Source organism: Variovorax sp. GW823-FHT04F07, from assembly GCF_058795995.1.
In genome coordinates this window covers 54,199-108,870 of the sequence record NZ_JBXAIG010000011.1, presented here as the reverse complement: position 1 = coordinate 108,870, position 54,672 = coordinate 54,199, and the positions used below count along the sequence as shown (strand labels likewise).

Here is a 54,672-nt window from a genome sequence, read left to right as displayed (position 1 = left end):
GCGGATTCAGGTTGGCCGGGTTGGCGTCGTACCAGCCCAGGTACTTCTGGTAGACCGCCTTCGCGTTGTGGCGCAGCGTGCCGTAGTAGCCGCGCGTGGACCACTCCTGCTCCAGGCTCGCGGGCATGCGCAGCGTCTCGGCGATCTCGGGCGCCGTGTAGCCGTGGTTCAGCAGGCGCAGCGACTGGTCGTTGATGAACTTGTACATGTCGCGCTGCTTCTTCAGCAGGTCGACGATGCGTTCGCGCCCCGTGGTGGGCCAGTGGTGCTGCGCGATGAGCACGTCGGTCTTGTCGCCGAAGGCCACGCGCGCCTCGTCGATGTACTTGGCCCACAGGTTGCCGTCGCGCACCTCGGCGCCGCGGATCGTGTACAGGTTGTGCATGTTGTGCGTCACGTCCTCGGCCATGTTGAGCACACGGAACTGCGGCAGGTACATGAGCATCTCGGACGGCGCCTCCGAGCCCGGCACCAGCTGGAACACGATCTGCACGCCGTCGATGGTGCGCTCCTCGGTGGTCTTCTCGATGGTCGAGGTGGGCGCGATCAGCGTCACGCTGCCGCGCGCCAGCGCCTTGCCCAGGCCGGTGTCGACCTGCCCGCGCGCGCCCGGCGGCAGCAACGTGCCGAACTGGTACTGCGAGCGCCGGTTCATGGCGTTGCCCGCCAGGATGTTCTCGGCCACCGCCGACTCCATGAAGCCCGAAGGCGCGATCACCTGCACCTTGCCCGCGGCCACGTCGGCCTCGCTGACCACGCCCTTCACGCCGCCGAAATGGTCGGCGTGGCCGTGCGTGTAGATCACCGTGCCGACCGGCTTCTTCGGGCGGTGCTGGTAGTACAGCTCCAGCGCGGCGCGCGCGGTCTCGGCGGCCAGCAGCGGGTCGATCACGATCAGCGAGGTGTCGCCTTCGACGATGGTGACGTTCGCCAGGTCGAAGCCGCGCACCTGGTAGACGCGGTCGGTCACCTTGAACAGGCCGTGAATCGCATTGAGCTGCGCCTGCCGCCACAGGCTCGGGTTGACCGTGTCGGCCGCCTCGTTCGCCTTCAGGAAGTCGTAGGGCTTCATGTTCCAGACCGGGCGCGGGCCGCTGCCGCTCACCAGTGCGTCGGGCACCGTGCCGATGAAGCCGCGCATCGCGTCCTCGAAGTCCTGTTTGTTCGCAAAGGGCAGCGCCTTCGCCATGTCGGCGTTGGCCTTCAGCGTGACGGGCTCGGCCGCCTTGGGCGCGACCACCGGCTGCGCGGTGGCGGTGAAGGCACAGGCCCAGGCGACAAGGGCCAGGGAGAAGCGGGCAGGCGCGAAAGAAGCGGCAGAAGCAATGCGGGTCATCGATGTCTCGGGGTTGGGTCTGTCGGACGACGGAAGCACGGAAGGCAGCGGCCGATTTTCGGAAGCGCCCAACCCCTTGGCAAATGCAAAATGTGCGCTTGCTTTTGAACCGAAACGCAAAATGCAGCTGCGCCACCTCCAGCACCTGATCGCCCTCGCCGAGCAAGGCAGCTTCGGGCGTGCCGCGCAGGCCGTGCACCTGTCGCAGCCCGCGCTCTCGCGCAGCATCGACGCGCTGGAACAGGCGCTGAAGGCCCGCCTCATCGACCGCGCCTACGGCACCGTGCGCTTCACGCAGGCCGGCGAGCTGGTGCTGGCGCGGGCCCGCGAGCTGGTCGCCGACGCGCGGCAGATCCAGCGCGAGGTGCAGCAGCTCGAAGGCCTCACGCTCGGCAGCCTCAACGTCGGCCTGGGCCCGTTCGCGGCCGGGCTGCTGGGGCGCGCGGCGCTGTCGCTCATGACCCAGCGCCACCCGCAGCTGCTGATGCGCATGGAAGTGGCCGACACCCCCACCCTCAGCGAGCGCCTGCACCGGCGCCAGATCGACCTGTTCATCGCCGACACCCGCGACCTGAAGAAGCAGCCCGGCCTGAAGCTGGCGCGGCTGCCCAACGTGCCGGTGTCCTTCTTCGTGCGGCCCCGGCATCCGCTGCTCAGGCAGCCGGCGCCGGTCACGCTCGAGCAGCTCATGGACTACCCGGTGGCCGGCCCCAACCTGCCGGCCGAGGTGGCCGCGCATTTCGACCGGCAGATCCGCCGCACCGACCGCGGCGTGTTCAACGTGATCTGCGACGACGCCGACACGCTGCGGCACCTCGCGCTCACGGCCCACGCGGTGATCCTCGCGCCCCACGCGCCCGTCCTCACGCCCGAGACCGCCGCGCTCGCGCCGCTGCCGGTGGCGGGCCTGTCGCGCATGCGCACCCACTACAGCCTGGTGACGCTGGCGGGCCGCACGCCCTCGGCCGCCGCCACGGTCTATACCCGGCTGGTGACCGAGTTGCTCGGGCCGGTTCAGCAGCCCGCCAGAGCCTGAGCCAAAATGGCCCCTTCTCCGCCGTTCACCGCCTTGCCGTCCGTTCTCCCGTGACCACCTCCCGCCGGGCCCAGCCCCCCTCCTTCTCGCCCGGCGAATTCCGCAAGGCACTCGGCATGTTCGCCACCGGCGTGACCATCGTCACCGCGCGCGCGGCCGACGGCAGCCTGGTCGGCCTCACGGCCAACTCGTTCAACTCGGTGTCGCTGGCGCCGCCGCTGGTGCTGTGGAGCCTGGCGCGCGCGGCGGCGTCGATGTCGGCGCTGCGCGCCGGCTCGCACTACGCGGTCAACATCCTGGCCGCCAATCAGAAGACGCTGGCGGAGCGCTTCGCCACCAAGAACATCGACCGCTGGGCCGACGTGGCCTACACCGAAGGCCTGGGCGGCGCGCCGGTGCTGCAGGGCGCGGCGGCCAGCTTCGAGTGCTTCAACCGCAGCCGCTACGACGAAGGCGACCACGTGATCTTCGTGGGCGAGGTGGAGCGCTGCACGCACGACCCCGACGCCTCGCCGCTGCTGTTCCACGGCGGGCGCTTCTACACCGAGCACCCGTTGTGAAACGCCCCGCGCTGCTGGCCGTCCTGCTGCTCGCTGCGCGGATTGCCACGGCGCAGGGCACGCCCGAGCCGCCATCGCCGCTGCGGCAGAACTGGTTCGACGACCCCTTCTTCCAGGTCGCCGCGGGCCTGCCGGCCTGCCCCATGCCGCAGGGCCCCTACTACACCGCCGAGGAACGCCGCGCGCAAACCCATTCGCGGCTGGAGCGCGGCACCAGCTGCTGGCTCGCCGGCCAATGCACCGACAGCAACGCCTACCGCTACGACAAGCCGCTCGCGCCGAAGGTGCGCGCCGCGCTGCTCGCGGTGCCGGGCGTGCGCCGCAGCAGCGTGTGGGTCACGGTGCAGCGCCGCTGGGTCTACCTGCAGGGCTGCGTGCCCGACGCGGCGCTGGTCCGCAGGCTCGAACGCGCGGCGCGCACCGTGGCCGACGTCGAGACCGTGGTGCCCGACCTGATGGTGGGCACGCGCGGCAAGCCGCCCTACCCGCTGGCCGGGCACTGAGCGGCGCCGCACGGGTTCTTCGCCGGCGCGATACGATCATCGGATGAATTCCGCGGCCCGTGCCGCCACCGATTGACCGCGAATGATCCAGCGCAAGACCCACCTCGACTCCCTGGCCATCGGCCTGCTCATCGTCTGCTGCGCGTTCTGGGGCCTGCAGCAGATCCTCATCAAGACCACCGTGACCGAAGTGCCGCCGCTGTGGCAGGCCACGGTGCGCATGGTCGGCGCGGTGGCGCTGCTGTGGCTGTGGTGCGCGGTGCGGCGCGTGCCGCTGTTCGAGCGCGACGGCACGCTGTGGCCCGGGCTGCTGGCCGGCCTGCTGTTCGCGGGCGAGTTCGCCGGCATCTACCTGGGCCTGCAGCACACCAGCGCCTCGCGGCTCACGGTGTTCCTCTACACGGCCCCGTTCTGGGTCTCGCTGCTGCTGCCGCGCTGGGTGCCGGCCGAGCGGCTGCGCGGCTTCCAGTGGCTGGGCCTGTTCATCGCCTTCGCGGGCGTGGTGCTGGCCTTCAGCGAGGGCTTCGGCCACATGAGCTCGTCGCAGCTCATCGGCGACGGCATGGCACTGGCGGCCGGCATGCTCTGGGGCCTGACCACGCTCACGCTGCGCACCACGCGCCTGGCCACGGCCAGCGCCGAAAAAACGCTGTTCTACCAAGTCGCCGTGACAGCCGCCGTGTGCCCCCTGCTGTCGCTCGCGCTGGGCGAAACCTGGGGCTTCTCGTACTCGGCCTGGGCCTGGACTTCCATCGGCCTGCAGACGGTGGTCGGCGCCTTCGCCAGCTACCTCACCTGGATGTGGCTGCTGCGGCACTACCCGGCCACGCAGATGTCGTCCTTCACCTTTCTCACGCCGCTGTTCGCGCTGATCTTCGGCGTGGCGCTGCTGAAGGAGCCGCTCACGCTGCAGCTGGTGGTGGCACTGATCGGCGTGGCGCTGGGCATCGTGCTGGTGAACCGGCGGCCTGCGGTACAACGCCCGGCATGAGCAAGAAACTCCACCGGTTCCAGCCCGTCCTCGACGAGATCGTCGCCACCCTGCGCCTGCAGCTCGGCCAGGGCGGCACCGTGGCCAGCTACATCCCGGCGCTGGCGCGCGTCGATGCGCGGCAGTTCGGCATCGCGCTGCGCACCTGCGACGGCGAGGAAGCCGGCGCGGGCGACTTCGAGACGCCCTTCTCCATTCAAAGCGTGTCCAAGCTCTTCACGCTCACGCTCGCCATGCAGCGCATGGGCGACGCGCTGTGGGAGCGCATCGGGCGCGAGCCCTCGGGCAACCCCTTCAACTCGCTGGTGCAGCTGGAGAACGAGCAGGGCAAGCCGCGCAACCCCTTCATCAATGCCGGCGCCATCGCGGTGGCCGACCGGCTCGTGAGCCAGGCCAAGGCCAAGGGCGGCAGCGCCAAGGCCGACATCCTCGCGCTCATGACCAGCCTGTGCGGCGAGCGCATCGACTTCGACGGCGAGGTGGCGCAGTCGGAGGCCGACACGGGCTTTCGCAACGTCGCGCTGGCCAACTTCATGAAGAGCTTCGGCAAGATCGACAACGACGTGGCCGAGGTGCTCGACACCTACTTCCACCAGTGCGCGCTGCGCATGAGCTGCCGCCAGCTCGCGCGCGCCGCCGCCTTCCTGTGCCGCGACGGCGCGCACCCGATCCCCGGCGAGCCCGAGGTCACGGGCGAGCGGCAGACGCGCCGCATCAACTCGCTGATGCTCACCTGCGGCACCTACGATGCGGCCGGCGACGTGGCCTTTTCGATCGGCCTGCCCTGCAAGAGCGGCGTGGGCGGCGGCATCGTCGCGGTGGTGCCCGACCAGCTCACGCTGTGCGTGTGGTCGCCGGCGCTCGATGCGACCGGCAACTCGCTGCTGGGCATGAAGGCGCTGGAGCTGTTCGTGGCGCGCACCGGGCTGTCTGTGTTCTGACCTGCGGTCAGGCCGGCACAGCCACCGGCGCCCCGGGCAGGCAGCCCATGCCGTCGAGCGCGGCCTCCACGGCTTCTTCGAGCGGCGTGTGCGGCTCGCGGCCCAGGAAGGCCACCAGCTTCGCGTTGTCCATGCCCACGGGCGTGCGCCACAGGTAACGCATCTCGCGCAGTTCGCGAAAAGTGACGACGAAGGGCGAGGCCAGCGCCAGCAGCCACCAGGGAAAGGCCGACACGCGCACCTGGGCACCGGTGCGCCGGGCCACCACCTTGCGGATCGCGTCGCTCATGCGCGTGCCGTCGGCGTCCCAGTGGCCGGCCATGTGAAAGCGCGCGAAGGGCGCGAGCCGGTCGCGCCGCGCCAGCAGCTCGACCATGGTGCGGGCCACGTCCGGCAGGTACGACCACTGGTGGCCGACACCGGGGTCGCCGGGGCAGCTGACGGCCCGGACGGGTTGGCCCGCCTTCACCAGCCCCTGCGAGAACCAGTTGTTGCCGGCCTTCGGGCCGAAGAAGTCGCCGGCGCGCACGATCAGCACGCGCGCGCCCTCGCGGCTGGCTTCTTCGAGGCGCCTTTCCATCTCGACGCGGATCGCACCCTTGGCGGTGAGCGGGCGCTGCGGCGAGTCTTCGGCCAGCAGCGGGAAGGCATCGGGGCCGAAGTTGTAGACGGTGCCGGGCAGCACGACGGTCGCGCCCCCGGCCTTCGCGGCGGCCAGGGTGCTGTCGAGCATCGGCAGCACCAGCTCCGACCAGCCGCGATAACCCGGCGGGTTGACCGCATGCACGATGACCGCGCAGCCCTTCGCGGCCCGCCGCACAGCCTGCGCGTCCATCGCGTCGCCGGCCAGCCAGGTGATGCCCTCGCGCTTTCCTTCGACCGCGCCGCGCTTCAGGGCGCGCACCTCCCAGCCCGCATCGCACAGCTGGCGGGCCACCTCGCCGCCGATGCCGCCCGTGGCGCCGAGCACCAGAACCGTGTTGTCGTTGCGTGCCATGAAATGCTCCTGAACAGTGATCGATGGGCGAATTCTGGGCAGGATGGAGTTCGAATGGAATTGCCGAATATGCACCATCGGCCATACATTTCCGTATGACCTGGAACATCAGCTGGGAGCTGTACCGCTCCTTCCTCGGCGTGCTGCGCGAGGGTTCGCTCTCGGGCGCGGCGCGCGCGCTCGGCATCACGCAGCCCACCGTCGGGCGCCACGTGGCGGCGCTCGAAGAAGCACTGGGCGTGGTGCTCTTCACCCGCTCGCAGGTGGGCCTGCTGCCCACCGAGGTGGCGCTGGCGCTGCGCACGCACGCCGAGGCCATGGAAAGCACCGCCGCCTCGCTGCAGCGCGCGGCCAGCAGCCAGGGCGACGGCGTGCGCGGCGTGGTGCGGGTGTCGGTCAGCGAGGTGGTCGCGGTGGAGGTGCTGCCGCCCGTCGTGGCGCGGCTGCGCGAGGCGCACCCGGCGCTGAAGGTCGAGCTGGTGTCGACCAACCGCGTGCAGGACCTGCTGCGCCGCGAGGCCGACATCGCTGTGCGCATGGTGCGGCCCCGGCAGGCGCAGCTGGTGGCGCGCCGCATCGGCCACATCGAGCTGGGCTTCCATGCGCACACGAGCTACCTCGCGCGCCACGGCACGCCGCGCACGCCCGACGACCTGGCGGCGCACGCGCTCATCGGCTACGACCAGCCCTCGGCCTTCGTGCGCGAGGCGATCAAGTCGTTCAAGTCGGTCACGGGTTTCACGCGCAACGCCTTTGCGCTGCGCACCGACAGCGACCTCGCCCAGCTGGCCCTCATCCGCGCGGGCGCGGGCATCGGCGTGTGCCAGGTGGGCCTGGCAAAGCGCGACGCCGCGCTGGTGCGCCTGCTGCCGCGCGCGCTCTCGCTCAAGCTCGACACCTGGGTCACGATGCACGAAGACCTGCGCCACAGCCCGCGCTGCCGCGTGGCCTTCGATGCGCTGGTCGAGGGCTTGCAACAGTACGTTGGCGCAGCTTCCACGCCCGCGCCCCGGGCGACAATGCCCCGCGCAAGACCCAAAGCTTCTCCCTGAATGACGACGACGACCGATTCCCCCGACCACCTCCCCCTGCAGGAACCCCGCCTCTGGCGCGACGACCTCTGGACCGCCCGCATCATCAAGAACGAGGAAGACGACGGCTGGGCTGTCGAGATGACCCGCCACGGCGACCCCGAGCCCGCGCTCGTCGGCCCCTGGACCATGGGCCGCGACAAGAAGAACCCCAAGCCGCTGGACACCCCCGCCTTCCACACGCTGGTGAAGACCGCGGCCGAGGTGATCCGCCGCCACGAACAGCAGCTGCACGCCACGCTCAACAAGAGCGTGACGGTGACCGCGCGCAACGACCAACGCATCCGCGTGGCGCTGTCGATCGTGCCCGACGAAGACAACCCCTCGGCCACGCTCACGGCCTACGACGACGCCGACGACTCGGAACTGGCGAGCGTGAACGTGTCGCCCGCGTTCCGGCTCACGACGTCGAGCGCGACCGCGTGGATCGAGTCGGACTACGCACGCCCGCGCAGCTGATGTGTTCAGGCGCTGCGCGCGAATAGCACACGCGCCGCCCTTTCGCCAATTAGCGAAAGAGCGTATGTTCACGCCGGGGTGAGTTGAGAAGAATCCGCCCCAACGAGCAATCGTTCCCAGTCATACGACGCCCGCTGCCAGTGCTGCCAGCGAGGTGTCGGGCAATTAAGCCCGAATCGGTTTCACCACCGGTTCGGGCTTTTTTGTTTTTTCGGTCGCAACAACGCCTTTTTCAAACGGATGCGCGCCATCCGGTGGCGCAGCCTTGCCCGGAGAAAACGCACTGGCAGCACAGCGCTCGTTTGCAGGGGCCGCGCGGCGGGAGGAGACACCCCCAACGCGGTTTCGAAGGTCGGATGTTCCTGATGACTCGCACAAAACCAAAGCAAAGGAATTTGACATGACGAACGCTTTCAACCGCCGCCAGATCGTGAAGACGGGCGGCTCGATGATCGTGCTGGGCGCCGCCTCCGGCGTGGCCGGCCTGGCCCGCGCGCAGGACGGCGCCACCGTGAAGCTCGGCCTGCTGCACTCGCTCTCGGGCACCATCGCCATCGCCGAGGCCTCGCTGGTCGACGCCGAGAAGCTGGCCATCGAGGAGATCAACGCTGCGGGCGGCGTGATGGGCAAGAAGATCGAGGCCGTGGTCGAAGACGGCGCGAGCGAGAACTCGGTGTTCGCCGAGAAGGCCCGCAAGCTGCTGGAGCGCGACAAGGTGGCGGCCATCATCGGCTGCTACACCTCGGCCTCGCGCAAGGCGCTGCTGCCGGTGCTCAACCAGGCCAAGGGCCTGCTGTTCTACCCGACCTACTACGAAGGCCAGGAGCAGGACAAGCGCGTGTTCTACCCCTCGCAGGAAGCCACGCAGTCGGTGATCGCGGCGGTGGAATGGATGGCGCGCGAGAAGGGCAAGAACTTCTTCCTCGTCGGCTCCGACTACATCTACCCGCGCACCTGCAACAAGATCGCCAAGCCCGCTATCGCGAAGGCCGGCGGCAAGGTGCTCGGCGAGGAATACGCGCCGCTGGGCCACACCGAGTTCTCGTCGATCATCAACAAGATCAAGGCCGCCAAGCCCGACTGCATCTACAGCACGGTGGTGGGCGGCTCCAACGTGGCCTTCTACAAGCAGCTGCGCGCGGCGGGCCTGGACGGTGCCAAGCAGGTGCTGCTGTCGACCGTGGTGTCCGAGAACGAGATCGACGGCATCGGCCGCGACAACGCCGCCGGCTACTACGCCTGCATGGGCTACTTCCAGAGCATCAAGTCGCCGGCCAACGAGAAGTTCGTGAAGGCCTTCAAGGCGAAGTACGGGCAGGACCGCGTGATCGGCGACCCGATGGAGGTGGCCTACAACAGCGTCTACCTGTGGAAGCTGGCGGTGGAAAAGGCCAAGTCCTTCGACGTCGACAAGGTCACGGCCGCCGCCGCGGGCGTGGAGATCGAGGCGCCCGAGGGCACGGTGCGCGTGCACGCCACCAACCACCATGTGTGGAAGAAGGTGCGCGTGGGCCGCGCGCGGCCCGACGGGCAGTTCGACATCGTGTGGGAATCGCCGCAGCTGGTCGAGCCCAACCCCTTCCCGAAGGTCTGAACGCGATGAACTTCGACATCGCAGTGATGCAGGTGTTCAACGGCGTGAGCCTGTTCACCATCCTGCTGCTCATGGCCATCGGGCTGGCCATCGTGTTCGGCCTGATGGGCGTCATCAACATGGCGCACGGCGAGCTGATGGCGCTGGGCGCCTACATGACCTACCTGGCGGCGCGCTTCTTCGCACACTACGCACCGGGCTTCATGGACCTGTACCTGTTCGCCGCGATTCCGTTCGCGTTCGCCGTGACCTTCGCGTTCGGCTATGTGCTGGAGCGGGGCTTCATCCGCTTCTTCTACGACCGGCCGCTGGACACCCTGCTGGCCACGTGGGGCCTGAGCCTCATGCTGCAGCAGGCCTACCGCTCGATCTTCGGCGCGCAGGAAGTGAGCGTGCCGCTGGCCTCGTGGCTGGCGGGGGCGTGGGAGCCCACGGCGGGCATCCAGCTGCCGCTGAACCGCATCTTCATCGTCGGGCTCACGGCCCTCGTCGCGGTCGGCGTGTACCTGCTGCTGTACCGCACGCCGTGGGGGCTGAAGGTGCGCGCGGTGACGCAGAACCGCGCCATCGCCGGCGCGGTGGGCATCGACACGCACCGCGTCGATGCGATGACCTTCGCGCTGGGCTCGGGCCTGGCGGGCATCGCGGGCGCGGTGTTCACGATGATCGGCTCGACCAACCCCGGCACGGGCCAGCTGTACATCGTCGACTCGTTCATCGTGGTGGTGTTCGGCGGCGTGCAGAGCCTCATCGGCACCGCGCTCTCGGGCTTTGCCATCGCGCAGTCGCAGACCTGGCTCGAGTACCTCATGAGCGGTTCGATGGCCAAGGCCACGATCCTGCTGCTGGTGATCGCGGTGCTGTACTTCCGGCCGAACGGCCTGTTCGCCACGCGGTCGAGGAGCTGAGGCATGCACGGTCTTTCTCCTCAACGCAAGCGCGACATCGGCGCCCTGCTCGCGGTGCTGGTGCTGCTGGCGGTGGTGCTGCCGCTCACGCTCGACCCGTTCCGCCTGAACCTCGTGAGCAAGTACCTGGCCTTCGCGTTCGTCGCGGTCGGCGTGGTGCTCACCTGGGGCTACGGCGGCGTGCTGAGCCTGGGCCAGGGAATGTTCTTCGGGCTGGGCGGCTACATGATGGCCATGTTCCTCAAGCTCGAGGCCTCCGCGCCCGAGCTGCCGGACTTCATGGTGTGGAGCAGCGTCGAGCAGCTGCCCGCGTGGTGGCAGCCCTTCCACTCGCTGGGCTGGACGGTGGCGGGCATCCTCGTGATTCCTGCCGTGCTGGCCTACGTGTTCTCGTACGCGATCTTCAAGCGGCGCGTGAGCGGCGTGTACTTCGCGATCGTCACGCTGTCGCTGGCGCTCACGCTCACGGTGGTGGTGGTCGGCCAGCAGGGCGACACCGGCGGTGCCAACGGCATCACCGATTTCCGCACGCTGCTGGGCCGGGACATCGCGACCGACGAGGCCAAGCGCACGATGTACTTCGTCGAGGTGGCGGCCATTGCGCTCGTGATGATGGTGTCGCTCGCCATCGTGCGCAGCCGCTTCGGCAAGCTGCTGATCGCCATCCGCGACAAGGAAGACCGCGTGCGCTTCAGCGGCTACAACACGGCGCACATGAAGGCCTTCGTGTTCGCGGTGGCAGCCGTCTTGTCGGCCATCGGCGGTGCGTTCTACAGCCTGCAGGTGGGCCTGATCGCGCCGGGCGTGATCGGCGTCGTGGCCTCGGTCGAGATGGTGATCTACGCGGCGGTCGGCGGGCGGCTGTCGATTCCGGGCGCGGTGATCGGCGCGCTGCTCATCGGCTTCCTCAAGTCGTACCTGTCGGAGACCTTCCCCGAAGGCTGGCTGTACGTGCTGGGCGCGGTGTTCATCCTCGTGGTGTGGGTGATGCCGAACGGGCTCGCGGGCCTGGGCGAGAAGCTCATGCGCCGACGAGGTGCGGAGGTGGCGCCATGAACGCCACGATGACGATGCCCAACGGCGGGCTGCCGCAGGCCGCCTCGGCAGTGCCGCCGTCGAGCGAGCAGATCCTGCGCATCGAGGACCTCACCGTGTCCTTCGACGGCTTCAAGGCTGTCGACGGGCTGAGCCTCTCGGTCGAGCGCAACGAGCTGCGCGTGATCATCGGCCCGAACGGCGCCGGCAAGACCACGCTGCTCGACATGGTGTGCGGCAAGACCAAGCCCAGCGCAGGCCGCGTGCTGTTCAACGGCCAGGACCTCGGTCGCCTGAACGAGTACGAGATCGTGCGCGCCGGCGTGGGCCGCAAGTTCCAGACGCCTTCGGTCTACGAAGACCTCACGGTGCTGGAGAACTTCGAGATCTCGCTGCCGCGCATGCACGGCCTGCTGCAGTCGCTGACCTTTCGCCGCACGCCCGCCGTGCGTGCGCGCATCGACGCGATGGCCGAGCAGGTCTTCCTGGCCGATCGCCTGGGCCACCGCGCCGGGCAGCTCAGCCATGGGCAGAAGCAATGGCTCGAGATCGGGATGCTGCTGATGCAGGAGCCCGAGCTGCTGCTGCTCGACGAGCCCGTGGCCGGCATGAGCCCGCGCGAGCGCGAGCAGACCGGTGACCTGCTGCGGCGCATCTCGGCCGGCAAGTCGGTGGTCGTGATCGAGCACGACATGGACTTCGTCAAGCGCATCGCGCACCGCGTCACGGTGCTGCACCAGGGCAAGTTGCTGAGCGAAGGCACGGCGGCCGAGGTGCAGGCCGACCCGCGCGTGATCGACGTGTACCTCGGCCATTGAGAAAAGGAGATATCCACATGCTCGAAGTCTCCGATCTCAACGTGGCGTATGGCGAATCGCACGTCATCCGCGATGTGTCGCTGCGCGTCGCGCCCGACGAGGCGGTCGCCATCATGGGCCGCAACGGCATGGGCAAGACCACGCTGCTGAAGTCGCTCATCGGCCTCTTGCCCGCGCGCGGCGGCCACATCCGCCTGGGCGGCACCGAGCTCACGACGCTGCCCAGCTACCAGCGCGTGGCGCAGGGCCTGGCCTTCGTGCCGCAGGGGCGCATGGTGTTCCCGTTCCTCACGGTGGAGCAGAACATCCTCGCCGGTGCCGCGAAGTCGGGTCATCGCACGGTGCCCGACTACCTCTACACCTTCTTCCCCGTGCTCAAGGACATGAAGCAGCGCAAGGCCGGCAACCTCTCGGGCGGCCAGCAGCAGATGCTGGCGATTGCGCGCGCGCTCATCTCGGAGCCAAAGGTGCTGATCCTCGACGAGCCCACCGAGGGCATCCAGCCTTCGATCATCAAGGAGATCGCGCAGACGCTGAACGTGCTGCGCGCCGAGCGTGGCTTCGCCGTCGTGGTGTCGGAGCAGGTGCTGAGCTTCGCGCTGGACCTGGCCGACCGCTTTCTCGTCATCGACCGGGGCCGCCTCGTGCACGACGAAGCGCGGGCCACGCTCGACCAGGACAAGGTCAGGTCTTTCCTGACCGTGTGAGCCCTTCCTCTTTTTCTTCAACCACCCCTTCAGGAGCAGCGTCATGAGACATGGTGATATTTCGAGCAGCAACGATTGCGTCGGCGTCGCGGTCGTCAACTACAAGATGCCCCGCCTGCACACCAAGGCCGAGGTGCTGGACAACGCGCGCAAGATCGGCGAGATGCTGGTCGGCATGAAGAAAGGCCTGCCGGGCATGGACCTGGTGATCTTTCCCGAGTACTCCACGCACGGGATCATGTACGACGCCAAGGAGATGTACGACACCGCCTCGGCCATCCCCGGCGAGGAGACCGCGATCTTCGCGGACGCCTGCCGGCGCGCCAACGTGTGGGGCGTGTTCTCGCTCACCGGCGAGCGCCACGAGGAGCATCCGAACAAGGCGCCCTACAACACGCTGATCCTCATGAACAACCAGGGCGAGATCGTCCAGAAGTACCGCAAGATCATGCCGTGGGTGCCCATCGAGGGCTGGTACCCGGGCGACTGCACCTACGTGAGCGAAGGCCCCAAGGGCATGAAGATGAGCCTCATCATCTGCGACGACGGCAACTACCCCGAGATCTGGCGCGACTGCGCAATGCGCGGGGCCGAGCTCATCATCCGCTGCCAGGGCTACATGTACCCGGCCAAGGAGCAGCAGATCATGGTCTCCAAGGCCATGGCCTTCATGAACAACACCTACGTGGCCGTGGCCAACGCGGCCGGCTTCGACGGCGTGTACTCGTACTTCGGCCACTCGGCGCTCATCGGCTTCGACGGCCGCACGCTCGGCGAATGCGGCGAGGAAGAGATGGGCATCAACTACGCCGAGCTGTCGATGGGCCTGATCCGCGACGCGCGCAAGAACGGCCAGTCGCAGAACCACCTGTTCAAGCTGGTGCACCGCGGCTACACCGGCACCATCAACTCGGGCGACGGCGACAAGGGCGTGGCGGCCTGCCCCTACAACTTCTACACGCAGTGGATCAACGACCCCGAGGGCACGCGCGAGCGCGTGGAGTCGTTCACGCGCAGCACGGTCGGCACGCCCGAGTGCCCGATCGAGGGCATTCCGAACGAACCGGCCAAGCACCGCTGAAGCGCCGCCCCATGGACCACGACATCTTCGAACTCGGCGATGTCGCGCTGCAGCGGGGGGCCACCCTGCGCGGCGCGAAGCTCGCCTACAAGACCTACGGCACGCTCAACGCACAGAAGAGCAACGCCATCGTCTATCCGACCTGGTACTCGGGCCAGCACCCCGACAACGAATGGCTCATCGGCCCCGGCATGGCGCTGGACCCGGAGAAGTACTTCATCATCGTGCCCAACATGCTGGGCAACGGGCTGTCGTCCTCGCCGAGCAACACGCCCGAGCCCTACAACCTCGCGCGCTTTCCGCACGTCACGCTCTACGACAACGTGACGCTGCAGCACCGGCTGGTGACCGAGCAGTTCGGCATCGAACAACTCGCGCTGGTGGTGGGCTGGTCGATGGGTGCGCAGCAGACCAACCAGTGGGGGTGCCTGTACCCCGAGATGGTGAAGCGCATCGCGCCCTTCTGCGGCTCGGCGAAGACGGCGCCGCACAACATCGTGTTCCTCGAAGGCGTGAAGGCCGCGCTCACGGCCGACGCGGCCTGGAACGGCGGCTGGTACACCACGCCGCCGACGCGCGGGCTGCGTGCGGTGGGCCGCGTATACGCGGGCTGGGGCCTGTCGCAGCCCTTCTACAAGCAGCAGCTGTGGCGCGAGCTGGGCTTCAGCTCGCTCGAAGATTTCCTCGTCGGCTACTGGGAAGGCTTCTTCCTGAAGAAGGACGCCAACAACCTGCTCGCGATGCTGTGGTCGTGGCAGCACGGCGACATCAGCGACAACCCGGTGTTCAAGGGCGACTTCAAGAAAGCGCTGGGCGCCATCCGGGCGCGCGCGATCGTGATGCCGGCCGAGCGCGACCTGTACTTTCCCGTGGCCGACAACGAATGGGAGGTGTCGCACATGCCGAACGCCGAGTGCCGCCCGATCCCCGGCGTGTGGGGCCACTTCGCGGGCGGCGGCAGCAGCCTGGTCGACACCCGCTTCATCGACAACGCCCTGCAGGAACTGCTCGCCACGCCATGAACGCTCCCGTCCACGATCCGCTCGCCAGCTACCGCATCGAGACCGAGCCCTTCTACCGGCCTGCCGGCAACGAGGTGGCGCTGTACCGGCACGCGTACCGCCATCGCATGCCGCTGATCCTGAAAGGGCCGACCGGCTGCGGCAAGACGCGCTTCGTGGAGCACATGGCGTGGTCGCTCGGGCGGCCGCTGGTCACGCTGGCCTGCAACGAGGACATGACGGCCTCGGACCTCGTGGGCCGCTACCTGCTCGACGCGAACGGCACGGCCTGGCACGACGGGCCGCTGACGCTCGCGGTGCGCCACGGCGGCATCTGCTACCTCGACGAGGTGGTGGAGGCGCGGCAGGACACCACGGTGGTGATCCACCCGCTGACCGACGCACGCCGCATCCTGCCGCTGGACAAGAAGGGCGAGCTGGTGCACGCGCACCCCGACTTCCAGCTGGTGGTGTCGTACAACCCCGGCTACCAGAGCAGCGCCAAGGACATGAAGCCCTCGACGCGCCAGCGCTTCGCGGCGCTGGAGTTCGACTACCCCGACGGCGCGCTCGAAGCGGAGATCGTCGCGCACGAGGCCGGTGTCGGCATCGAGCTCGCCGCGAAGCTGGTGGCCATTGCGCACTGCTCGCGCGAGCTCAAGCACCGCGGGCTCGACGAGGGCGTGTCGACGCGCATGCTGATCTACGCGGGCGTGCTGATCCGCGACGGCGTGTCGCCGCGCGACAGCTGCGACATGACGATGACGCGCGCCCTCACCGACGACCCCGACATGGCCAGCGCGCTGCAGGGCTTTGTCGAGGCGCAGTTCGGATGAACGACGGACTCGGCGCCCTCTCGCTGCTGGCGCGCGGGCTGGCCGGCGTCGATGTCGACGTGCAGCCGCTGGCCGGTGCGCGTGCGGTCCTCACGGGGCGTCGGCTGCTGCTGCCCGAGGACGACGAAGCCGTGCGCCTGCACCGCGCGATGGTGGCGCATGCGGTCGCGCACCTGCGCCACTCGACGCCTGCGCGGCCGGCGCGCACGCTCAAGCCCATGGGCATCGCCATCGTCTCGGCCCTGGAAGATGCGCGCGTCGAGCGGCTGCTGTGCCGCGACTTTCCCGGCCTGCACGGCTGGTTCACCGCCGCGCTGCCGCCCGCGCCCGATCCGCTCGACCTGCGCTTTGCCGCGCTGGTCGCGCGCATGGACCGCGTGCTGCTGCTCGCCGAAGCGCCCGACGACAACCACTGGGTGAACAAGGCACGCCGCCTGTTCGACGAGACCGTCGCGCGCGCGGGGCTGGAAGACTACGACGCCTTCCGCGCCGTCGCCTCGATCCTCGCCAACGACCTGGGCCAGATGCGCGTGCGCTTCGAGCCGCAGGACTACGCCGTGCCCGCGCCCTGGCGCGACGACAACAGCTACCTCTGGGATTTCGGCGAGGCCGAGACACCACCCGACGACGCCATCGCGCTGCAGCAGACCGGCGCGCGGCCACCGCCACCTTCCGATGCACCGAACGAAGGCAGCGAAGCCCCACCCGAAGGCATCGCCGACATGGAACTCGGCCGCTACACCTACCCCGAATGGGACCGCACGCAGGAGCGCCTGCGCCCCGACTGGTGCACGGTGATCGAGAAGCTGCCCGCTTGGCAGGGGCTGGGCGCGGCGGGCATTTCGGGAGCGGCGGGCAACGAGCGCATCGTGCCGCTCGCCCTGCCCCGCGCGCGCCACCTCGACCGCACCCACCGCCTGCGCCGCCAGTGGGAAGGCGACGACATCGACCTCAACGCGGCCATCGAGGTGCTGGTCGATCGCCGCCTGCGCCTGCGGCCCGATGCGCGGCTGTTCATGCGCCCCGGCAAGGGGCCGCGCCCGTCGAGCGTGCTGGTGCTGCTCGACCTCTCGGAATCGGCCAACGACGCGGGCCACGGCGACGGCGCCGTTTCGCTGCTCGACCTCGAGAAGCAGGCCGCGCTGCTGCTGGCCGCCTCGAACGCGCGCGGCATCGACCGGCTCGCCATCCACGGCTTCTCGTCGAACACGCGCGCCGAGGTGTACTACTACCGCCTGCTCGAGTTCGGCCAGCCGCTGGCCGCGCCCTCGCGCGCCATGATCGGCGCGGTGCGCGGGCGCTACTCGACGCGCATGGGCGCCGCGCTGCGCCATGCGGCCTCGCACCTGCAGGCCGAGCCGGCGGGGCCACGCGCGATCCTGCTGGTGACCGACGGTGCGCCGTCGGACATCGACGTGCACGACCCGAAGTACCTGATCGAAGACGCCCGCCAGGCCGTGGCCGAGGCGCGCGATGCCGGCGTGCGCAGCGCCTGCATCGCGGTGGACGGCGCGGCCGATGCGTACGTGCGGCGCATCTTCGGCTGGCGCAACTATTGCATCGCCGACGACGCGCGCAGCCTGCCCGCGCGGCTGGCCCGCATGAGCACGCGGCTGGCCGCCGCCCATTGACCGACCGAATGAAGAAAGCCAGGGAGGAGCACACAATGAGGGCCCACACATCCAGGAGACACCCCAGTGGCTGACAGGGACCCTCTTCGCGTCGGCATTCTGTATTCCGAGACCGGCGTCACCTCGACCATCGGCCTGTCGCAGCTGCAGGGCGCGCTGCTGGCCATCGAGGAGATCAACGCGGCCGGCGGCGTCGACGGCCGCGAACTCGTGGCCGTGCGCTACGACCCGCAATCGAACCCCGTGCGCTACGCCCAGCTGGCCGAGCGGCTGATCGTGCAGGACCGCGTCAACGTGCTCTTCGGCTGCTACATGTCGAGCAGCCGCAAGGCCGTGATCCCGGTGATCGAGAAGTGGAACAAGCTGCTGTTCTACCCCACGCTGTACGAAGGCTTCGAGTACTCGGGCAACGTGATCTACACCGGCGCGGCGCCCAACCAGAACAGCGTGCAGCTGGCCGAGTTCATGACCACGAACTTCGGCGCGCGCGTGTACCTGATCGGCTCCGACTACATCTACCCTTACGAGTCGAACCGCATCATGGGCGAGCTGGTGATGCAGCGCCCCGGCAGCGAAAAGCTCGGCGAGCGCTACGTGGCACTCGACGCCACCGAGAAGGACTACCGCGCGATCATGGACGACATCCGCGACAAGCGGCCCGACTTCATCTTCTCGACGGTGGTGGGCGATTCCACCGCGAGCCTGTACCGCGCCTATGCCGAGGCCGGCTTCGACCCGAAGACGATGCCCATCTCGAGCCTCACCACCTCGGAGGCCGAGATCTCGCAGATGGGCCCCGGCGTGGCCACGGGCCATTTCACGGCGGCGCCGTATTTCCAGTCGATCGATTCGCCGGCCAACCAGCGCTGCCTGGCGCGGCTGCGCGCGCGCTTCGGCGACGGCTGCGTGCCCAACCTGTGCTGGGAGGCGTCGTACTTCCAGATGCACATCTTCGCCAACGCCTTCCGGCAGGCGGGCACGGACGGCATCGCGGAAATCCTGCCGCACATCCTGGGCAGCGAGTTCGATGCGCCGCAGGGCCGCGTGAAGATCGACCCGACCAACCACCACACCTGCCTGTACCCGCGCATCGGCCGCGTCGACGCGCACGGGCAGTTCACCATCGTGCGCCAGGCGACGCGCCCGGTGTACCCGGACCCGTACCTCGTCACGCACTCGCTGGGCGACTGGACGGCGCGGCTCGATGCGCTGGAGCTCTAGGATGAGGTCGCGCTGCTTTTTCCGCGTTGCAGGCGAGGCGTCAGGGCGCGTCCCGCGAAAGACCTGACCGTGGACAGCACAGACCCCAAGCGACACACCCTGCGGGTGACGCCACCGCAGCTCAAGGAGCTGCGGCTGCTGAAGATCGCGGTGATCCACCCCGACGACGCAGACGGCCGACAGCTCACCCAGCAACTGCAGCGCATCGGCTGCCAGGTGCAGGCCTTCTGGCCGCCCGTGCAGCACCTGCCCGAGGGCATCGACGTGGCCTTCATGGCCGTGCAGCCCGACTTCATCAACCTGCGCTTCGAATGGACGCAGAGCGAGGACGCCCCCGCCGTCATCGCCGTCGTGACCTACGAGAACCCGACCATCGTCGAGGCCGTGCTCGAGATCCGCGCCAAGGCCGTGCTGCCGTCGCCGGTGCGCTCGTTCGGCCTGCTGTCGGCGCTGGTGGTCGCGCGCGAAGCGCACAAGGAAAGCCGCTCGCTCGCGCGGCGCCTGCGCAAGACCGAAGCCAAGCTGCTCGGCGTGCGCCAGCTGGCCGAGGCCAAGAGCATCCTCATGAAGACGCATGACGTGTCGGAAGGCCAGGCCCACGACCTGATCCGCGAACAGGCCATGAGCAAGCGCACCACCATGGAAGACATCGCCGCGGCCATCGTCAACGCCAACGAGATCCTCTCGCTGGGCACGCGCAGTAACAAGCCCGGGCCGGGCTGACGGCCCTCAGAGCTGGCGGAACGCCATCAGCACCTTCAGCACGCTCTGCGTGGCGCCGTCGAGCGTGGCGTGCGGGCGGTGCGCGATGCCCAGGCGGCGCGTGAGCTTGGGCGTGACAGGCACGATCTGCATGCGCTCGTTGAGCGCCGCGTCGGTGGTCTGCTGCAGCGGCAGCAGCGCCGCGCCATAACCCGCCGCCACCAGGCTGCGGATCGCGGCGTCGTAGTTGAGTTCGATGCGCGCGCGCGGCGCAAAGCCGGCCGCGGCGAACCACTCCATCGACAGCCGGTACATGTGCGTGGTCGCGTCGTTGAAGATCAGCGGCTGCGTCGCCAGCCAGGCCGGCGTGGCGCGCTTGGGCGCCTTCCAGCGCGGCGGCACGAAGGCCATCATGGGCTGCGTGCGCCACGGCGTGACCACCAGCTCGCGCTGCAGCGGCTGCGGCATCGCCACCAGGCCGATGTCGAGCGTGCCCGCCGCCAGCCGCGCCATCGCCTCGGCCGAGCCGAGGATGCTCACCTCGACGTCGATGCCCGCATGGCCCACGCCCAGCGCCTCGAGCACCTGCGGCAGCAGATCGACCACCACGCCGGTGGAGGTGCCCAGCCGCACACGGCCCGTGCGGCCCTCGGCCTGGCGCTTGACGGCCTCCACCGCCTCGTCGGTGTCGCGCAGCAGCTTGCGCCCGCGCTCGACCAGCGCCGCGCCGGCCGCGGTGGGCGTGACGCGGCGGTTGCCGCGCACCACCAGCTGCGCGCCCAGGCGCGATTCGAGCTCGCTGATGTGCAGGCTCACGGTGGGCTGCGCCAGGTGCAGCGCCTGCGCCGCCGCCGAGAAGGTGCCCAGGTCGGCAATGGCGATGAGCGTGCGCAGTTGGTCGAGGTTGAGCTGTCGCATCAGGAATGCTGATTGAAGGTGTCAGAAATCTCAACTTCCACAATAGCACGCGCCGCCGGAAGATGAGCGCTCCCCTACCAGGAGCCCACCGTGACCGCGCCGAAGCCACCGTCTTTTCATCAACGCCTGCTGCACGCCCTGCACGACTGGCGCCGCCGCGCCTTGACACGCCGCCGCGCCCGCGACGACGTGCTGCTGCTGGCCGGCATGAGCGACCACGACCTGCGCGACCTGGGCATCGGCCGCAGCGAAGTGCCCGAACTGGTCGACCGCAACCGCTACTGAGCCGCCCAACCCCGCCTGCGGTTTCTTCAGGAAGCCGCGGGCGATTTGAGGTTCAATCCGGGGCGTGCCCTCCACCGCCTCCCCTGCCCTTCTGTCCATCGAACTCACCTCGCCGCAGTCCGTCGACGGACGGCGCGCGGCCTTCCAGTCGCTGTGGCTGCTGGTGCGCATGCAGCACGCCCATGCCCACGGCGGCGGCAGCGGCGTCGTGCGGCTGGCCGATCTGCGCGGCGAGGTGTCCGACGCCAGCACGCTGCGCATGGTCGTGAGCCGCGCGTTCCGCGACTTCAAGGCCTGGGGCCTGGAGGTCGGCTGGGGCGAAGACCTGCAGCGCGAGCCGCGTTTTCTCAACGCCGAGCGGCGCAGCCAGGGCCCGTTCTGGCTGCCGGCCGCGCAGGCCAAGCGCCTGCGCCTGCTCGTGGACAACCGACCGGCCACCGCCGCCGAGGTGGCGTCGTTCCTCGGCCTGCGCGCCCGCAAGGCGCAGGCCGCCGGCGCGATCACGCCGCCCGACGCCGTGCACCTGCAGGACGCCGCCTTCTGGAAGCAGCTGGTCGCCTCGCAGCAGGCCGCGCGCCAGGGCCGGCTGATGTCGCCGGTGGCGGGCGGCAACGGCAACGGCAGCGCGCTCGAAGCCATCCGCCTGGCCGGCACGCTGGCCGCGAGCGACTTCCAGCGTGCGCTGGTCACGCTCAACGAGGCCATGCTGTGGCGCCGGCTCGGCGACAACGAACAGGCGCGCCGCCGGCTGCAGGCGCTCAAGAAACAGCGGCTCGCGCACCACGTGGCGGGCAACGACTACCTCGGCGCGATGGAGTGCATCGTCTCGGCCTGGTGCGCCTACACCGCGCGCGACCTGCCGCTGGCGCAGTCGCTGCTGGGCGGCATGGCGCAAGACCCGGCGCGCGCGCTGGTGCTGCGCCACCACCCCGACGTGCGCTTCGAGTGGTGCAACCTGTGGGCGCTGGCCTGCCGCTCGCGCGCCCTCGCGCTGGCCGCCGACGACCGCCCTGCCGCCGCGGCGCTCGCCGAAGAGTCGCTGCAGCGCTTCGGCGAAGCGCTGGCCGCGGCCTTCGAGTCGCACTCCTTCGATGCCGCGCAGCACGTGGCGGCCAACATGGGCATGGCCGCGTGGCTGTTCGACCGCGTGGGCCTGGGCGACCTGCCGGCGCTCGCGCACGACGGCCACCGGGCCGACACCACGCGCCGCGCGGTGCAGTGGATCGCCTTCAGCGAATGGCTGTGCGGCCACACCGACGGCCAGGGCCGCTCGGCGTGGAACGCGATCTACCTGATGCGCATCGCACGCGGCCACTGCAAGCCAGAGACGCAGCCCACGCTCGCGCAGTTCCGCGCACAGAAGCCGCTCGACCCGGCCGCGGTCTCCAAGCTCGCGGGCCCGCTCGCCGACGCCTTCGACACCGCGAACTGGCCCGCACGCTGGGTCGACGTGGCGCAGGCGCGGCTGGCCGACCACCAGGCCGGGCGACGCCGCTACCCCGGGCTGCAACAGGGCAGCCTGCTGTTCGAACACGCGTGGTACGCGGCGCATGCGGGCGACCTGAAGGCGGCCGAGCAGTCGCTGGGCCTGCTGCGCGAGGTGCTGCCGCAGCTGGTGCCGAGCGACCGCGCCTACTTCACCGAGTCGTGGAACGATGCGCTGCCGGCCGAGCTGGTGCTGGAAGCGAAGCCGCCGAGGCGGCCGTCGGCCCCTCGGAAAAAGGCGCGCTGAGCGCCTGCTGCACGCGCTCGCGCAGCACCGGCAACACGTCGCGCTCGAACCACGGGTGGTGCTGGAACCACGCGGTGTTGCGCGGCGATGGATGCGGCAGCGGGACGAAGCGCGGTGCGTAGTCCGCAAAGGCCTCGACGGTTTCCGTCACGCCGCCACGCGCGGCCTTGCCGAGGAAGTGGCGCTGCGCGTACTGGCCGATGAGCAAGGTCAGCGCGATGTGCGGCATCTGTGCCAGCAGGCGGTCGTGCCAGAGCGGCGCGCACTCCTTGCGCGGCGGCAGGTCGCCGCTCTTGCCTCGGCCCGGGTAGCAATAGCCCATGGGCACGATCGCGATGCGCGTCGCGTCGTAGAACAGCTCGCGGTCGATGCCGAGCCAGCGGCGCAGCTGGTCGCCGCTCTTGTCGTTCCACGGCACGCCGGTCTGGTGCACCGTGAGGCTGGGCGCCTGGCCGACGATCAGCAGCCGCGCGCTCGCACTGGCCTGCACGATCGGGCGCGGCCCGAGCGGCAGGTGCGCCTCGCATGCGCGGCAGGCGCGGATGTCGGCGAGCAGCGCATCCACGGTGCTGACAACTAATCTGCGAACGGGCGGAAGAAGGCGTTCAGTTCGGCGCCCGGCGTGGCATCGGCAAAGCCGTCGAAGCGGCCCTCTTCGGCCAGCGTGCGCGCGGCGCGGATGAAGCCGCCCCAGGCCGCGCGCGCCATGCCGCCGCCCACGCTCACGCGGCGCACGCCGAGCGCGGCGATGTCCGCCATCGTCAGATCGCTGGTCGCGCCGACCAGCAGGTTGACCGGCTTGGGCGCGACGGCGGCCACCACGGCCGCGATCTGCTCGCGCGTCTTGATGCCGGGCGCGTAGAGGCAGTCGGCGCCGGCCTCGGCGTACGCACGCAGGCGCGCGATGGCGTCGTCCAGGTCGGGGCGGTTGGCAAAGAAGTTCTCGGCGCGGCCCACGAGCAGCGTGTCGCCACCCGCTGCGTCGATGGCCCGGCGCGCGGCGCGCAGGCGCTCGACCGCGACGTCGATGGGGAACAGCGGATCGTCGGGGTTGCCCGTCGAATCCTCGATCGACAGGCCCGCCACGCCGGTCTCGACCGCGAGGCGCACGCTCTCGGCCACGCCCTGCGCGTCGGCGGCGAAGCCGTTCTCGAAGTCGGCATTCACTGGCAGGTCGGTGGCGGCCACGAGTTCACGCAGGTGCGCGAGGATCTGGTCGCGCGACAGGGCGCCGTCGGCGTGGCCCTGCGACCACGCGAAGCCCGAGCTGGTGGTGGCCAGCGCCTGGTAGCCCAGGCCTTCGAGGTAGCGCGCGCTGCCGGTGTCCCAGGGGTTGGGAATGACGAAGCAGCCTTGGGTATGAAGCGCGCGAAAGTCGGCGCGCTTCTGCGCGATGGAGCGGGTCATGAGAGCCTCATCTTTCCTTCGGGGTTCAGGGAGGGGTTGCGGCCACCGGTGCAGCCGCGAGGATGTGTGCCGCGAGCACGGCGAACTGGTCGGTGCGGACCTCGCTGCGTTGGAACCAGCCCTTGCTGTTGTCGACACGGTGCACCACGACGAGGTCGCGCTTGCGATCGACCATCATGAACTGGCCGCCGGCACCCACGGCCAGGAGCAGCTGATTGGGCCCGCGCTGCCAGAACGGAAAGCCCTTGAGCGGTACCCACCACAGATAGCCATAGCCGCTCCAGCCGGGTCCGACGGTCGTGTACGAGGTGGTGCTTTCGGTCACCCAGCCGGCCGGGACGATCCGCTTGTCGTGCCACATGCCGTCGCGCGCCATCAGCAGGCCGATGCGGGCCAGGTCGCGCGCCGACAGATGCATCACCTGGGCCGGGTGCTCGGAGCTGCGTTCGAGCCGGGACTCGGTGTCCTGCGGGTAGCGGAAATCCTGGAACTGCAGCGGTTCGGCCAGGTCGGTCTTCAGCGCCTCGAAGACGCTGCGTCCGGTGCGGCGTTCGAAGATGGTGCCCAGCACGTTGGCGTCCCAGTTGTTGTAGTACCAGAACTCGCCCGGCGCATGGCTGCCCCGGGCCGGTCGCTCGGCCTTGGCCTGGGCGGTCTCGTAGGCGGCCGGATGGTAGACACCCGAGCGCAGCTGCAGCAGCTGCCGCACGGTGGCCGTGCGTTCGGTGTCGCTGAGCCCGTCCTTGTCGCCGATGCCGAGCTGGCCCAGCGTCTGGTCCAGGTCGATCTCGCCGCGGCCGACGTGAATGCCGTAGAGCACGCTCTGCACGCTCTTGCGCACCGAGGCCAGGTTCATCGGCTTGTCGATGTCGCCGTAGGCATGCACGAGCACGCCCTTGTCGATCACGAGGTAGGCGTCGGACTTGATCGATGCGGCAAACGCATCGGCCACCTTGAGCTTCGCTTCGGACCAGTGGCTCGGTTCAGCCGCGCTCGGGGTGGCCCACTGCGCGGCGGGGAACACGCCGGCCGCGGGCACGGCGTGCGCGGCGCACAGCAGCAGCACGGCAGACAGCGCGGTGCGCAACACGCCGGGCAAGAAACTGCGCGGAAGACCGGCCATGGGCATCTCGACTCCTGAAAGTCGTGCGCCTTGGAAACGACGTGGGAACCTGGGGGCTGCGGGGCCCGGCGCGACGAGCTTCGCATTCTGACGCAGCGACGCCAGCCTTGCTGCCTCAGCACTCCACCACGTTCACCGCAAGCCCCCCCAGCGAGGTCTCCTTGTACGTGGACTTCATGTCCTCGCCAGTCTGCTTCATGGTGCGGATCACGGCGTCGAGCGAGACGTAGTGGCTGCCGTTGCCGCGCAGCGCCATGCGCGAGGCGTTGATGGCTTTCACGGCCCCCATCGCGTTGCGCTCCACGCACGGGATCTGCACCATGCCGCCGACCGGGTCGCAGGTCAGGCCCAGGTTGTGCTCCATGCCGATCTCGGCCGCGTTCTCGACCTGCGCGGGCGTGGCGCCGAGCACGGCGGCGAGCGCGCCCGCCGCCATCGAGCAGGCCACGCCGACCTCGCCCTGGCAGCCAACCTCGGCGCCCGAGATGGAGGCATTGGTCTTGTAGAGCATGCCGATGGCCGCGGCGGTGAGCAGGAAGTCGACGATGCCTTCGTCGCTGGCCTGCGGCACGAAGCGCTGGTAGTAGTGCATCACGGCGGGCACCACGCCGGCCGCGCCGTTGGTGGGCGCGGTGACGACACGGCCGCCGGCCGCGTTCTCCTCGTTCACCGCCATCGCGAAGGCATTGACCCAGTCCATGGCCGCGAGCGGATCGGCGGCGCCGGCCTGCGCCAGCAGCTCGCGGTGCAGTTCGGGCGCGCGGCGGCGCATGCGCAGCGGGCCGGGCAGCGCCTGCGCGGCCAGCGGGTTGTCGATGCCGAAGCCACGCTGCACGCACTGCTGCATCACGCCCCAGATGCGCAGCAGGCCCGCGCGCACCTCGGCCTCGGGCCGCCACACGCATTCGTTGCGCAGCACCAGCGTGGCCACGGAGATGCCGTGCGCGCGGCACTGCGCCATGAGTTCGTCGCCGGTCGTGAAGGGATGCGGCACGGCCGCCGCGGCGGCGGCCGTTTGCGCCACCGCCTGCCCGCCCTCGACGACGAAGCCGCCGCCGACCGAGAAGTAGGTGCCTTCGGCCAGCACGGCGCCGTCGGCCGCGAAGGCGGTGAAGCGCATCGCGTTCGGGTGCTCGGGCAGCGACTCTTCGCCGCGAAAGGCGATGTCGCGCACGCGGTCGAAGGCGATGGGCGTGGTGCCCAGCAGCGCGAGCTGGCCGGTGCGGCGCAGCGCGTCCAGGCGCGGCTGCACGGTCTCGGGCCGCACGGTGTCGGGCGCGTCGCCGAAGAGCCCCAGGATCACGCCCTGGTCGGTCGCGTGGCCGTGGCCGGTGGCGCCGAGCGAGCCGAACAGGTCGACGTGCAGGCGCGCCACCTGCGCGAGCAGGCTGCGCCGTTCGAGTGATTGCGCGAACAGCAGCGCGGCGCGCATCGGCCCGACGGTGTGCGAGCTGGACGGCCCGATGCCGATCTTGAAGATGTCGAAGGCGGAGAGCATCAGCGCATCATGCGACCGGAAGCTGCTGTTTGACCAGCGCCACCCAGTAGGCCGCACCGAGCGGCAGGATGTTGTCGTTGAAGTCGTAGTACGGGTTGTGCACGTTCGGGTCGTTCGGGCCCTCGCCCGCGCCGATGCCGATGTAGGCGCCGGGGCGCTTTTGCAGCATGAAGGCGAAGTCTTCCGAGCCCATGGCCGGCGGGATGTCGGTGTGCACCTGCTCGAGGTCGACCAGGCTGGCCGCCGCCGCGATGGCCGCATCGGTCTCGGCCGGCGTGTTGACCACGCCGGGGTAGCCGCGGCGGTATTCGAGCGCCACCTTGGCGCCGTGCGTGGCGGCCACGCCGTCGCAGATCTGCTGCATCGCCGCCTGGGTCTTGTCCTGGATGGCGGCGTCGAGCGTGCGCACGGTGCCGCGCAGCACCACGGTCTCGGGAATGACGTTCCAGGTGTCGCCGCCGTGGATCTGCGTGACGCTGACCACGGCCGCGTCGGTGGCGCCGGTGCGGCGGCTCACGATGGTCTGCAGCGTGTTGATGAGCTGGGCCGAGATCACCACCGAGTCGATGCCGGTCTCGGGCATGGCGCCGTGGGCGCCCTTGCCGGTGATGACGATCTCGAAGGTGTCGAGAAAGGCCGTCATGGTGCCCTTGCGGATCGCGAAGCGCCCGCGCGGCAGGCTCGGGAAGTTGTGCATGCCGTAGACGGCGTCGGCCGGGAACTGCTCGAACAGGCCCTCTTCCACCATCACGCGGCCGCCGCCTTCGTTTTCCTCGGCGGGCTGGAACACGAAGTGCACCGTGCCCTGGAACGGCTTGTGGCGCGACAGGTGCTCGGCCGCGCCCAGCAGCATCGCGGTGTGGCCGTCGTGGCCGCAGGCGTGCATCTTGCCGACGCACTTCGAGGCATGGGCCTGCGTGCCCAGCTCCTGCATGTTGAGCGCGTCGAGGTCGGCGCGCAGCGCGATGCTCGGGCCGTCGCCGTTCTTCAGCGTGCCGACCACGCCGGTGCCGGCCAGGCCGCGGTGCACGGGCAGGCCCATGAGCATCAGCGCGTTGGCCACCACGTTGGCGGTGCGGTGTTCCTCGAAGGCGGTCTCGGGGTTGGCGTGGATGTCGCGGCGCCAGCTGAGCATGCGGGCACGGGTGTCTTCGGCAATCTCGGGGTCGCGGTACATGGCGTGAATCTCTCGTGGGATGAAATCAGTGGAAGAACTCGGCGATCAGGGTCGCGCCGAGGAAGGTGCCGGCGGTGGCGGTGAGCGACACCACCACGATGCGCCAGCCGAGGCGGCGGAACACGGGCAGGTCTTTCGCGACCGAGAAGCCGGCCAGCGCCAGCACCGGGGTGGTGAAGGCCAGGAAGTTGAGCTTGGCGGTGATCGCGATCAGCGCGTCGGAGAACGGGAACAGGCCCGGGATGCCGACCACGGTGGCCACCACCGAGAGCACCAGCACCATCGGCAGGCGCGGCACGAAGCGCTTGATGGCTTCGACGGCGCCGGCAATCGCCACCACGGCGAGCACGCCTTCGAGCGACACCAGCACCGGCACCTTGTAGGTCACGGCATTGCCGATGAGCACGCCGCCGCCCACCACCAGCCAGGCCAGCAGCGTGTCGCGCAGCGAGGTCGGCGCGGCGTGGGCCACGTCGGCGCTCGAGACGTTCGCGCCCGCGTCGACGGCGGCGCCCTGTTGTGCGCCATGCTTCGAGAAGCGGCCCAGCACCGGCTCCAGCTTGCCGTAGAGCCACGAGCACAGCGGCAGCGACAGGAACAGCGTGAAGTAGAAGCCGGCCACGGTGGTCAGCAGGTTCGATGCGGCGGCAATCGCCGTGAGCTGCGGCAGCATCTCGGCCGGGCTCTGCGCGGCGATGGCGCCCAGCGCCGCTGCCATCAGGCTGCCCGAGCCCACGCCGGCGCCCATGGCCAGCGAGCGCGGATCGAAGATGTGCAGGCTGGCGATGAAGCCCGCCAGCACCGCGATGAACAGCGCGCCCAGCACGGTGCCGGTGATGTACTCGGCCAGCACGCCGCGACCTTCGGGCGAGGCCATGCCGTACTTCTCGCCGATGATCACGAGGTTGCCCTCGCGGCCCACCGAGAAGGTGGCGCCCACGGCCTCGCGCTTGATGCCCAGCAGCAGCGCCAGCGGCAAGCCCAGTGCCAGGGTGCCCAGCGCGTGGCCGAACTCCTGGAACAGCAGCGCCCAGCCGGCCTGCTTGACCTGCGGCAGCGCGGCGCCGACCGTGAGGCCCAGCTTCACCACGAACAGCAGCAGGCCCGCGTTGAGCAGGCCGCCGGCCAGCGACTGCTGCGCCGTGGCCACGCGCACCACGCCCGGCACGCGCCGGTGCGCGATGCCCCAGGCGGCGGCCATGAGCAGCGCCCACAGCATCGGCAGCAGCACCACCTTGCCGGGGCCGACGCTGAACTGCGTCGGGCCGATCAGTTCGGCCACGGCCACGAGGACCAGGGTGACGACGAGGAGCTTGAATTTGCCGGCGGCGCTGGAAGGCGCTACGGCTGCAATCGTGGAGGCAGCGGAGGTCATGGGTGGGCGTTTTCGAGGGGTGTCGGCGAGTTTCAGGCGGCGAGCCTCTTGCATCAATGACCGCAAATAAGGATATTCGTTGCATTGAATGCAACACTCGGAGACGACCGCCATGGACGACAAGCTCGACACCCGCCGGGTGCGCTACTTCATGCAGGTGCTCGACAGCGGCTCGGTGCGCGGTGCGGCCGACGTGCTCGACATGGACCCGTCGGCCGTGAGCCGCGCCATCGGCATCCTGGAGACCGAGTGCGGCCTGCCGCTGCTGGAGCGCCACGGACGCGGCGTGGTGCCCACCGACGCGGGCCAGCTGCTGGCCGGCTACGTGCGCAGACAGCAGGGGCAGAAGCAGCACCTGCTGGCGCAGATGGACAGCATCCGCAAGATCGAGAGCGGCCACATCGACATCGTGGCCGGCGAAGGCTATGTCGACTGGCTCATGCGGCACAGCCTGCGCATCTTCATGGCCAGCCATCCGAAGATCACGGTGAACCTGGACGTCGCCAGCACCGACGAGATCGTGCGCCGCGTGATCGAGGAGCGCGCCCACATCGGCATGCTGTTCCAGCCGCCGAAGGACGAACGGCTCACCTCGCACCAGTCGCACGCGCAGCCGATCCAGGCCATGGTGCTGGGCTCGCACCCGCTCGCGCAGCTCGATCGCCCGCTGAAGCTGGCCGACCTGCTGCCCTACCCCGGCGCCACGCTGCACCGCAACTTCGGCGTGCGCCAGCACATCGAGGCGGCCGAGATCAGCGAGGGCGTGCGGCTGCCCGCGCTGCTGACCACCACCTCGTTCAGCGCGCTGGGCCATTTCGTGTCGGCGGGCCTGGGCTACACGCTGGGCACGCGCATCTCGCTCACGCCCAATGCCGACCACCCGTCGCTGGTCGAGCTGCCGATGAAGAACCCGCTGCTGTCGCAGGGGCGCTCGCACATCGTGTCGCGCCACGGCCGCCTGCTGCCGCCGGCCGCGGCAACGCTGCTGCGGCAGGTGGTGGCGGACATGAAGCGCTATGCCGACTCGATCGCGGGCACGGGCATCGGCAAGCCCCGCGCGAGCACGCGCGGGCGCGGCGCGACGGGTTGAAGGGCATGGGGGCTTGCGTTGCGTGCGCGCACGGTTCGGTGTTCTGATCGGAGCCCATGTCCTACCTCGCTCCCCTCTTCATTCACCTGCTGTGCGCCGCCTTCTGGGTCGGCGGCATGGCGGTCATGCACTTCGCCGTGCGCCCCGCCGCCGTCGCCACGCTGGAGCCGCCGCTGCGCCTGCGCATGATGGCCGCGACGCTGCGGCGTTTCTTCATCGGGGTGGACGCGTCGGTCACGCTGCTGTTCGTGAGCGGCTTCGCGATGATCCTCGCGACCGGCGGCTTTCGCGCCGTGCACTGGCGCGTCGAGGCCATGATGGGCATCGCGCTCGTGATGGCGGCGATCTACGTTTACATCCGTGCCTCGGTGTTCCGCGCCTTGCGCCGCGCGGTGGACGACAGCGCCTGGCCCGTGGCGGCGGCGCGGCTCAACACCGTGCGCCAGCTGGTGACGCTGAACCTCGCGCTGGGCGTGGTGGTGTTCGGGGTGGCGGTGATGGGGCGTGGCGGCTAGGCCGCAGGGCCCTTCAATTCAACGCCGTTGCCGTCAGGATCTTCGAGGTAGATCGAAGGCCCGTTGCCCTCGGCCCCGAAGTTGTTCTGCACCTCGCCCTGCACCGGCACGCCGTGCCGCGCCATGCGCGCGCGGATCGCCGCTTCATCGAAAGGCTCGACGCGCAAACAGAGGTGATCGACGTTGCGCCCCTCGCGCCCGGCCAGCGCGCCGCCCTGGCGGCCCAGCTTGCCGTCGTGCGTGACGAGGTCGATGAGGCTGCTGCCGGCGCGCAGGTGCACGAGGCCGAGGTCGTCGCGGCGCTTCTCGAGCGTGCAGCCGAGCACGTCGCAGTAGAAGGCCATGGACCGCGCGGCGTCGCGCACGCGCAGCACGACGTGGTCGATGCGCAGCACCGCGAACGGCGGCGCATCGGCCACGGAAGAAGCTGGAGACGAAGCAGGCGGGCGCGTCATGCCCGCCAGTGTGTCAGACCACCCCGGCCGCGCGCAATGCCTCGAAGCGCGAGGCGTCGACGCCCATTTCGGCCAGCACCTCCTGCGTGTGCTGCCCGAGCGCGGGCGGTGCGCGGCGCAGTACCGGCGGCGTGGCCGTGAGGCGCAGCGGGCTCGCCACGCCGGTGATGCTGGCAATGCCGTCGCCCGCATCGCGCGGCAGCGTGACGGCCAGGCCGCGCGCCTGGACCTGCGCGTCGTCGAAGGCCTGCGCGATGTCGTTGATGGGGCCGCAGGGCACGGCCTTGTCTTCGAGCAGTGCGACCCAGTCGGCGGTGGTGCGGGTGCGCGTGAGTTCTTCCATCATCGGGATCAGCACGCCCCGGTGTTTCACGCGCAGCGTGTTGGTCGCAAAGCGCTCGTCAGCGGCCCATCCGGCGTGGCCGGCGGCTTCGCAGAAGCGCGCGAACTGGCCGTTGTTGCCGATGGCCAGCAGCATCGCGCCGTCCTGCGTCGGAAAGTCTTGATACGGCGCGAGGCTCGGGTGCGTGTTGCCCTGGCGGCCCGGCGCCTTGCCGGTGTTGAGAAAAGCACTCGCCTGGTTGGCGAGGATGGCCATGCCCACGTCGAGCAGCGCCATGTCGATGTGCTGGCCTTCGCCGGTGCGGTCGCGCACCTGCAGCGCCGCGAGGATGGCGGTGCTGGCGTACACGCCGGTGAAGAGGTCGGTGAGCGCCACGCCCACGCGCAGCGGGCCACCGCCGGGCTCGCCGTCGGGGCGGCCAGTGATGCTCATCATGCCGGTCATGGCCTGGATCATCAGGTCGTAGCCGGCGCGCTCGGCGTAGGGGCCGTCGTGGCCGAAGCCGGTCACGCTGCAATAGATCAGGCGCGGGTTGGCCGCGCGCAGGCTTTCCTGGTCGAGGCCGTACTGCTTGAGGCCGCCGGTCTTGAAGTTCTCGACCACGATGTCGGCCTGCGCCGCCATCTGCTGCAGCAGCGCCTGCCCTTCGGGCGTGGCCATGTCGATGGTGACCGAGCGCTTGTTGCGGTTGCAGGACGTGAAGTAGCTGGCCTGGTCGGTGTCGTGGCCGTTCGCGTCCTTCACGAAGGGCGGGCCCCAGGTGCGCGTGTCGTCGCCGACGCCGGGGCGTTCGATCTTGACGACGTCGGCGCCCAGGTCCGCGAGGATCTGCGTGCACCACGGGCCCGCGAGCACGCGGGACAGATCGAGGACCTTGATGCCGTCGAGTGCTGCGGGCTTGGTGCTCATGCGTTCGTTCAGTTGGCGAAAGCTGCGATGCCGGTGATGGCGCGGCCCAGGATCAGGGCGTGGATGTCGTGCGTGCCTTCGTAGGTGTTCACGACTTCAAGGTTCACCAGGTGGCGGGCCACGCCGAACTCGTCGCTGATGCCGTTGCCGCCCATCATGTCGCGCGCCATGCGGGCGATGTCCAGCGACTTGCCGCAGTTGTTGCGCTTCATGATCGATGTGATTTCCACTGCGGCGATGCCTTCGTCCTTCATGCGGCCCAGGCGCAGGCTGCCTTGCAGGCCCAGCGTGATCTCGGTCTGCATGTCGGCCAGCTTCTTCTGGATGAGCTGGTTGGCGGCGAGCGGGCGGCCGAACTGCTTGCGGTCCAGCGTGTACTGGCGGGCGCGGTGCCAGCAGTCTTCGGCGGCACCGATGGCGCCCCACGAGATGCCGTAGCGGGCGCTGTTCAGGCAGGTGAACGGGCCCTTGAGGCCTTGCACTTCGGGGAACGCGTTTTCTTCAGGGCAGAACACGCCGTCCATGACGATCTCGCCGGTGATGCTGGCGCGCAGGCCCACCTTGCCGTGGATGGCGGGGGCGGTCAGGCCCTTCATGCCCTTTTCGAGCACGAAGCCGCGGATCGGGCCGACGGTGCCGCTTTCGCTGACTTCCTTGGCCCACACCACGAACACGTCGGCGATGGGCGAATTGCTGATCCACATCTTCGAGCCGCTGAGCGAGTAGCCGCCCGGCACCTTCTTGGCGCGCGTGGCCATGCTGCCGGGGTCGGAGCCGTGGTCGGGTTCGGTCAGGCCGAAGCAGCCGATCCATTCGCCGGTGGCGAGCTTGGGCAGGAACTTCTGCTTCTGTGCTTCGGTGCCGAATTCGAAGATCGGCACCATCACCAGCGAGCTCTGCACGCTGGCCATCGAGCGGTAGCCCGAATCGACGCGCTCGACTTCGCGGGCGATCAGGCCGTAGGCCACGTAGTTCAGGCCGGGGCCGCCGTACTGCTCGGGGATCGTCGGGCCGAGCAGGCCGAGCGCGCCCATTTCGCGAAAGATCGCGGGGTCGGTTTCGCCGGTACGGAAGCCTTCGATGACGCGGGGCGCCAGGCGCTCCTGGCAGTAGGCGTTGGCCGCGTCGCGGATCATGCGTTCTTCGTCGGTCAGCTGCTGGTCGAGAAGAAGGGGGTCGTCCCAGTGGAATTGCGCTTTGGCGGCCATGTGGATGTCTCCGGAAAAGGAAGAAGAAACAAAAGAAGGGGGAATGCGGTGGATCGTAGCCACGCAGGAGGCCCGGCGCAAACGATGAATCCTCACCCAGATATGCGCCTGACGCACATCTCGAGAGATACATCCTGTTGATTTACTGGTGAAACCAATCCGCCAGTCATACACTCCGGGCATACATGCGCCGCAAGATCCCGCCCCTGCAAACCCTCGTGTGCTTCGACGCCGCCGCGCGCCACGAGAGCTACACCCGCGCCGCGCAGGAACTGGCGCTCACGCAGAGCGCGGTGTCGCGCCAGGTCGGGGCGCTCGAGGCCTTCCTGGGCGTGGCGCTGTTTCGCCGCACGCGGCACGGCGTGGCGCTCACGGCCAGCGGCGCCGCCTACGCGCGCCAGATCGCCCGCCGCCTGGAGGCCATGGAGCGCGACACGCTCGACGCCATGGCGCACCAGGGCGAAGGCGGGTCGCTGTCGCTGGCGGCGGTGCCCACCTTCGCCACGCGCTGGCTGGTGCCGCGCCTGCGCGGTTTTGCGGCGCTGCAGCCCGACGTGGTGGTGCACATCGAGACGCGCACCCGCCCCTTCCTCTTTGCCGACGCGGAGTTCGACGCCGCGCTGTACGCCGGCACGCCCGCGCAGGTCGAGAACTGGGCCGGCACGCGCGCGCTGCTGCTCATGCATGAAGACGTGGTGCCCGTGTGCAGCCCTTCGCTGCTGCCCCACGGCAAGGCCGTGTCGCCCGCGGCCATCGCGCGGATGCCGCTGCTGCAACAGAGCACGCGCCCCGACGGCTGGCGCCAGTGGTTCGACGCGCAGCAGGTCGACGCGCCCACCGCCCGCGGCGGCCCGCGCTACGAGCTGTTCTCGATCCTCGCCGCCGCAGCCTCGCACGGCCTGGGCGTGGCGTTGATGCCGACCATGCTGGTGGCCGACGAGCTGGCGCGCGGCGAGCTGGTGGTGGCCTGCCCGCGGCCCTTGTCGGGCGAGCGCAATTACTACCTGGTGACGCCGGAGCGGGCGGACCAGCGGCCGTTGCTGAAGCTGTTCAGTGATTGGTTGTTGGGGCAGGCGCGGGAAGGTTGAAGCAGCCAAAAATGTATCTCGTACTAGACATTTCATTAGTTTTGCCTAATATGAGATACACATATGCCCTCCACCGCCCCGCCGACCTTAGACAGAGCCAACCGACGCCTTGAAGCGTTCGGCCGGCATATCCATGCCCGTCGGAAGTCGCTCAGGATCAGCGCCACCACGGCCGCCGAGGCGGCGGGCATGTCGCGCATGACGCTGCATCGCATCGAACGCGGCGAGCCCTCCGTCACGATGGGGGCCTACATGAACGCCCTGGCGGCACTGGGTCTGGATGTCGAAGTGACGGCGCCAGTCGAAGGCACCACCAGAGCGATGGCGACATCGGTGTCTTCGGGCACGCCGACGAAGACCGTCCGAGTTGGTGACTTCGCGCAGCTGCGTCGCCTGGCTTGGCAGTTGCCGGCGGACGCGGAACTCACGCCCGAAGAGGCCTGGGGCACCTACGAGCGCAACTGGCGCCACGCCGATCCGTCCGCGCTCGAAGACAACGAACGCCAGCTGCTGGCCGAGCTGGCCCGCCTGCTGGGCCGGAAACCGCTCGATGTTTGAGCGCGCCCACCATCGCCAGGTGGCTGAGGTGCTCGCGGCGCTGAATGCGCCCCTGCTGGCGGACAACCATTGCCTGTTCGGCGGCGGCACCGCCATCGCGCTGCGCCATGGCGAATACCGCGAGTCGGTGGACATCGACTTCCTCGTGTCCGATGTGGCCGGCTACCGTTGCCTGCGCCAGCTCGCCACCAGCAGCGAGGGGCTGCGCGCGCTGGCCCGAGAAGGCGCGAGCTTGCAGCAGGTCCGCGAGGTGCGCGCCGATCAATACGGCATCCGGAGTGCCGTTCGCGTGGGCGAGACGGACATCAAGTTCGAGATCGTGCTCGAGGCACGCATCGCGCTCGAAGCCCCCGGTGCCGCAGACCGCATCGACGGCATCGCCACCCTCACGCCGCTGGACATGGCGGCGAGCAAGCTGCTCGCCAACTCCGACCGCTGGGCCGACGACAGCGTGTTCAGCCGCGACCTGATCGACCTGGCCATGATGCAGCCCGGCAAGCCCCTGCTGCAGCGCGCGGCAGGCAAAGCGCGGCTCGCCTACGGCGACAGCATCGATGCCGATCTCGCGAAGGCCGCCGACGCGCTGCTGGCGCGGCCCGGACGCATGGAGCGATGCATGCACATGCTGCAGATGACCGCGGTTGCGCCGGCCTTGCTGCGCAAGCACATCAAGGCCCTGCTGCCGCGAGCGCCGCGCGCGAAGCGCAGCCCCGGCACTTGAACCGAGGCAGGTCCGCTCAGTCCTTCGCAGCCGGCCGTGCGCCCTCTTGCGCGTACGCCTGAATCATCGCGGGAAAGGCGTCCATCGCAGGCAAGGTGCCGAAGCTGTGCTTCGCGGGCGTCGTGGCCCAGGGCAGCTTCTCGTCGGTCCAGGTTTCCGCAAAGGGCACGACCCATTCGTGCCGGTCGAGCATGGTGGCGCGCAGGTTGACGAAATAGTCCATGCCTTCGGTGCGCGTGAACATCCAGCTCTTACAGTGCGGGCAGAAGAAGTGGTGCGACTCCTCGCCGTGCAGCCCGCCGATGACGGGTTCACCCGACACCACCTCGAAGCCCGGCGTGGGGATCGCCAACGACAGCGAGAACGCACTGGCGCTCATGCGCTGGCAGCCGGTGCAGTGGCAAGCCATGGCCAGCAGCGGCGGTGCGGTGATCCGCAGGCGCACCTGGCCGCAGCGGCAGCCGCCGGTCCAGGGGAGTTGCCAGTCGCTGGCGGTGTCTTGGGGGGTGTGGTTCTGGGTGCTCATTGAATGTGAATGCTTTCAGGCTGGGTCTTCAGGATGATCGCTCAAGCCGGGCCCGGCCCCACCGAAACCCGCGTCCGAAAACGGCGAGCCCGCATCCGGCCACCGCGCGACACTGCCCGCATGAGTTCTTCCGTCACCGCCCGCATCCACGCCCTCGACTGGCCCCGCATCGATGCCGACCTCGCCGCCCGCGGCTGTGCCGTCACCGGGGCGTTGTTCACGCCCGCGGAATGTGCCGCGCTCACGGCCATGTACGACGAGGGCGCGCGCTTTCGCAGCCGCGTGGTCATGCAGCGCCACGGCTTCGGCCAGGGCGAGTACCAGTACTTCGCGAACCCGCTGCCCCCCAGGCTGGTCGCGTTCCGCAGCGCGCTGTACGAACGCCTCGCGCCGCTGGCCAATGCCTGGGCCGCGGCCATGGGCCAGCCGGCCGACTACCCGCCGGACCACGCGGCCTACCTCGCGCGCTGCCACGCGGCGGGCCAGCTGCGCCCCACTCCGCTGCTGCTGCGCTACGGCGAGGGCGACTACAACTGCCTGCACCAGGACCTGTACGGCGACCTGCAATTTCCACTGCAGCTCACGGTGCTGTTGAGCCAGCCCGGTGAAGACTTCACGGGCGGCGAGTTCGTGCTGACCGAGCAGCGCCCGCGCATGCAGTCGCGCGCCGAGGTGGTGTCGCTCGCACAGGGCGAGGCCGTGGTCTTCGCGGTGAACCAGCGGCCCGTGGCGGGCACGCGCGGCAGCTACCGCGTGACGATGCGCCACGGCGTGAGCCGCGTGCGCAGCGGACAGCGCCACACGCTGGGCCTGATCTTTCACGACGCGCGCTGAATAGAACGAACGTCCGTTCGCAATCAAGCCCTCGGGCGCAGCAACATCGCACCAAGCGTGCAAAGTTGCACACATGTACCAAATACAGGCGAAAATCCCGCGCGCATCCGGGGGATTGCCAGGATGGCCGGCGCACACGATCGGCCCCGCAACACCCTCCGGACGCCGGACCACGACCTCGTGAGGAGGAGCCGGGGTCCGTTCCGAGTTGTCGTCAGGGAGCTGTATGTACAAGGAATCGTCCGGGCCACCGGATGGGACGGGTCGCCCGTCTTTCGCGCACGTCACCACGCCGGTGCCACCATCCCCGTCCCCTTCCACTGCCGAGAGTCCGCCGCCCCGACGCCCGCGTCGCTTCCGGGTCGATGTCGGCTCCATCGTCAGTGCCGTGGCGCTCGCGCAGTCGCTGCTGCTGGTCACGCTGGGCTACTGGGGCTCGCAGCGGCTGGTGACGACGATCGGCACCTCGGCGCACAAGTCGAACCACGACCGCACCGAGGACAAGGTGCTGGCCTTCCTGGCCAAGGCCGAGTCGGCGGTCGGCGCGATCGGCAGCTCGCCCAGCCTCACGCCCGCGGGTGAGAACGTCGAGCGCACGGCCGAGCTCCTGTGGACGCTGCTGCAGCAGTCGCCCGAGCTCGACAGCGTCTACGTGGCGAACGTCGAGGGCAAGATGCTGATGGCGCTGCGCTACCCGGTGCCGGCCATCCGCCACATCGCGCGCGGCGACGGCTTCACCACCGAGACCTGGCAGTACAAGCTGCCGCTGGGCTCCGAGGCCGACGTGCAGCAGCGCTTTGCCACGCAGCGCGTGGAGGCCTACCGCAGCAACTACAACCCGACGCAGCGCAGCTGGTTCGTGCAGGCGCGCAAGACGCAGGGGCCGGTCTGGACCATCCCCTATGTGTTCGCCGCCGCGCAGGAGCTGGGCGTGACCTACGCGCTGCCCAGCCAACGCCGACAGGCCGAGGGCAGCCCGCAGGCGATGGTGGTGGCGGGTGACGTGTCGCTGGGCCGGCTGTCGGAGTTCGTGCGCCTGTTCAGCCGCAACGGCAACGGCAACAGCGCGCTGCTCAGTGCCGACCACAAGGTGCTCGCGCGCAGCGACATGCCCGGCGTGCTGCACACGCTGGAAGCGCCCACGGGTGCGCTCGGCGCGCTGGATGCACAGATGACGGCTGACGGCATCGCCGGCAGCGGCAGCGACAAGGCCTTCGCCTTCAGCCACGAAGGCCGGCGCTACCTGGTGCAGGCCTCGCGCATTCCCGCCACCGGTTGGCAGCTCGTCAGCTGGGTGCCCGAAGACGTACTGCTGGGCGGCCTGCGGCGCGCGGTGGCGTGGTCGCTGCTGCTGGCGCTGGTGTTCCTGGGGCTGGCGCTGTACATGTCGCTCAAGCTGTCGAAGCTGGTGACGGCGCCGGTCGAGAACCTCTCGCGCATCGCGCACCGCATCGGCCGCCTCGAGCTCGACGACCTGCCGCGCGAGCCGAGCCGCGTGCTCGAGATCCAGCACCTGGACCAGGCGCTCGACGATTCGGCGCGCAGCCTCAAGGCCTTCAGCAAGTTCGTGCCGGTGGACGTGATCAACCAGCTGGTGGCGCAGGGCCACGCGCTCGCGCCCAACGGCTCGCCACGCCAGGTGACGGTGATGTTCACCGACGTGGAGGGCTTCACGTCGATCTCCGAATCGATCGCGGCCGACGTGCTGGTGCGCCAACTGACCGACTACTTCAACCTCGCGGCCGCGGTGTTCGCGCGCCACGGCGGCGTGATCGACAAGTTCATCGGCGACGGCATCATGGTGCTGTGGGGCGCGCCGGCCGACCTGGAAGACGCCGAGTACAAGGCCTGCCGCGCCGCGCTCGAGCTGCACGCCGAGATGCACCAGCTCAACCGGCAGTGGGCCGAACAGGGCCTGCCCGAGTTCCGCACGCACATCGGCATTCACACGGGCGTGGTGGTGGCGGGGGTGCTGGGCTCGAACGACCGGCTGTCGTACACGGCGTTCGGCGACGTGGTGAACGTGGCCAGTCGCATCGAAGGCGCGAACCGCCAGCTGGGCACGCGCATGCTGATCTCGGAAGTCACCTACGCGGCCCTGAACGGCCGGCTGGCCACGCGGCGCATCGAAGAGCTGGTGGAGCTGCGCGGCCGGCAGACGCGCATGGTGCTCCACGAACTGCTGACCTGATCCGCGCGAGCCTGTCGCGCGGGTCGGTCGATCAGCGCGAGGGGCGCGGCGGCGCAGGCGGCGTGGCCACGCGCACCAGCATCAGGTTGGCGGTGGTGCCGTTGCCCTGCGTGAGCACCGAATACTGCGTGTCGTTGATGAACAGCAGCTGCTCGCCGCGCGTGATGCGCGCCGCCACGGCGTAGCGCATGCGCGGGTCGATGCGCGCGGCATCGACGCTGAGCTCGAAGGCGAAAGGCGGCTGCTTGCCGTTGGAGGGAATGCGCTGCTCGGCGAGCACGACCGAGGGCGCGTCCATGCGCGACACGTCGAGCAGTTGCACGCGCACTTCGGCCGCGGGGTCGAGCGCGATGCGCTCGCGGTAGGCCACGGTGCCCGTCACGCGCAGCGGTGCGGCGGCGGGTTGGGCCGGCGTGCCCGGCGAGCCGCCCGCGCAGGCGCTCAGGACGGAGGCGCCGGCAACGGCGGAGAGCATGAGGAGGCTGGTGCGTCTTTTCATCGCCCCATTATGCGGAGGCCCGCTCCGCAGCGAAAGCCACATACCAGTCCAGGCTGCCGGGGTTTGCCATCGCCTCGCGGTTCACGACCTTCTCGATCGGCTGGCCCAGCAGCAGCTTCTTGATCGGCAGCTCCTGCTTCTTGCCCGACAGCGTGCGCGGAATCTCGGCCACCTGGAAGATGTCGTTGGGCACGAAGCGCGGCGACAGCGAGGTCTTAATCGCATTGTGGATGCGCGTGCGCATGGCCTCGTCGAGCGCCACGCCGGGGCGCAGCACCACGAACAGCGGCATGTAGCTGTCGCGGCCCAGGTATTCGAGGTCGACCACCATCGAGTCGAGCACCTCGGGCAGGCCTTCGACCGCGCTGTAGATTTCGCTCGTGCCCATGCGCAGGCCCTGGCGGTTGATGGTGGCGTCGCTGCGGCCGTAGATGATGCAGCCGCCGTCGCTGCCGACCTTGATCCAGTCGCCGTGGCGCCACACGCCGGGGTAGGTGTCGAAGTAGCTCGACACATAACGTGCGTTGCCTTCGTCGCCCCAGAAGTACAGCGGCATCGACGGAATGGGCTGCGTGCACACCAGCTCGCCGACTTCGCCGATGACCGGCTGGCCCTGCTCGTTCCAGGCCTCGACCGCGTGGCCGAGTTCGCGGCACTGCATCTGGCCCGGCACTTCGGGCAGCTCGCGGTTGCCGCCGACGAAGGCGCCGCAGAAGTCGGTGCCGCCCGAGATGTTGCACCACCACACCTCTTTCGAGCCCGCGTCGAGGATCTGCTGCGAGCCCCAGCGCTGCACCTCGTCGGGCAGCGGCGAACCGGTGCTGCCCAAGGCGCGCACGCGCGACAGGTCGCCGCAGTCTTTCGCGACGAGCCCCGCCTTCATGCAGTTGGTGAAGTAGGCCGCGCCCGCGCCGAAGAAGGTGACACGGTGCTTCGCGACGAAGCGCCACAGCACGCCCCAGTCGGGCTTGTCCTTGCTGCCCGCCGGGTTGCCGTCGTAGATGCAGATGGTGGCGCCGAAGGCCAGGCCCGAGAGCTGCGAGTTCCACATCACCCAGCCCGTGGAGCTGTACCAGTGGTAGCGCTCGCCGAAGTTGTTGGCGCCGTAGCTCGCGCCCACGTCGTTGTGCAGGCCGCAGGCGTGCATGGTCAGCAGGATGCCGCCCTGCCCGTGCACGATGGGCTTGGGCAGGCCGGTGGTGCCGCTTGAATAGACGATCCAGATCGGGTGGTCGAAGGGCAGCCACTCGGGCTCGAAGGCTGCGACTTCGGCGTCGTCGCGCGCGATGGCCTGCTGCCATTCGACGTCGTGCGCCACCGCGTTCGCGGCAAAGGGCGTCCGCACGAGCAGCAGCTTCTGCACGCTCGGCAGCTGGCCACGCAGCTCCTGCAGCACGGTGCTGCGGTCCAGCGGCTTGCCGCCGTAGTGCACGCCGTCGACCGCGATGAGCAGCGTGGGTTCGATCTGGCGGAAGCGGTCGGCCACGGCGGCCGTGCCCATGTCGGGCGCGCACACGCTCCACACCGCGCCGATGCTGGAGCACGCGAGGAACGCCACCATGGTCTCGGGCACGTTTGGCATGTAGGCGGCCACGCGGTCGCCGCGGCGCACGCCGAGCGACTTCAGCGTGAGCGCCACCGAGGCCACCTGCCGACGCAGCTCGGGCCACGACAGCTCGCGCACCTCGCCGCGTTCGTTGTCGCTGACGATGGCGGGCAGGCCGGCCGCATGGGCCGCGTCGGCGTGGCGCAGCACCTCGCGCGTGTAGTTGACCTGCGCGCCGGGAAACCAGCGCGCGCCGGGCATGCGCCGTTCGGCGAGCACCGCGGTGTGCGGCGTGGGCGAGCGCAGGCCGGCGTAGTCCCAGATGCTCTGCCAGAAGGCATCGAGGTCGGTGACGGACCAGCGCCACAGCGCGTCGTAGCTGTCGAAGGCCAGGCCGCGCGTGTCGCGCAGCCAGTTCTGATAAAGGCGGATCTGGGGGATGTTGGGAGCGGGCATGCCACGAGCGTAGCGCCGCGAACGGCCGTGCTCAATGAGGGTTGACCTCAGGGTTTGTACGTGTGTTCAACATTTTTGTACAGCCGTTCAATACGCCCCCATGAACGCTCGCACACCGCCGGCCCGAAAACGCAGCGCCTCGCCTGCATCACGCGCCCCGACCGTCGCGCCCGAGGCCGCCCGGCCCGACCGCCGCCAGGCCATCCTGCTGGCGGCCGAGAAGCTCTTTGCGCAGCACGGCTACCACGCCGTGACGATCCGCCAGATCGCCGAAGAAGCCGGCGTGCCGCTCGCGCTGGTGGGCTACTACTTCGGCCCGAAGCATGAGCTGTTCCACGCGATCTTCGAACATTGGAGCCACAGCATCGAGGAGCGGCTCGCGCGCCTCGCGGCCGTGACCATCGACCCCGACGACGCGCGCACGCTGCCGCGCATCATCGAAGCCTTCACCGCGCCCGTGCTGGCGCTGCGCGCGAGCACCGAGGGCGAGTACTACGCACTGCTGGTGGCACGCGAGCTGTACCACGCCACCGAGGAAGCCGACCGCGTGCTGCGCGGCTACTTCGACCCGCTGGCCGAGGCCTACATCGACGCGCTGCACGTCGCGCTGCCACATGTTTCGCGCAGCCAGGTCGCATGGGGCTACCAGTTCGCGCTGGGCGCGCTGCTGCACCACTTGACCGACAGCCGCATCGAACGGCTCTCGCGCGGCGAGAACACGCGCGCCGATCCGGCCGTGGCGCCGATGCTCGTGAACTTCATCGCCGGCGGCCTGCGCGCCGCGCTGCCGAAACCGAAGGCGACGTCGAAGGCCCCCGCCGCCAAGTCCTCACGCACGAAAAAGACCATCCCCAGGAGACCCCAGCCATGATGAAAAGACGCACCCTGCTGTCGGCGCTCGCGGCCGCATCGGCCACCGCCTCGTTGCCTTCGCGCGCACAGCAGGCCCACCCGAAGATCGTGTTCGGCTACACGGCGGTGACCGACTTCGCCTCGGTCTTCGTGGCGGCCGAAGAGGGCTACTTCAAGAAGCGCAGCCTCGACGTGGAGCTGAAGTTCATTCCGCTGAACTCCACCATCCCCGCCGCGCTGCAGTCCGACTCGCTGCAGATCGGCGGCCCCACGCCCTCGGTGTTTTTGCAGGCCGTGGACGGCGGGCTCGACCTCGTGCTGGTGGCCGGCGGCGGCCTCACCTCGAAGACGATCACGGGCTTCGGCCTCGTGGCGCGCGCGGGCTCGGGCATCAAGAGCGCGCAGGACTGCGTGGGCAAGAAGATCGGCGTGCCGGGCCTGGGCGCCTTCCTGCACGTGACCTTCCGCGCGTGGCTGAAGGACAGCGGCGTCGACTACCGCAAGGTCAATTTCATCGAGGCCGCGTTCCCGCAGCATGCCGACCTGCTGCGCGGCGGCTCGGTCGATGCGGTGGTGTCGGCCGACCCGTTCATGAGCCGCATCACCGAGAGCGGCGCGGGCTACGTGGCCTCGTACTACTCGACCTTCCTGCCCGAGAACAACCAGACCATCGTGCATGCGGCCAAGCGCGAGTGGGTGGCGAAGAACCCCGCCACGGCGCGCGCCTTCCGCGAGGCGCTGGTCGAGGCCGGCGCCTTCATCCAGCAGCAGAAGAACGACGCGAAGGTGCGCACGGCCATCGGCAAGTACATCAAGCTGCCGCCCGAGGTGCTGGCCAAGGTGCAGGTCTCGCCGCCCGGCCCGGTCGTCACCGACAAGCAGCTGGGCTACTGGACCGGGCTCATGAAGGAGCAGGACATGCTCAAGACGAACATCGACGTTGCGAAGCTGATCGCCAAGTGAGCGCGGCCGCCGATTCCTTCTTGCGCTTCGACGGCGTCACCATCCGCCTCGGCGGGCGCGAGATCCTGTCGCCCACCTCGTTCGACGTGGCGCGCGGCGAGTTCGTCTGCATCGTCGGCCCGAGCGGCTGCGGCAAGACCACGCTGCTGCGCGCGGCCAGCGGCCTCGTCACGGCCAGCGCCGGCGAAGTGCGGCGAAAGGGCGTGCCGATGACGGCGCCCTCGCGCGAAGTGGCCTTCGTGTTCCAGGACTACGGCCGCGCACTGCTGCCGTGGCGCACGGTCGAAGGCAACGTGAGCCTGGCGCTCGAAGCGGCCGGCGTGCCCGCGACCGAGCGCGCGCCGCGCATCGCCGACGTGCTCGGCAAGGTCGGGCTCGCCAAGCATGCGCACAAGTTTCCGGTGCAGCTGTCGGGCGGCATGCAGCAGCGCGCGCAGATTGCGCGCTGCCTCGCGCAGAAGCCCGAGCTGATGATGATGGACGAGCCCTTCGGCGCGCTGGACGCGCTCACGCGCCAGAGCCTGCAGGACGAGCTCGCGCGGCTGGTGCGCGACGACGGGCTCACGGTGCTGTTCGTCACGCACGACCTGGAAGAAGCCATCTACCTCGGCGACCGCGTGATCGCGCTGCAGGCCAATCCCGGGCCGGGACGGCCGAGCCTGGCGCGGATGATCGACGTGAAGATCCCGCGTCCGCGCGACCAGCTCACGACGAAGGAGCATCCGGAATACCTGCAGTTGCGGCGTGAGCTGTTCGCCTTCATCGAGCAGGGCCATGACTGAAGGCCGCGTCTTCCGCTGGCTGCGGCCGTGGGTGTTTCCCGCGCTGCTGGTCGGCGCCTTCGAGTGGTACGCGCGGCGCGCGGCGGCGTTGGGCAGCGATGCGCTCGCACCACCGAGCGCGGCGGCCAAGGCCTTCGTCGGCGCGGCCATGGACGGCTCGCTCTGGCAGGCCACGGGCTTCACGCTCGGCACGGCGGCACTCGGCCTGCTGCTGGGTGCGGTGTTCGGCATTGCATTCGGGCTGGTGCTCGGGCTCTCGCGCCGTGCGGCGCAGCTGGGCGCCGTGTCCATCGAGGTGCTGCGCCCCGTGCCTTCCGTCGCGCTGATCCCGCTCGCGATGCTGGGCTTCGGTTTCGGCGTGCGCATGGAAGTGGCCATCGTCGCCTTCGCCACCTTCTGGCCGCTGCTGGTGCTGGTGCAGTCGGCGGTGCAGCAGATCGAGCCCCGGCTGCTCGAGGTGAGCCGCGTGCTCGGGCTGTCGGCGCGCGAACGTGCCTTCAAGATCGTGCTGCCGGCCATCGTGCCACGCCTGTTCGTCGCGCTGCGCCTCGGTGTGGCGGTGGCGCTGGTGGTGGCCGTGACGGTCGAAATCGCCGCCAATCCGCACGGCATGGGCTACGCGATGATGATCGCGCAGCAGAGCTTCGACCCCGCGCTGATGCTCGCGTGGCTGGGCTGGATCGGCGTGGTGGGCTTCGCGGTCAACGCGGGCATGGTGCGGCTGCAGGCCTGGGTCGCGCGCCGCATGGGGGTGCAGCCATGAACAACCGCAACGACCGACTGGGTCTGGGGTGGCTCGGCTCGGTGGGCGTGCTGCTCGCACTGGTCGCGCTGTGGTGGGTGGCGAGCAACGCGGGCTGGGTCAGCCGCGTGTTTTTGCCGACGCCGCAGGCCACGCTCGCGAGCCTGCTCGAAGGGCTCAATCTCTCTGCGGGCAACGATGGCAACGGCGAACTGCTCGCCTTCACGCAGGCCACGGTGGGCCGCATGGTCGAAGGCTGGCTGCTGGCGTCGCTGTTCGGCGTGCTGCTGGGCGCGGCCATCGGCGTGTCGCCCGCCGTGCGCGCGTGGGTGCAACCGACGCTGGAGTTCATCCGTCCGCTGCCTGCCTCGGCGCTGCTGCCGCTGGCCATTTCGATCTTCGGGCTGAACCCCGGCATGGTGCTGTTCGTGGTCGCCTTCGGCGCGATGTGGCCGGTGCTGCTGGCCACGGTGCACGGCTTCGCGGCGGTGGAGCCGCGCCTGTCGGAAGTGGCGCGCTGCCTGCAGATGTCGCGCACCGCGTACATCTGGAAGATGGGCCTGCCCAACGCCATGCCCGACATCCTGGCCGGCATGCGGCTGGCGCTGACCATCGCGCTCATCGTCGCGGTGGTGGGCGAAATGATCGCCTCGCAAAGCGGCCTGGGCCAGGCCATCCTGCTGGCGGCGCGCGCCTTCCGCGCCAGCGATTTGTTCGCCGGCATCGTGCTGCTCGGGCTCATCGGCTTCGTGAGCAACGCGCTGCTGGCCTTGGCCGAGAAGCGCCTGCTGCGCTGGCAGCAGCCCTGATTGATTCGATCGATTCCTTCAAAACCTACACCCCACAAGGAGCCTCGCCATGCCACGCAAGTTCGTCGACCTGTCGATCTTTCTCGAAAACGACGTGCTGTCCGATCCGCCGGCCTTCGCGCCGAAGATCCAGTACTTCACGCACGAGCACACCTTCGAGCAGATCGAGCCCTTCTTTCCCGGCCTGAAGAAAGAAGACCTGCCCGACGGCGAAGGCTGGGCCGTGGAGCTGGTGCAGCTGTCCACGCACAACGGCACGCACCTCGACGCGCCCTATCACTTTCACTCGACCATGGACAAGGCGCTGGGCGAGAAGAAGCCCGCCATCGCCATCCACGACGTGCCGCTCGAATGGTGCTTCCAGCCCGGCGTGAAGCTCGACTTTCGCCACTTCGCCGACGGCTATGTGGTCACGGCCGCCGATGTCGAGGCCGAGCTCAAGCGCATCAACCACACGCTGAGCCCGCTGGAGATCGTGGTGGTCAACACGCGCGCCGGCTCGCGCTACGGCAACCCCGACTACGTGTCGGCCGGCGCGGGCATGGGCTACGAAGCGACGATGTACCTGCTGGAGCGCGGCGTGCGCCTCACGGGCACCGACGCGTGGAGCTGGGACGCGCCCTTCGTGCACACCGCCAAGAAGTACGGCGAGACACACGACGCCTCGCTCATCTGGGAAGGCCACAAGGCCGGGCGCGACATCGGCTATTGCCACATCGAGAAACTGCACAACCTCGAGGTGCTGCCGCCCACGGGCTTTTTCATCAGCTGCTTCCCGCACAAGATCCGCGGCGCGTCGGCGGGCTGGACGCGCGCGGTGGCGATCTTCGACGACGCACTGATGGCGTCGGTCTGAACATGATCGAACTCAACCACACGCACGACGCCGGCGCCCGCAGCTGGGTCGCCTCGGCCAACGTCGCGGGCAGCGACTTTCCGATCCAGAACCTGCCGTATGCGATGTTCCGCCGCACGGGCAGCCCCGAGCCGTTTCGCGGCGGCGTGGCCATCGGCGACCAGGTGCTCGACCTCGCGGCGCTGGCCGCGGGCTCGCACGTCGACGGCCTGGCGCTCGATGCGGCGCGCGCCGCCGCCCTGCCCGCGCTGAACGATTTCTTCGCGCTCGGCCCGCCCGCCTGGCAGGCGCTGCGCCACGCAGTCTTCGAGCTGCTGCACAGCGATGCGCCGGCCGCGACCGCGGACGATCTGCGCGGCTGCCTCGTGCCGCAGGCCGAGGTCGAATACACCGTGCCCGCGCGCATCGGCGACTACACCGACTTCTACACCTCGATCGACCACGCGCTGAACATCAGCCGCCTGATGAACCCCGACGGCGACGTCACGCCCAACTTCCGCTGGGTGCCGACCGCGTACCACGGGCGCGTGTCGACCATCGGCGTGAGCGGCCAGCGCTTTCACCGGCCGATGGGCCAGGCCATGGCGCCCGGCGCGAAGGCGCCGACCTACCAGGCCTGCGCGCGGCTCGACTACGAGCTGGAGCTGGGCGTGTGGATCGGCCAGGGCAATGCGCAGGGTGAGGCGATTCCGCTCGCGCGCGCGGAAGAGCACATCTTCGGTATCTGCCTGCTCAACGACTGGTCGGCGCGCGACATCCAGTTCTGGGAGATGGCGCCGCTCGGGCCCTTCCTGGCGAAGAACTTCGCGACCACGATCTCGCCGTGGATCGTGACGATGGAAGCGCTGGCGCCCTACCGCCAGGCGTGGACGCGGCCCGCGAACGAGCCGCAACCGCTGGCCTACCTGGAAAGCAGCGCGAACCGAGAAGGCGGCGCGCTCGACATCCGGCTCGAGGTCTGGCTCGAAAGCGAAAAGGCGCGCGCGCAGAAGACCGGGCCGTCGCGCCTGTCGGGCACGAGCTTCCGGCACCAGTACTGGAGCATTGCGCAGATGGTGGCGCACCACACGGTGGGCGGCTGCAGCCTGAACCCGGGCGACCTGTTCGGCAGCGGCACCATCTCGGGCCCCGGCGAGGGCGAGGCCGGCGCGATCATCGAGCTGACGCGCGCGGCCCAAACCCCGGTGACGCTGGCCAACGGCGAGACGCGCGGTTTCCTAGAAGACGGGGATGCGGTGCTGCTGCGCGGCTGGTGCGAGAAGCCCGGCCATGCGCGCATCGGTTTCGGCGAGAGCCGAGGGACCGTGCTGCCGGCGCGGGGTTGAAAGCGACGCGCCAATGAAAAAGGCCACCTGGTGAGGTGGCCTTTTCATGCGATTTGGAGCGGGAAAAGAGTCTCGAACTCTCGACCTCAACCTTGGCAAGGTTGCGCTCTACCAACTGAGCTATTCCCGCGTGAGCCTCAGATTATAGGGTGGTTTGAGGCGGTTTGCCATCCTCCCCCGAAAAAATTTGAAATCAGGCGCCGAACACCAGCGCGCGGTGCATCGACACCCCGGCGAACAGCCCGTCGGCCGAGGCCAGCGTGGCGTTGGAAAAAGCCATCGCCACATCGCCCGCCGCGTACACGCCGGGCACCGTGGTCGTCTTCATCGCATCGACGCGCAGCACCGGGCCCGTGGGGCCGTCGTCGAACGCGCAGCCCAGTTGCTCGGCCAGCGGACTGGCCGGCCGCGTGTGCGGCGCCACGAACAGCGCCTCGATCGGCACGCGCCGCCCGTCGTCCAGGCGCACGGCCGCGAGGTCCGTCCCCTGCCCTTCGAGGCCGGCGATGCGCCCGGGCTCCACGGCCACGCCGCGTGATTGCAGCCGGGCGCGTGCCTCGGCGTCCGGCCCTTCCTCGCCATTCAGGAAGAGCGTGGTCGGGCCCCACTCGGCGATCAGCAACGCGTGGTCCGGCGGATGCGCGCTGTGAAAGAGCACGCCCAGCGGACGGTCGCCGAACTCGTAGCCGTGGCAATAAGGACAGTGCAGCACGCTCTTGCCCCAGCGCTCGCCGAGCCCCGCGATGTCCGGCAGGCCGTCCTGCACGCCGAAGGCCAGCAGCAGCTTGCGCGTCGAGAGCTGTTCCCCGTTGTTCAACGAAACCGTGAAGCCCTCCGTGCCATCGGCCGTCGCCGCAGTCACCGTGCCTTCGACGAAGGTGACGGACGGATAGGCGAGCAGCTTGTCGCGCGCATCGGCAATCATCTGCAGCGGCGGCATGCCGTCCTGCCCGAAGAAGCCGTGCGAGGCGGCGGCGAAGCGGTTGCGCGGCGCGCCCGCGTCGACCACGCAGACCTTCCTGCGTGCGCGCGCCAGTTGCATGGCGGCGGAGAGGCCGGCAAAGCTGCCGCCCACGATGAGTGCGTCATAGCGCATGTGCGATGTCCTTCGCGGTGAAGCCGCCACCCGTCATGCGGCGATGAAAGTCCCTGGAGAGATCGGCCAGCGTGATCCCGTTGAGCCGCCGCAGCAGCAGCGCCTCGGCCTCCTGGCAGGCGCCGTCGAGCGCCGCGTTCACCGCCTGCTCGACGATGCAGCCCGGGCTCTCGGTGCGGTTGCCCATGGCCAGCAACGCAGGCGCGCCGACGGCGTTGTGGATGTCGCCCAGCGTCACCGAACTCAACGAGCATGACAGCACCCAGCCGCCCCCATGGCCCTTGGCCGAGCTGACGAAGCCGGCCTGCCGCAGGCCCGCCATGAGCCGGCGCACGACCACGGGGTTGGTCTGCATCGCCGCGGCGAGCGCCTCGGAGGTGATGGGGGCGTCCAGCTCCGCCATGTGCAGCAGCACGTGGAGCACGCCGGAAAGCTTGCCGTCTCGTTTCATGCAACATTATGAGTTGCATGTTTTCGATGACGCGGCGCATCGCGCCAAGAAACCCCGGATCGGGCGGGGATTTGCAAACGCCGCCCTAACGCACGAGCCCCCGATTCCGCCGACGGCCGATTCCCACAGCGTCGAGCGAACGCGCCGCACATGGCGACAACCTGCCGGCCCGTCATGGTTGCCCCCGAATCGATCGAACCCCGGTCGGTTCTGCAAACCGTGACTCAGCAACGAAAGGAACTGTCACTCATGACTACACATGCAACCAACCGCATCTTCATCGGCGCCATGCTGGCGGGCCTGCTGGCCCTCGGCGGGACGGCCCAGGCGCAAGGCGTCGGGGTCGGCGTGGGGGTCAACGCCGATGTGAAGGCCTCGGGCAGCACCGGCGCGACGCCACAAGGCGGCGCAGCAGGCGCTCGCGCGCAGACCGGTGCGTCGGCCGATGCCAACGCGGACACCTCCACCTCCGGCGCGACCGGCGGCGTGGGCAATGCCGTCGGTGGCGTGCTCGGCACGGCCACGGGTGCGGTCGGCGGTGCCACCGGCGCCGTGGGCGGCGCGACGCAAGCCGTCGGCGGTGTGACCAACACCGTGGGCAGCACCGTGAACAGCGCGACCGGTGCCGCGGGCGCCGTGGGCGGCGCCGTGAAACCGGCCACGGCCGGCGCCAAGGCGAGCGGCAAGGCCCAGGGCTCGGGCGCGGTGGACTTGCACAAGAAGTAAGTCGCACCCCGCATCGCTGCAGCGGCCGGACGCGGCGGCTGCAGCGCATCGCTCCGCAAGAAGAAATCAAGCCCGCAACGCGCCATGCGTTGCGGGCTTGTGTCGTTCAGAGGTCGGGGGCGGGCAGCTTGAAGAGGCTGGTGACTTCGGTGTCGAGCACCACCAGCGCGCGCTGGTTGAACAGCCGCCAGCGCCAGCGCAGGATGCCCAGCGTAGGGCGCTTCTCGGAGCGACGCACCTCGATCACATCGGCCACGAGCCGCAGCGCATCGCCGGGTCGCACGGGGTTCGGCCAGCGCACGTGCTCGAGCCCGGGCGACGCGAACGATTCGGAACCGGCCAGCGCCGCCTCGACCACCAGCCGCATCGCGATCGAGCAGGTGTGCCAGCCGCTCGCGATGAGCCCGCCGAAGGGGCCGCCTGCGGCCGCCTCGGCGTCGGTGTGAAACCACTGCGGGTCGTAGGCCCGCGCGAACTGCACGAGTTCGGCTTCGGTGAGCACATAAGGCCCGGCCTCGATGACCTGGCCTGCGTGGAAGTCGGCGAACTGCATCCGCCGCAGCTTAGTACGTTTCGAGGTGCAGACGACCTTCGCGCTTGAGTTGCGCGCCGACGGTGTCCCAGTCGAGCCCCGCTTCCTTCGCCACGTCACGCAGTGCGAGCACCACGCCCTCTTCCATGCTCTTGAGGCCGCACACGTAGAAGTGACTGGCGCCGTCTTTCAGCAGCGCGGCCAGGTCGGCGGCGCGTTCGCGCATCAGGTCCTGCACGTAGCGCTTGGGTTGGCCCGGCGTGCGCGAGAACGCGAAATTGATGTCGATGAAGTCTTTCGGCAGCGACTGCAGTGGGCCGAAGTACGGCAGCTCCTGCTGCGTGCGCGCGCCGAAGAACAGCATGAGCTTGCCGCCTTCGAACTTGCCGCTCTTGCGCAGGCGCCGGCGCCATTCGGTCATGGCGCGCATGGGCGCGCTGCCAGTGCCGGTGCAGATCATCACGATGTGCGACTTGGGGTGGTTCGGCATCAGGAACGAGGCGCCGAAGGGCCCCACCACCTGCACGGTGTCGCCCACCTTGAGGTCGCACACGTAGTTGGAGCACACGCCGCGCACCGGGTCGCCCTCGTGGTCCTCGGTGACGCGCTTCACGGTGAGCGAGACGTTGTTGTAGCCGGGCCGCTCGCCGTTGCGCGGGCTGGCCACCGAGTACTGGCGCGCATGGTGGCGCTTGCCGATGGCATCGACGCCCGGCGGCACGATGCCGATCGACTGGCCTTCGAGCACCGGGAACGGCACCACGCCGAAGTCGAGCACGATGTGGTGGGTCTCGCTGTCGAAGCCGGCCTCGGTGCAGTTGAAGTTGCCCACCACGGTGGCGGTGGTCGGCGTCTTCGGCGGAAAGAGGTTGGTGTAGGCATGCGCGGCCGACCAGGGCGGCACGCTGGCGCCGTACTGCGCGGAATTGAAGGCGGGCTCGGTGCCCTGCACGGCGGCCTGGGCCTGCGTCTGGGCAGGCACTTCCGCGGCCTCGGCGGCGGCGCCGGACACGCCCGCCGCCTCGAGTTCTTCGGGCGACAGCTCGGCGGGCAGTTCTTCCCACGTGAGCTGCTCTTCGATGGTGTACGCGCGCACCAGCGGCATGGTGCGCCAGTTGTCGATCGAGCCCGTGGGGCACGGCGAGATGCAGGCCATGCAGCCATTGCAGACGTCCGCGCGAACGACATAGTTGTTGTCGTCGTGCGTGATCGCGTTCACGGGGCAGGTCGCCTCGCAGGTGTTGCAGCGGATGCAGATCTCGGGGTCGATCAGGTGCTGCTTGATGACCCCGGCTTCAACGACCATGTCCATGTTGTTCTCCATGCCCTCGCCGTGGGGACGAGGGCTTCATATCCAGACGCTCAGCCGAAACGCACGTATTCAAAGTCGACAGGCTGGCGGTTGATGCCCATCACCGGCGGCGAGATCCAGCCTGCGAACTTGCCCGGCTCGATCACGCGGCCCATCAACGATGCCACGAAAGCGAAGTCTTCGGAACTCGGCAGCCATTCGTCGCGCTTGGCGGCCCATTCGATGTCGTTCACCACGCGGCCCTCGGGCGACATCTTGATGCCGGCGAGTGCGCCGATCTGGCGGTTGAAGGCCTTGTGCGGCACGACCAGGCGGGTGGGAATGCCGGCCTTCTCGAGCACCTTGTTCCAGCGGCCGACGCCGGCCACCGAGTCCTTGATGAAGTCGTCGCGCAGCACTTCGTTCAGGGCGTTGAGCATCGGCACATCCTTCTCGACGAGCTGGCCGTCCTTCACCTCGAGCACCTTGTAGGTCTGGCCCTTGAGCACGTGGTCGTCGTCGCGCTTGCCTTCTTCGTAGCGGCCCTTCAGGCCCGAGCTGTAGAAGATGGCGGCGTTGCTCGACTGGTCGGCGCCGAACAGGTCGATGGTCACCGAGTAGTGGAAGTTCAGGTAGCGCTGGATGGTGCCCAGGTCGATGCAGCCGGCGGCGCGGATCTTCTGCGCGTCGTCGGTCTTGAGCTCGTTCATCACCTGCGCGGTGCGCGCGATGACGCGCGACACGCCGCTCTCGCCCACGAACATGTGGTGCGCCTCTTCGGTCAGCATGAACTTCGTGGTGCGCGCCAGCGGGTCGAACGCGCTCTCGGCCAGCGCGGCCAGCTGGAACTTGCCGTCGCGGTCGGTGAAGTAGGTGAACATGAAGAACGCGAGCCAGTCGGGCGTCTTCTCGTTGAAGGCGCCCAGGATGCGCGGGTTGTTGGCGTCGCCCGAGGTGCGCTGCAGCAGCGCGTCGGCCTCTTCGCGGCCGTCGCGGCCGAAGTGCTTCTGCAGCAGGTAGACCATGGCCCACAGGTGGCGGCCTTCCTCGACGTTGATCTGGAACAGGTTGCGCAGGTCGTACATCGACGGCGCCGTGAGGCCCAGGTGGCGCTGCTGCTCGACCGACGCGGGCTCGGTGTCGCCCTGCGTGACGATGATGCGGCGCAGGTTGGCGCGGTGTTCGCCGGGCACGTCCTGCCAGACCTTCTCGCCCTTGTGGTCGCCGAAGTGCACTTCGCGGTTGGCGTCGCCCGGGTTCAGGAAGATGCCCCAGCGGTAGTCGCGCATCTTCACGTGGCCGAACTGCGCCCAGCCCTGCGGGTCGACGCTCACGGCGGTGCGCAGGTACACCTCGTGGTTGGTCGAGCCCTCGGGGCCCACGTCGTCCCACCAGTTGATGAAGTTGGGCTGCCAGCCTTCGAGCGCGCGCTGCAGCGTGCGGTCTTCGCCGAGGTTGACGTTGTTGGGGATCTTCTCGCTGTAGTTGATCGTGCTCATCGTTGTTCCTTGGGTTGTGCGGACTGCTCTGTGCTCAAACGCGGTTCAGGTCGAAGCCGGCTTTCTGGCCGGTGCCGTAGACCTTCAGCGCGCCCTTCTCGCCGACGGCGTTGGGGCGGTTGAAGATCCAGTTCTGCCAGGCCGTGAGGCGGCCGAAGATGCGGGTGGCCATGTTCTCCTTGCTGGCGAAGCGCAGGTTGGCTTCGAGGCCGGTGAGCGCGTCGGGCGACATGGCGGCGCGCTCTTCGATGGCGATGCGGATCTCGTCGTCCCAGTCGATGTCGTCGGGCGCGGCGGTGACGAGGCCGAGCTTCACGGCTTCGTCGGCGTCGAGCGCCTGGCCGGCGGCGGCGCGCGCGGCTTCGAGCGGTGCGGTCTCTTCATAGAAGCGGCGCTGCAGGCGGCTCTGGTCGTTCACCATCGGGAAGAAGCCGAAGTTGAATTCGTTGAGCGTGAGCTTCGGTGCGCGCGCGGCGTCGTCGGGCAGCGCGAGCATGTAGGTGCGGTCGGCCGCGAAGGCCAGCTCGGCCAGCGTGCCGGCGAAGCACGAGCCGGCCTCGACCAGCGCGAACAGGCTGCGCGACGACACATCGAGGCGCGCCAGCGTGCGGCGCAGGCCGCCGATGGTTTCGCGCACCAGCCAGTGGTCCTTGTTCGCGAACATCACGGCATCCGATGCGAGCACGGCGGCGGCGTCGCCTTCGGTCTTGAGCAGCCAGGTGCCGACGTCGAGTTCGTTGGTGCGCAGGTTGAGGATGGCGTCGTCGAGCTCGCGGCACACGGCCAGCGGCCACCAGGCGGCGCCCGCGGCTTCGATGGCGGCGATGTCGGCCGGCTGCGCGCCGG

56 protein-coding genes and 1 tRNA gene (2 of these 57 cut by a window edge) are annotated in these 54,672 nt (G+C 69.3%); 35 read left to right on the top strand and 22 right to left on the bottom strand.

Going from position 1 to position 54,672, the window contains the following annotated elements:
• Nucleotides 1–1,336 carry the 5' portion of an alkyl/aryl-sulfatase gene (locus tag AC1RAA_RS30665; protein WP_492729882.1) on the bottom strand. 665 nt of this gene lie to the left of the window's left edge, so 1,336 of the gene's 2,001 nt are visible here — the first part of the coding sequence; it begins with the start codon at nt 1,334–1,336; its stop codon lies off the left edge, out of view.
• 121 nt (nt 1,337–1,457) lie between these two features.
• On the opposite strand from AC1RAA_RS30665, the gene AC1RAA_RS30660 reads away from it, so the two are divergent.
• The 5 genes from AC1RAA_RS30660 to AC1RAA_RS30640 all read left to right on the top strand — a co-directional run bounded on the left by AC1RAA_RS30660 (nt 1,458) and on the right by AC1RAA_RS30640 (nt 5,367).
• On the top strand, nt 1,458–2,372 hold the full coding sequence (locus tag AC1RAA_RS30660) for a LysR family transcriptional regulator (RefSeq protein WP_492729885.1): 915 nt from the start codon (nt 1,458–1,460) through the stop codon (nt 2,370–2,372).
• Between the two features lie 50 nt (nt 2,373–2,422).
• A complete protein-coding gene (locus AC1RAA_RS30655) occupies nt 2,423–2,932 on the top strand; it encodes a flavin reductase family protein (RefSeq protein WP_095948513.1) in 510 nt (169 codons plus the stop codon).
• Nucleotides 2,929–3,435, top strand: coding sequence for a BON domain-containing protein (locus AC1RAA_RS30650; protein WP_492729887.1), 507 nt, complete (start codon nt 2,929–2,931; stop codon nt 3,433–3,435). The genes AC1RAA_RS30655 and AC1RAA_RS30650 overlap by 4 nt, the downstream gene beginning before the upstream one ends.
• Before the next feature lie 82 nt (nt 3,436–3,517).
• On the top strand, nt 3,518–4,426 hold the full coding sequence (locus tag AC1RAA_RS30645) for a DMT family transporter (RefSeq protein WP_062470449.1): 909 nt from the start codon (nt 3,518–3,520) through the stop codon (nt 4,424–4,426).
• Nucleotides 4,423–5,367 (top strand): glutaminase, encoded by a 945-nt coding sequence (locus tag AC1RAA_RS30640; RefSeq protein ID WP_492729889.1) that lies wholly within the window; start codon nt 4,423–4,425, stop codon nt 5,365–5,367. The genes AC1RAA_RS30645 and AC1RAA_RS30640 overlap by 4 nt, the downstream gene beginning before the upstream one ends.
• Before the next feature lie 7 nt (nt 5,368–5,374).
• Here the strand turns inward: AC1RAA_RS30640 and AC1RAA_RS30635 are convergent, their stop codons facing one another.
• Nucleotides 5,375–6,364: an NAD-dependent epimerase/dehydratase family protein gene (locus AC1RAA_RS30635; protein WP_492729891.1), complete on the bottom strand. Its 990-nt coding sequence runs from the start codon at nt 6,362–6,364 to the stop codon at nt 5,375–5,377.
• A 95-nt stretch (nt 6,365–6,459) separates the two neighbouring features.
• Here AC1RAA_RS30635 and AC1RAA_RS30630 point away from each other — a divergent pair, with 95 nt between their 5' ends.
• The 13 genes from AC1RAA_RS30630 (at nt 6,460) to AC1RAA_RS30570 (ending at nt 19,469) form a co-directional block, all read left to right on the top strand.
• Nucleotides 6,460–7,416: a LysR family transcriptional regulator gene (locus AC1RAA_RS30630; protein WP_492729893.1), complete on the top strand. Its 957-nt coding sequence runs from the start codon at nt 6,460–6,462 to the stop codon at nt 7,414–7,416.
• Nucleotides 7,417–7,914, top strand: a complete 498-nt coding sequence (locus tag AC1RAA_RS30625) for a hypothetical protein (RefSeq protein ID WP_062470438.1) — start codon at nt 7,417–7,419, stop codon at nt 7,912–7,914.
• A gap of 400 nt (nt 7,915–8,314) precedes the next feature.
• Nucleotides 8,315–9,508, top strand: a complete 1,194-nt coding sequence (gene urtA, locus AC1RAA_RS30620; protein ID WP_369630832.1) for an urea ABC transporter substrate-binding protein — start codon at nt 8,315–8,317, stop codon at nt 9,506–9,508.
• A gap of 5 nt (nt 9,509–9,513) precedes the next feature.
• Nucleotides 9,514–10,416 (top strand): urea ABC transporter permease subunit UrtB, encoded by a 903-nt coding sequence (urtB, locus tag AC1RAA_RS30615; RefSeq protein WP_062470432.1) that lies wholly within the window; start codon nt 9,514–9,516, stop codon nt 10,414–10,416.
• Nucleotides 10,417–10,419: 3 nt separating this feature from the next.
• The gene (gene urtC / locus AC1RAA_RS30610) at nt 10,420–11,472 is read left to right on the top strand and encodes an urea ABC transporter permease subunit UrtC (RefSeq protein ID WP_492729896.1); all 1,053 of its coding nucleotides are present in this window, start codon (nt 10,420–10,422) and stop codon (nt 11,470–11,472) included.
• 14 nt (nt 11,473–11,486) lie between these two features.
• A complete protein-coding gene (urtD, locus tag AC1RAA_RS30605) occupies nt 11,487–12,269 on the top strand; it encodes an urea ABC transporter ATP-binding protein UrtD (protein ID WP_070061447.1) in 783 nt (260 codons plus the stop codon).
• Between the two features lie 17 nt (nt 12,270–12,286).
• Nucleotides 12,287–12,976, top strand: a complete 690-nt coding sequence (urtE, locus tag AC1RAA_RS30600) for an urea ABC transporter ATP-binding subunit UrtE (RefSeq protein ID WP_492729898.1) — start codon at nt 12,287–12,289, stop codon at nt 12,974–12,976.
• A gap of 43 nt (nt 12,977–13,019) precedes the next feature.
• On the top strand, nt 13,020–14,057 hold the full coding sequence (locus AC1RAA_RS30595) for an aliphatic amidase (RefSeq protein ID WP_307582648.1): 1,038 nt from the start codon (nt 13,020–13,022) through the stop codon (nt 14,055–14,057).
• An 11-nt stretch (nt 14,058–14,068) separates the two neighbouring features.
• Nucleotides 14,069–15,079, top strand: a complete 1,011-nt coding sequence (locus AC1RAA_RS30590; protein WP_492729900.1) for an alpha/beta fold hydrolase — start codon at nt 14,069–14,071, stop codon at nt 15,077–15,079.
• Entirely contained in the window at nt 15,076–15,894 is an 819-nt protein-coding gene (locus AC1RAA_RS30585) for a CbbQ/NirQ/NorQ/GpvN family protein (RefSeq protein ID WP_492729902.1), read from the top strand. Before AC1RAA_RS30590 ends, AC1RAA_RS30585 begins: the two co-directional genes overlap by 4 nt.
• Nucleotides 15,891–17,525: a nitric oxide reductase activation protein NorD gene (locus tag AC1RAA_RS30580; RefSeq protein ID WP_492729904.1), complete on the top strand. Its 1,635-nt coding sequence runs from the start codon at nt 15,891–15,893 to the stop codon at nt 17,523–17,525. The genes AC1RAA_RS30585 and AC1RAA_RS30580 overlap by 4 nt, the downstream gene beginning before the upstream one ends.
• A 66-nt stretch (nt 17,526–17,591) precedes the next feature.
• Complete coding sequence (locus tag AC1RAA_RS30575) at nt 17,592–18,746, top strand: transporter substrate-binding domain-containing protein (RefSeq protein WP_062470403.1); 1,155 nt, start codon at nt 17,592–17,594, stop codon at nt 18,744–18,746.
• Between the two features lie 69 nt (nt 18,747–18,815).
• Nucleotides 18,816–19,469: an ANTAR domain-containing response regulator gene (locus AC1RAA_RS30570; protein WP_492729906.1), complete on the top strand. Its 654-nt coding sequence runs from the start codon at nt 18,816–18,818 to the stop codon at nt 19,467–19,469.
• Between the two features lie 6 nt (nt 19,470–19,475).
• On the opposite strand, the gene AC1RAA_RS30565 is transcribed toward AC1RAA_RS30570, so the two are convergent.
• Nucleotides 19,476–20,366: a LysR family transcriptional regulator gene (locus AC1RAA_RS30565; protein WP_492729908.1), complete on the bottom strand. Its 891-nt coding sequence runs from the start codon at nt 20,364–20,366 to the stop codon at nt 19,476–19,478.
• Nucleotides 20,367–20,456: 90 nt separating this feature from the next.
• Here AC1RAA_RS30565 and AC1RAA_RS30560 point away from each other — a divergent pair, with 90 nt between their 5' ends.
• Complete coding sequence (locus AC1RAA_RS30560; RefSeq protein ID WP_487850428.1) at nt 20,457–20,651, top strand: YjiS-like domain-containing protein; 195 nt, start codon at nt 20,457–20,459, stop codon at nt 20,649–20,651.
• A gap of 64 nt (nt 20,652–20,715) precedes the next feature.
• A complete protein-coding gene (locus AC1RAA_RS30555; RefSeq protein ID WP_487850427.1) occupies nt 20,716–22,383 on the top strand; it encodes a hypothetical protein in 1,668 nt (555 codons plus the stop codon).
• Here the strand turns inward: AC1RAA_RS30555 and AC1RAA_RS30550 are convergent.
• From AC1RAA_RS30550 to AC1RAA_RS30525, 6 genes are all read right to left on the bottom strand, one after another.
• Nucleotides 22,289–22,948 (bottom strand): uracil-DNA glycosylase family protein, encoded by a 660-nt coding sequence (locus AC1RAA_RS30550; protein ID WP_487850426.1) that lies wholly within the window; start codon nt 22,946–22,948, stop codon nt 22,289–22,291. The genes AC1RAA_RS30555 and AC1RAA_RS30550 overlap by 95 nt on opposite strands.
• 11 nt (nt 22,949–22,959) lie before the next feature.
• The gene (locus AC1RAA_RS30545; RefSeq protein ID WP_487850425.1) at nt 22,960–23,790 is read right to left on the bottom strand and encodes an isocitrate lyase/PEP mutase family protein; all 831 of its coding nucleotides are present in this window, start codon (nt 23,788–23,790) and stop codon (nt 22,960–22,962) included.
• Between the two features lie 25 nt (nt 23,791–23,815).
• Nucleotides 23,816–24,913 (bottom strand): serine hydrolase domain-containing protein, encoded by a 1,098-nt coding sequence (locus AC1RAA_RS30540; RefSeq protein ID WP_487850424.1) that lies wholly within the window; start codon nt 24,911–24,913, stop codon nt 23,816–23,818.
• A gap of 115 nt (nt 24,914–25,028) precedes the next feature.
• Nucleotides 25,029–26,414: an L-serine ammonia-lyase gene (locus AC1RAA_RS30535; protein ID WP_487850455.1), complete on the bottom strand. Its 1,386-nt coding sequence runs from the start codon at nt 26,412–26,414 to the stop codon at nt 25,029–25,031.
• 4 nt (nt 26,415–26,418) lie between these two features.
• The gene (locus tag AC1RAA_RS30530) at nt 26,419–27,588 is read right to left on the bottom strand and encodes a M20 aminoacylase family protein (protein WP_492729912.1); all 1,170 of its coding nucleotides are present in this window, start codon (nt 27,586–27,588) and stop codon (nt 26,419–26,421) included.
• Between the two features lie 25 nt (nt 27,589–27,613).
• The gene (locus AC1RAA_RS30525) at nt 27,614–28,963 is read right to left on the bottom strand and encodes a DUF3100 domain-containing protein (RefSeq protein ID WP_492729914.1); all 1,350 of its coding nucleotides are present in this window, start codon (nt 28,961–28,963) and stop codon (nt 27,614–27,616) included.
• 112 nt (nt 28,964–29,075) lie between these two features.
• On the opposite strand from AC1RAA_RS30525, the gene AC1RAA_RS30520 reads away from it, so the two are divergent.
• Nucleotides 29,076–30,053 (top strand): LysR family transcriptional regulator, encoded by a 978-nt coding sequence (locus AC1RAA_RS30520; protein WP_492729916.1) that lies wholly within the window; start codon nt 29,076–29,078, stop codon nt 30,051–30,053.
• Between the two features lie 56 nt (nt 30,054–30,109).
• Entirely contained in the window at nt 30,110–30,568 is a 459-nt protein-coding gene (locus AC1RAA_RS30515; RefSeq protein WP_492729918.1) for a CopD family protein, read from the top strand.
• On the opposite strand, the gene AC1RAA_RS30510 is transcribed toward AC1RAA_RS30515, so the two are convergent.
• Genes AC1RAA_RS30510 through AC1RAA_RS30500 form a run of 3 tightly spaced genes read right to left on the bottom strand, consistent with a single transcriptional unit; the run spans nt 30,565 to nt 33,483 of the window.
• Complete coding sequence (locus AC1RAA_RS30510; RefSeq protein WP_492729920.1) at nt 30,565–31,023, bottom strand: VOC family protein; 459 nt, start codon at nt 31,021–31,023, stop codon at nt 30,565–30,567. The two genes, AC1RAA_RS30515 and AC1RAA_RS30510, sit on opposite strands and share 4 nt — an antisense overlap.
• A gap of 13 nt (nt 31,024–31,036) precedes the next feature.
• On the bottom strand, nt 31,037–32,275 hold the full coding sequence (locus AC1RAA_RS30505; protein ID WP_095743094.1) for a CaiB/BaiF CoA transferase family protein: 1,239 nt from the start codon (nt 32,273–32,275) through the stop codon (nt 31,037–31,039).
• An 8-nt stretch (nt 32,276–32,283) separates the two neighbouring features.
• A complete protein-coding gene (locus AC1RAA_RS30500) occupies nt 32,284–33,483 on the bottom strand; it encodes an acyl-CoA dehydrogenase (RefSeq protein WP_062470370.1) in 1,200 nt (399 codons plus the stop codon).
• A 185-nt stretch (nt 33,484–33,668) separates the two neighbouring features.
• Between AC1RAA_RS30500 and AC1RAA_RS30495 the strand changes: the two genes are divergently transcribed.
• The 3 genes from AC1RAA_RS30495 to AC1RAA_RS30485 all read left to right on the top strand — a co-directional run bounded on the left by AC1RAA_RS30495 (nt 33,669) and on the right by AC1RAA_RS30485 (nt 35,850).
• The gene (locus tag AC1RAA_RS30495; protein WP_062470368.1) at nt 33,669–34,571 is read left to right on the top strand and encodes a LysR substrate-binding domain-containing protein; all 903 of its coding nucleotides are present in this window, start codon (nt 33,669–33,671) and stop codon (nt 34,569–34,571) included.
• 63 nt (nt 34,572–34,634) lie between these two features.
• On the top strand, nt 34,635–35,129 hold the full coding sequence (locus tag AC1RAA_RS30490) for a helix-turn-helix domain-containing protein (protein WP_492729922.1): 495 nt from the start codon (nt 34,635–34,637) through the stop codon (nt 35,127–35,129).
• Nucleotides 35,122–35,850: a nucleotidyl transferase AbiEii/AbiGii toxin family protein gene (locus AC1RAA_RS30485; RefSeq protein ID WP_492729924.1), complete on the top strand. Its 729-nt coding sequence runs from the start codon at nt 35,122–35,124 to the stop codon at nt 35,848–35,850. The genes AC1RAA_RS30490 and AC1RAA_RS30485 overlap by 8 nt, the downstream gene beginning before the upstream one ends.
• Nucleotides 35,851–35,866: 16 nt before the next feature.
• On the opposite strand, the gene AC1RAA_RS30480 is transcribed toward AC1RAA_RS30485, so the two are convergent.
• Nucleotides 35,867–36,376 (bottom strand): GFA family protein, encoded by a 510-nt coding sequence (locus tag AC1RAA_RS30480; RefSeq protein WP_492729926.1) that lies wholly within the window; start codon nt 36,374–36,376, stop codon nt 35,867–35,869.
• Between the two features lie 120 nt (nt 36,377–36,496).
• Between AC1RAA_RS30480 and AC1RAA_RS30475 the strand changes: the two genes are divergently transcribed.
• Together AC1RAA_RS30475 and AC1RAA_RS30470 are read left to right on the top strand one after the other, a co-directional pair.
• Nucleotides 36,497–37,210, top strand: a complete 714-nt coding sequence (locus tag AC1RAA_RS30475; protein ID WP_492729928.1) for a 2OG-Fe(II) oxygenase — start codon at nt 36,497–36,499, stop codon at nt 37,208–37,210.
• Nucleotides 37,211–37,436: 226 nt separating this feature from the next.
• Nucleotides 37,437–39,401 carry an adenylate/guanylate cyclase domain-containing protein gene (locus AC1RAA_RS30470; RefSeq protein ID WP_492729930.1) on the top strand — a complete coding sequence of 655 codons (1,965 nt, stop codon included), beginning with the start codon at nt 37,437–37,439 and terminating at the stop codon, nt 39,399–39,401.
• Nucleotides 39,402–39,432: 31 nt separating this feature from the next.
• On the opposite strand, the gene AC1RAA_RS30465 is transcribed toward AC1RAA_RS30470, so the two are convergent.
• Nucleotides 39,433–39,876, bottom strand: coding sequence for a YbaY family lipoprotein (locus AC1RAA_RS30465; protein ID WP_492729932.1), 444 nt, complete (start codon nt 39,874–39,876; stop codon nt 39,433–39,435).
• Nucleotides 39,877–39,907: 31 nt separating this feature from the next.
• Complete coding sequence (locus tag AC1RAA_RS30460) at nt 39,908–41,902, bottom strand: acetoacetate--CoA ligase (protein ID WP_492729934.1); 1,995 nt, start codon at nt 41,900–41,902, stop codon at nt 39,908–39,910.
• A 100-nt stretch (nt 41,903–42,002) separates the two neighbouring features.
• Here AC1RAA_RS30460 and AC1RAA_RS30455 point away from each other — a divergent pair, with 100 nt between their 5' ends.
• Genes AC1RAA_RS30455 through fahA form a run of 7 tightly spaced genes read left to right on the top strand, consistent with a single transcriptional unit; the run spans nt 42,003 to nt 48,231 of the window.
• The gene (locus AC1RAA_RS30455; RefSeq protein ID WP_492729936.1) at nt 42,003–42,773 is read left to right on the top strand and encodes a TetR/AcrR family transcriptional regulator; all 771 of its coding nucleotides are present in this window, start codon (nt 42,003–42,005) and stop codon (nt 42,771–42,773) included.
• Nucleotides 42,770–43,717, top strand: a complete 948-nt coding sequence (locus tag AC1RAA_RS30450) for an ABC transporter substrate-binding protein (RefSeq protein WP_492729938.1) — start codon at nt 42,770–42,772, stop codon at nt 43,715–43,717. Before AC1RAA_RS30455 ends, AC1RAA_RS30450 begins: the two co-directional genes overlap by 4 nt.
• Nucleotides 43,714–44,499 (top strand): ABC transporter ATP-binding protein, encoded by a 786-nt coding sequence (locus AC1RAA_RS30445; RefSeq protein ID WP_070061385.1) that lies wholly within the window; start codon nt 43,714–43,716, stop codon nt 44,497–44,499. Before AC1RAA_RS30450 ends, AC1RAA_RS30445 begins: the two co-directional genes overlap by 4 nt.
• Nucleotides 44,492–45,262 (top strand): ABC transporter permease, encoded by a 771-nt coding sequence (locus AC1RAA_RS30440; protein WP_492729940.1) that lies wholly within the window; start codon nt 44,492–44,494, stop codon nt 45,260–45,262. The genes AC1RAA_RS30445 and AC1RAA_RS30440 overlap by 8 nt, the downstream gene beginning before the upstream one ends.
• Nucleotides 45,259–46,050 (top strand): ABC transporter permease, encoded by a 792-nt coding sequence (locus AC1RAA_RS30435; RefSeq protein ID WP_492729942.1) that lies wholly within the window; start codon nt 45,259–45,261, stop codon nt 46,048–46,050. The genes AC1RAA_RS30440 and AC1RAA_RS30435 overlap by 4 nt, the downstream gene beginning before the upstream one ends.
• A 49-nt stretch (nt 46,051–46,099) precedes the next feature.
• Nucleotides 46,100–46,906, top strand: a complete 807-nt coding sequence (locus AC1RAA_RS30430) for a cyclase family protein (protein ID WP_095743084.1) — start codon at nt 46,100–46,102, stop codon at nt 46,904–46,906.
• Nucleotides 46,907–46,908: 2 nt separating this feature from the next.
• The gene (gene fahA, locus AC1RAA_RS30425; RefSeq protein WP_492729943.1) at nt 46,909–48,231 is read left to right on the top strand and encodes a fumarylacetoacetase; all 1,323 of its coding nucleotides are present in this window, start codon (nt 46,909–46,911) and stop codon (nt 48,229–48,231) included.
• 54 nt (nt 48,232–48,285) lie between these two features.
• On the opposite strand, the gene AC1RAA_RS30420 is transcribed toward fahA, so the two are convergent.
• From AC1RAA_RS30420 to AC1RAA_RS30410, 3 genes are all read right to left on the bottom strand, one after another.
• A tRNA-Gly gene (locus tag AC1RAA_RS30420) sits at nt 48,286–48,361 on the bottom strand.
• Between the two features lie 63 nt (nt 48,362–48,424).
• Complete coding sequence (locus AC1RAA_RS30415) at nt 48,425–49,327, bottom strand: NAD(P)/FAD-dependent oxidoreductase (protein ID WP_492729944.1); 903 nt, start codon at nt 49,325–49,327, stop codon at nt 48,425–48,427.
• Nucleotides 49,317–49,778, bottom strand: a complete 462-nt coding sequence (locus tag AC1RAA_RS30410; protein ID WP_492729946.1) for an RrF2 family transcriptional regulator — start codon at nt 49,776–49,778, stop codon at nt 49,317–49,319. Before AC1RAA_RS30410 ends, AC1RAA_RS30415 begins: the two co-directional genes overlap by 11 nt.
• A gap of 249 nt (nt 49,779–50,027) precedes the next feature.
• On the opposite strand from AC1RAA_RS30410, the gene AC1RAA_RS30405 reads away from it, so the two are divergent.
• A complete protein-coding gene (locus tag AC1RAA_RS30405) occupies nt 50,028–50,504 on the top strand; it encodes a hypothetical protein (RefSeq protein ID WP_062470328.1) in 477 nt (158 codons plus the stop codon).
• Nucleotides 50,505–50,610: 106 nt separating this feature from the next.
• On the opposite strand, the gene AC1RAA_RS30400 is transcribed toward AC1RAA_RS30405, so the two are convergent.
• The 4 genes in view from AC1RAA_RS30400 to boxC are tightly spaced (at most 50 nt apart) and all read right to left on the bottom strand, a layout consistent with a single transcriptional unit that may run on beyond the window.
• Nucleotides 50,611–51,057, bottom strand: coding sequence for a MaoC family dehydratase (locus AC1RAA_RS30400; protein WP_492729948.1), 447 nt, complete (start codon nt 51,055–51,057; stop codon nt 50,611–50,613).
• Nucleotides 51,058–51,067: 10 nt separating this feature from the next.
• Complete coding sequence (gene boxA, locus AC1RAA_RS30395) at nt 51,068–52,348, bottom strand: benzoyl-CoA 2,3-epoxidase subunit BoxA (protein WP_062470507.1); 1,281 nt, start codon at nt 52,346–52,348, stop codon at nt 51,068–51,070.
• Nucleotides 52,349–52,398: 50 nt separating this feature from the next.
• Nucleotides 52,399–53,826, bottom strand: coding sequence for a benzoyl-CoA 2,3-epoxidase subunit BoxB (gene boxB, locus AC1RAA_RS30390; RefSeq protein ID WP_062470322.1), 1,428 nt, complete (start codon nt 53,824–53,826; stop codon nt 52,399–52,401).
• Nucleotides 53,827–53,860: 34 nt separating this feature from the next.
• A protein-coding gene (gene boxC / locus AC1RAA_RS30385; RefSeq protein ID WP_095743080.1) for a 2,3-epoxybenzoyl-CoA dihydrolase crosses the window boundary here: on the bottom strand, nt 53,861–54,672 show its 3' portion. Its footprint extends 862 nt past the window's final position; the window shows 812 of its 1,674 coding nt (coding positions 863–1,674); its start codon lies off the right edge, out of view; the stop codon is at nt 53,861–53,863.

Excerpts from the sequence above, each read along its gene's own strand:
- urtE (WP_492729898.1), top strand. The coding sequence starts at position 12,287 with ATGCTCGAAGTCTCCGATCTCAACGTGGCGTATGGCGAATCGCACGTC.
- AC1RAA_RS30580 (WP_492729904.1), top strand. The coding sequence starts at position 15,891 with ATGAACGACGGACTCGGCGCCCTCTCGCTGCTGGCGCGCGGGCTGGCC.
- AC1RAA_RS30495 (WP_062470368.1), top strand. The coding sequence starts at position 33,669 with ATGCGCCGCAAGATCCCGCCCCTGCAAACCCTCGTGTGCTTCGACGCC.
- AC1RAA_RS30630 (WP_492729893.1), top strand. The coding sequence starts at position 6,460 with ATGACCTGGAACATCAGCTGGGAGCTGTACCGCTCCTTCCTCGGCGTG.
- AC1RAA_RS30435 (WP_492729942.1), top strand. The coding sequence starts at position 45,259 with ATGAACAACCGCAACGACCGACTGGGTCTGGGGTGGCTCGGCTCGGTG.
- AC1RAA_RS30565 (WP_492729908.1), bottom strand. The coding sequence starts at position 20,366 with ATGCGACAGCTCAACCTCGACCAACTGCGCACGCTCATCGCCATTGCC.
- AC1RAA_RS30635 (WP_492729891.1), bottom strand. The coding sequence starts at position 6,364 with ATGGCACGCAACGACAACACGGTTCTGGTGCTCGGCGCCACGGGCGGC.
- AC1RAA_RS30645 (WP_062470449.1), top strand. The coding sequence starts at position 3,518 with ATGATCCAGCGCAAGACCCACCTCGACTCCCTGGCCATCGGCCTGCTC.
- AC1RAA_RS30515 (WP_492729918.1), top strand. The coding sequence starts at position 30,110 with ATGTCCTACCTCGCTCCCCTCTTCATTCACCTGCTGTGCGCCGCCTTC.
- AC1RAA_RS30480 (WP_492729926.1), bottom strand. The coding sequence starts at position 36,376 with ATGAGCACCCAGAACCACACCCCCCAAGACACCGCCAGCGACTGGCAA.
- urtC (WP_492729896.1), top strand. The coding sequence starts at position 10,420 with ATGCACGGTCTTTCTCCTCAACGCAAGCGCGACATCGGCGCCCTGCTC.
- fahA (WP_492729943.1), top strand. The coding sequence starts at position 46,909 with ATGATCGAACTCAACCACACGCACGACGCCGGCGCCCGCAGCTGGGTC.
- AC1RAA_RS30475 (WP_492729928.1), top strand. The coding sequence starts at position 36,497 with ATGAGTTCTTCCGTCACCGCCCGCATCCACGCCCTCGACTGGCCCCGC.
- AC1RAA_RS30510 (WP_492729920.1), bottom strand. The coding sequence starts at position 31,023 with ATGACGCGCCCGCCTGCTTCGTCTCCAGCTTCTTCCGTGGCCGATGCG.
- AC1RAA_RS30590 (WP_492729900.1), top strand. The coding sequence starts at position 14,069 with ATGGACCACGACATCTTCGAACTCGGCGATGTCGCGCTGCAGCGGGGG.
- AC1RAA_RS30415 (WP_492729944.1), bottom strand. The coding sequence starts at position 49,327 with ATGCGCTATGACGCACTCATCGTGGGCGGCAGCTTTGCCGGCCTCTCC.
- AC1RAA_RS30540 (WP_487850424.1), bottom strand. The coding sequence starts at position 24,913 with ATGGCCGGTCTTCCGCGCAGTTTCTTGCCCGGCGTGTTGCGCACCGCG.
- AC1RAA_RS30490 (WP_492729922.1), top strand. The coding sequence starts at position 34,635 with ATGCCCTCCACCGCCCCGCCGACCTTAGACAGAGCCAACCGACGCCTT.
- AC1RAA_RS30460 (WP_492729934.1), bottom strand. The coding sequence starts at position 41,902 with ATGCCCGCTCCCAACATCCCCCAGATCCGCCTTTATCAGAACTGGCTG.
- boxB (WP_062470322.1), bottom strand. The coding sequence starts at position 53,826 with ATGAGCACGATCAACTACAGCGAGAAGATCCCCAACAACGTCAACCTC.
- AC1RAA_RS30450 (WP_492729938.1), top strand. The coding sequence starts at position 42,770 with ATGATGAAAAGACGCACCCTGCTGTCGGCGCTCGCGGCCGCATCGGCC.
- AC1RAA_RS30505 (WP_095743094.1), bottom strand. The coding sequence starts at position 32,275 with ATGAGCACCAAGCCCGCAGCACTCGACGGCATCAAGGTCCTCGATCTG.
- AC1RAA_RS30485 (WP_492729924.1), top strand. The coding sequence starts at position 35,122 with ATGTTTGAGCGCGCCCACCATCGCCAGGTGGCTGAGGTGCTCGCGGCG.
- AC1RAA_RS30455 (WP_492729936.1), top strand. The coding sequence starts at position 42,003 with ATGAACGCTCGCACACCGCCGGCCCGAAAACGCAGCGCCTCGCCTGCA.
- AC1RAA_RS30400 (WP_492729948.1), bottom strand. The coding sequence starts at position 51,057 with ATGCAGTTCGCCGACTTCCACGCAGGCCAGGTCATCGAGGCCGGGCCT.
- AC1RAA_RS30405 (WP_062470328.1), top strand. The coding sequence starts at position 50,028 with ATGACTACACATGCAACCAACCGCATCTTCATCGGCGCCATGCTGGCG.
- AC1RAA_RS30595 (WP_307582648.1), top strand. The coding sequence starts at position 13,020 with ATGAGACATGGTGATATTTCGAGCAGCAACGATTGCGTCGGCGTCGCG.
- AC1RAA_RS30500 (WP_062470370.1), bottom strand. The coding sequence starts at position 33,483 with ATGGCCGCCAAAGCGCAATTCCACTGGGACGACCCCCTTCTTCTCGAC.
- AC1RAA_RS30660 (WP_492729885.1), top strand. The coding sequence starts at position 1,458 with ATGCAGCTGCGCCACCTCCAGCACCTGATCGCCCTCGCCGAGCAAGGC.
- AC1RAA_RS30625 (WP_062470438.1), top strand. The coding sequence starts at position 7,417 with ATGACGACGACGACCGATTCCCCCGACCACCTCCCCCTGCAGGAACCC.
- AC1RAA_RS30430 (WP_095743084.1), top strand. The coding sequence starts at position 46,100 with ATGCCACGCAAGTTCGTCGACCTGTCGATCTTTCTCGAAAACGACGTG.
- urtB (WP_062470432.1), top strand. The coding sequence starts at position 9,514 with ATGAACTTCGACATCGCAGTGATGCAGGTGTTCAACGGCGTGAGCCTG.
- AC1RAA_RS30530 (WP_492729912.1), bottom strand. The coding sequence starts at position 27,588 with ATGTACCGCGACCCCGAGATTGCCGAAGACACCCGTGCCCGCATGCTC.
- AC1RAA_RS30440 (WP_492729940.1), top strand. The coding sequence starts at position 44,492 with ATGACTGAAGGCCGCGTCTTCCGCTGGCTGCGGCCGTGGGTGTTTCCC.
- boxA (WP_062470507.1), bottom strand. The coding sequence starts at position 52,348 with ATGGACATGGTCGTTGAAGCCGGGGTCATCAAGCAGCACCTGATCGAC.
- AC1RAA_RS30465 (WP_492729932.1), bottom strand. The coding sequence starts at position 39,876 with ATGCTCTCCGCCGTTGCCGGCGCCTCCGTCCTGAGCGCCTGCGCGGGC.
- AC1RAA_RS30525 (WP_492729914.1), bottom strand. The coding sequence starts at position 28,963 with ATGACCTCCGCTGCCTCCACGATTGCAGCCGTAGCGCCTTCCAGCGCC.
- AC1RAA_RS30470 (WP_492729930.1), top strand. The coding sequence starts at position 37,437 with ATGTACAAGGAATCGTCCGGGCCACCGGATGGGACGGGTCGCCCGTCT.
- urtD (WP_070061447.1), top strand. The coding sequence starts at position 11,487 with ATGCCCAACGGCGGGCTGCCGCAGGCCGCCTCGGCAGTGCCGCCGTCG.
- AC1RAA_RS30410 (WP_492729946.1), bottom strand. The coding sequence starts at position 49,778 with ATGAAACGAGACGGCAAGCTTTCCGGCGTGCTCCACGTGCTGCTGCAC.
- AC1RAA_RS30585 (WP_492729902.1), top strand. The coding sequence starts at position 15,076 with ATGAACGCTCCCGTCCACGATCCGCTCGCCAGCTACCGCATCGAGACC.
- urtA (WP_369630832.1), top strand. The coding sequence starts at position 8,315 with ATGACGAACGCTTTCAACCGCCGCCAGATCGTGAAGACGGGCGGCTCG.
- AC1RAA_RS30520 (WP_492729916.1), top strand. The coding sequence starts at position 29,076 with ATGGACGACAAGCTCGACACCCGCCGGGTGCGCTACTTCATGCAGGTG.
- AC1RAA_RS30640 (WP_492729889.1), top strand. The coding sequence starts at position 4,423 with ATGAGCAAGAAACTCCACCGGTTCCAGCCCGTCCTCGACGAGATCGTC.
- AC1RAA_RS30545 (WP_487850425.1), bottom strand. The coding sequence starts at position 23,790 with ATGACCCGCTCCATCGCGCAGAAGCGCGCCGACTTTCGCGCGCTTCAT.